Below are 56,747 nucleotides of genomic sequence, written 5' to 3' on the forward strand. Positions count from 1 at the left end.
TAGGGTTGCGGGCGCGGCGGGGTGGCCGGGTGGGGGTGGGGCTGATGGGGATTGCGCGGTGGTGGCCGTGTGGGGTGGGCGTTTCACGTGAAACGCCCACCCCTCGGCGTGTTCGAGGTGCTCACAGGTGAAGCTTGAAGCCCAGGTGCGAGGCTTCGAAACCCAGCCGCTCGTAGAAGCGGTGGGCGTCGGTGCGTGTCCTGTCCGAGGTCAGCTGGACCAACTGGCAGCCTTCGCGCCGTGATGTGTCGACGGCCCACTCGATGAGCCGCGTGCCCAGGCCGCTGCCTCGCTCGCCCGCGTGGATGCGGACGCCTTCGATGATCGACCGGGTGGAGCCGCGCCGGGACAGGCCCGGAATGATCGTGAGCTGGAGCGTGCCGACGACGCGGTCCTCGCGCACGGCGACCACCAGGTGCTGGTGGGGATCGGCGCTGAGCCGCTCCAGCGCGGTCAGATAGGGCGCGAGGTCGTCCGGGGACTCACGCTGCGCCCCCAGCGGGTCGTCCGCGAGCATGGCCACGATGGCGGGGACGTCGGCGGCGACAGCGGCTCGTATGGCGAGATCTTCCATGTCCCGCACCCTATGGGCTGGTCCGGCCCGCACCGGGACCATGCCGGGGCGGGTCTATGCCGGGGCGGTCGCGTGCAAGGACTCGACGGCCCGGACCAGCGGTGCCAGATCGGGGTTCTTCGCGGCTTCGTCGAGTGCCTCGCGCAGGGCGCCGTCGTTGGTCGGCCGGGCCTGGGCCAGGAGCTTGAGACCGGTTTCGGTGACGTTGGTGTAGATGCCGCGGCGGTCCGTGGGGCACAGATAGCGCTCGAGCAGACTGCGGTCCTCGAGCCGGGTGACCAGCCGGGTGGTGGCGCTCTGGCTGAGGACGACCGCGTCCGCGACCTGCTTCATCTGCAGATGGCCACCCTCACCGTCGTGTTGCCGGCTGAGCACGTCGAGCAGCGAGTATTCGCGCACGCTGAGATCGTGCCCGGCCTGAAGGGCGCGCTCGATGTGCGTCTCGATCCTGCCGTACAGCAGGGCGAGCGCGGACCAGCCCTGGGCCAGGGCGGTCAGCGCGGGGTCCCTCGCTGTCATGGGCGTTTCCTCCGTCCCGGAGCGGCTGAATCCAGGATAGGGCAGCGCAACGATAGACAGCCTTTGGAGGTATAGCGCGCACGCAACTATTGCGCCCTTCCGGCTTGGCGGAAGCCGGGAGCTCCGGGAAGACATGAGCCCGGAGCGGCTGCCTCAGCCCGCCGCCACGGTGAGCGGTGCGAACCGACGGGTCCAGTCCCCGGGCGACTCCGCGACGCCGTACATCATGACGTCATTGCGCATCACCGGCGCCAGCCCGCGTTCCGTCACCCAGCCCAGCAGCTCTTCGTGGCGTACGTCGATGTCCGTGCGCAGCCGGCGGTCGGTTCGAGCGGCGAGGGAGGCGATCAGGGCCTTGGCCGTCTCCGTGTCCCGGGCGATCAGGGGACCCACGACATGGGTGTCCATGTTGGGCCAGGCCGCCGCGTACCCGATGATCCGGCCGTGCTCCTCGGCGACGCGCAACTGGTCGGCGAACGCGGGCAGTCGCGTGATGGCCGGGGTTCGATCAATGCCGAACACCTCTTCGTCGAGCCGCAGGATGCCCGGAAGGTCCGCCGCGGTGGCCGCGCGCGTGGCGACAGGAGTCCGCGACGCGTCCGGTGTGAAGTGCCCGACCACCATCTCCGCCCTGCCGGTGACCTTGAAGCCCAGCTCCTCGTAGAGCGGGCGGCCGAGCGGGGTCGCATGGAGGGTCAGAGGGGTGCTGCCCATCGTCGAGACCACGTGGCGCATCAGCCGCCGTCCGATGCCCTGGCGGGCATGCCGTTCGGCGACCAGGACCATGCCGATGGCGCCGAGATCCGGGCGGCCCTGCGGTCCGTACTCGCTCACGACACACGCGGCGACGAGTCCTCCGTCCGGGTCGTCGATGCCGTAGCCCGTCCCGGCCGTCAGAAGAAAGCTCCACTTGTGCTCCTCCCGCGGCCACCCCCGGTCCTCGGACAAGTCGGCGCAGGCGGTGAGATCGCGAAGCGTCAGGCGGCGGATGGGGGAATGAGCGGGAGAAGGAGTCGACACGCAGGTCAGGCTGTCCGAAGGACCCCCTCGGCGTCCACCCGTTTCGGACCGGACGTACGTGCTTTTGGCCACGGCCGGGTGACCCGTTCCTCAGCCCAGGTCGGGAGCGTGCATGGCCCGCACGCCCTCGATGTTTCCGTCCAGGTAGTGGCGCAGGGACAGCGGAACCAGATGGACGGAGGCGATGCCGACTCGTGTGAACGGCACCCGTACGATCTCGTACTCGCCGGCGGGCTGATCCACTTCGGGGCCATGTCGCTGGGAGAGGTTCATGGACTCCAGCCGGCAGACGAAGAAGTGCTGCACCTTCACACCGGTCGCGCCGCCGTCCTCGCCGATGTGCTCCACGGTGTCCACGAAGCAGGGCACCACGTCGGTGATCTTGGCGCCGAGTTCCTCGTGCACCTCGCGGTGCAGAGCGTCGACGACGGTCGCGTCCCCGGGCTCGACCCCGCCACCGGGAGTGACCCAGTAGGGATCGACACCGGGCTTGGTGCGCTTGATCAGGATCAGGTCGTCACCATCGAGGAGAACGGCACGGGCGGTGCGCTTGACCACGGGTCGGACGGTCATGGGAGAAATGTGGCCCGGCTGGTTCCACGTGAAACATCGCATGCCGCCCCGGTCTCATGCCGCGCACTTCTCCCGCCCCGTGTTCCCTTGCCCTCCCCTGTCCTCCCTTCTTCTCCGCTCAGCACCAGGCGGTGGCCGCCCGCAGCAGCCACTCATGGGCCCGCGCGATGTGCGGCATCGCCAGCGTTCCGGTACGGACCGCGAGGAAGTAGGTGCGCAGCGGTGGCACCGCCGGCTCGTGCAGGGGCACGATCTCCCCCCGCCCCAGGGCGGCCGTGCACAGATACCGGGGCAGCACCGCGAGCCCCGCGCCCGCCACCACGCAGGCGAGGACCGCGCGCAGATCGGGGACGATCACCGTGCCGGAGGCCGCGGGCCGGGCCTCGAAGACCGACCCCCAGTAGCGGGAGGCGAAGGGCAGCGACTCGTGGACCTCGATCACGGGGACGGTGTCCAGGGCGGGTACGGACGTACGGCGGGGTGTCGCCTGGTCGATCCGCTCGGCCCAGCGCGGAGCGGCGACCAGGACGTGCTCCTCGTCGCACAGCGGAGCCGCCGTGAGCAGTCCGCCGCGGGGCCGGGCCGTGCTGATGGCCAGATCGTGATGTCCGGCGGACAGGCCGTTCAGGGCCTCCTCGGCGGTCCCGAAGGAGGTGCGCAGCGCGAAGCCCTCCCCGTCGTCGCCGGTCAGCCCGGTCAGCGCGGGCAGGGCCCGCTCGGCGATGAACTCCGGCGGCCCGGCCAGATGCAGCGTGCGCAGGGAGGACTCGTCGTCCAGGCCGGTCTCGGTGATCTCCACGAGCGCGTCCAGATGCGGCGCGGCCTTGTGCGCGAGCTCGTCGCCGATGGTCGTGGGCGTCACACCGCGGGCCTGGCGCAGGAACAGGGGACGTCCCAACTGCCGTTCCAACGTGCGGATCTGGGAGGTGACGGCCGGCTGGGAGAGACCGAGGAGCGCCGCGGCGCGGGTGAAGGAGCCCGCTCGGTGCACGGTCACGAACGTGCGCAGCAATGCCAGATCCATGGCACGCCCACCCCTCTTGGTGCCCTCTTGTGCGGCCCCCCCGGCCCCGCCCAACTATAAATATGTCGATAGGTCTCTGTCGCTACTGTGATTGGACACTGACACAGAGTCAACTAGCCTTGTTCGCGCGGTTCTTCGCGCGCGGAACCGAGGGCGGTCCGAGCCACGAGGGGGGAGGCTCGGACCGCCCGCTGTGCACGGACGGAAACGGACGGAGACCGCCGGCACTCGCAGGAGACCTGGCAGGCGCCTGCCGGGGACCGGCCGGCGTCCGGGAAGCGGTCAGTGAGCCGGCTCGGCCGACTCCTCCAGCGCGCGCAGCACATCCGCCACCAGGTCCTCGGGGTCCTCCGCACCGACGGACATCCGGATGAAGCCCTCCGGCACCGCGTCACCGCCCCACCGTCCTCGCCGCTCGGCCGTGGAGCGCACCCCGCCGAAGCTCGTCGCGGGGTCCACGAGTCGCAGCGCGTCGAGAAAGCGCTCGGCACGCGCACGCGTGGGCAGCGTGAAGGACACCACGCACCCGTAGCGCCGCATCTGCCGTGAGGCGATCTTGTGGGAGGGGTCGTCGGGCAGCCCGGGGTAGCGCAGCCCGGTCACCTCGGGCCGGCCACGCAGCGCCTCGGCGAGAGCGAGGGCGGAGGCGTTCTGCCGGTCGACGCGCAGGTGCAGGGTGGCGATCGAACGATGGGCGAGCCAGGCCTCCATCGGTCCCGGGATGGCACCGACGATCTTGCGCCAGCGGCGTACGGCCGCCATGGCCTCACCGTCGCGGCCGACGACGTATCCCAGCAGGATGTCGCCGTGTCCGCTGAGCTGCTTGGTGCCGCTGGCCACGGAGAAGTCCGCGCCCAGCGCCAACGGCCGCTGCCCGAGCGGGGTCGCCAGGGTGTTGTCCACGGCGACCAGGGCGCCACGCGCGTGTGCCGCCTCGACCAGCCGCCGGATGTCGCACACGTCCAGCCCCGGGTTCGACGGGGACTCGATCCACAGCAGCCGTGCCCCGTCCAGCGCGTCGAGCTGGGCGTCCCCGCCGGTCGGTGCCGTGCGTACCTCGATCCCGTACTCCTGGAGCTGCTCACGCACCAGGGGCAGCGCCTGGTAGCCGTCGCTGGGCAGCACCACCGCGTCCCCCGCGCGCAGTTGGGAGAAGAGCACCGACGAGATGGCGGCCATGCCGGAGGCGAAGGCGAGCGTCTCGACGCCGTCCTGCCCGGGTGCCTCCAGCTCGCCGATGGCGCGCTCCAGCAGCGTCCAGGTCGGGTTCTCGTCGCGGCCGTAGGTGTAGGGGCCCGTGGGGTCGCCCGGCAGATGGAAGTGGGCGGCGAACACCGGTCCCGGAAGTGTCGGTTCGTGCTTGACCGGCTCGGGCAGCCCGGCCCGCACCGCACGCGTGCCGTCACCGGCCCCGGTGGGGAAACGGGACTGCTCCCGGGTGCCGTTCGGGTCGTCCGCAGCGGAGTCGTTCATACCGCTCTGCCTTCCTTCGCTTGCTGTCGTCCTGCGGCGAGCGCCGCGCGGCCCGCCGCCCACTTCCCCCTCGGGGCGCTCCCTCGGCCCCTCGGTTCAGTCCTCGTCCGGCAGAACCAGGTTCAGCGCCCAGGAGACGACCGAGACGATCAGGCCGCCCAGGACGGCCGTCCAGAAGCCCTCGACGTGGAAGCTCAGGTTGAGCTTGCCGCACACCCACGACGTCAGCAGCAGCATCAGAGCGTTGACCACCAGGGTGATCAGGCCCAGCGTCAGGATGAACAACGGGAAGGTCAGTACCTTCACGATCGGCTTGACCAGGAAGTTCACCAGCCCGAAGATCAGAGCGACGACGATCAGCGTGCCGGCCTTCTTGGCGGTGCTGTCGCCGGTCAGAGTGATTTTGTCGAGCAGCCACACGGCGACCGCCAGGGCGCCCGCGTTGGCGATCGTCTTGACTACGAAATTCTTCATGTGTCTGATCGTGGCAGACCAGATCGACTACGAGTACGGGCGAGGGCGATGAAGGCATTCCGGCTGGACGAACTGGAGGCGGAGCGAGCCGCCAACGAGGGCGCCTACCTTCAGTTCCTGCGCGAGCGGAACATGTCGGTCGGTCTGTACGCGCTCAACGCGGGCGAGCACGACCCGCAGAAGCCGCACAACCAGGACGAGGTGTACTTCGTCGTGAGCGGCCGCGCCTCGATCACCGTCGGTCTGGAGACGACCGAGGTGGCCCGCGGCAGCGTGGTGTACGTGCCGGCCGGAGTCGCCCACAAGTTCCACCACATCAGCGAGGATCTGAGGGTCCTGGTGGTGTTCTCTCCCCCGGAAGCCTGAGGCGGCGTCTCGGGGTTCCCTAGGGGACCGGTCAGGGCAGGACAAGGGGTGCGAGGGCTCCGCGGGGCGCCCTCCCGGCTCTAGCATCGAGTGCAGAACATCGACAGGGCCCGCACCGGGGAGTGCGGGATGCCGACAGGGCCCGGCACCGCGCCGGCGGAGAGATGAGGACGAGGGCAATGCGAGAGATCTTCGCGAGTCTGCCGTGGTGGGTGAAGTGGATCGCGGTGCCCGTCATCGCTCTGGTCGTCTTCGGCGGCGTGATAGCGAGCGTGATCGGCTTCGTGGTCTGGCTGCTGTTCAAGGTGCTGATCTTCGTCGCGCTGGTCGGCGGGCTGATCTACATCGTGCGGAAGTTCATGGCGGGGTCGTCCTCACGCAGCGACTGGTGAGTGCCAGGGGGTACCGGTGAACCGGTAACGGGAGTCGCCGGTTCCCTCGCGGGAGGGAAGTTTCCCGGACAAGCCGTCCGTGTGCGGTGACAGGCGGATAAGGTCCGGAGATCGACGCGGGGGCCGGCCCCCGCGGGCGGCGTACACCCCCATTCGTGTTCCCCGCACGGCTGCCCCCTCGCGCTACGGGAGTGACCCCTTGGCCACGGTTGACACCGCACCCGCAGAACGGCACGCGCCGCCCGCACCCCGGGGGCCGTCCCGCTCGACGGCCCTCCCGGCGCAGCCGCGTTCGTCGGCCCCGTTGGAACGGCCCAGGGCCACGGTCCCGGAGCAGCCGAGGCCCCAGCAGCCCCCGACCCTCATCGGATCCGTGCAGCGTGCGATGCGCCTGCTGGAGACCGTCGCGCGGCACGAGCACGGAGCGCCCGCCAAGCAGCTCGCCCGTGAGACGGGTCTGGCCCTGCCCACCGCCTACCACCTGCTGCGCACCCTCGTTCACGAGGGCTATCTGCGCCGCGACCGGGGTCTGTTCTTCCTGGGTGAGGCCGCTGAGCGGCTGAGTAGCAGCGGAGCGGCGCAGAAACGTCGCACCACGATCGTCGAGGCGCTCGCCCAGTGGCGGGATGCCATCGGTGCGCCGCTGTACTACGCGATGTACCGCGAGGGCGAGATCGAGCTCATGTGCGTCTCCGCCACCGCGGCCATTCCGGCGGTCGAGGAATGGGCCGGCTTCCGCGAGACCGGGCACGCGCACGCGATCGGCCAGTGCCTGCTGTCCCAGCTGGACGACAGGGGCCGCCGCGATCACCTCGACCGCTACCCCGTGCAGTCCCTCACTCCGTACACGGTCCGTGACGAGCACACGGTGCTGCGGCGCCTGGAACGGGCCCGGCCGATGGAGCCGGTGACCGAGCGGCAGGAGTACGCGCTGGGGGCGGTGTGCGCGGCGATTCCCATCACGGTGGGCACCACGGCGGCCGCGATGGCCCTCTCCCTGCCGGCCCATCAGGCGGACCGGCTGCTGCCCGCCGCACGCCGGCTGCAACACGAGGTGGGACGGCGTCTGGGCACCCTGGCGCTCTCTATCAGTATCTGAAAACTCACTCCTTGTGATCTGATGTGTACGTTCAGCAAGATGCACCATTGTTACGGGATGGATTCCCGGCCAGTCGACGGCAAACAACGGGGTAGCGATGCGCGAGTCCGTACAGGCAGAGGTCATGATGAGCTTTCTCGTGTCCGAGGAGCTCTCCTTCCGCATCCCGGTGGAGTTGCGGTACGAGACCTGTGATCCCTATGCCGTGCGGCTGACCTTCCATCTGCCGGGAGACGCCCCGGTGACCTGGGCGTTCGGGCGAGAGCTGCTGATCGACGGGGTGGGGACGCCGTGCGGGGACGGTGACGTGCGCATCTCACCGGCCGGCCGCGACTCGCTGAGCGAGGTCCTGATCCGGCTTCAGGTCGGCGGGGACCGGGCGCTGTTCCGCTCCTCGACGGCCCCGCTGGTGGCGTTCCTGGACCGTACGGACAAGCTGGTGCCCCTGGGGCAGGAGGGTGCGCTGGCCGACTTCGACGCCCACCTCGACGAAGCCCTGGACCGCATCCTGGCGGAGGAACAGAGCGCAGGCTGAGGGGTACGGCAGCGGACGCGGCGGTGGTGTAACGCTTCGCCACGGCCTCAGGGGGTGCAGGAACGCTTCGTCGGCCGCCCAAGGAGCCTCCGCGTACGCAGTCAGCGCCTGCGGCGCCTGCCCCTTCCACCGCGCGCCGGAGCGGGCAGCGTGGCCTGTGCCGCGGCCTGCGTCCGTCCCGTGCGGTCGGCCGAGACCACGAGTGCCGCCAGCGCCGTGGTGACCGGAACGGAGGCGACCAGACCGATCGAGCCCACCAGCGTGCGCACGATCTCCTCCGCGACGAGCTCACTGGTGGCGACGGTCGTCACGCTGCTCTGCGCGATGGAGAACAGCAGCAGCAGCGGGAGCGCGGCACCCGCGTACGCGAGGACGAGGGTGTTGACGACGGAGGCGATGTGGTCGCGTCCGATACGGATGCCCGCGCGGTACAGCCCGCGCCAGCCCATCGCGGGGTTGGCCTCGTGCAGCTCCCAGACCGCCGAGGTCTGTGTCACCGTCACATCGTCCAGGACGCCGAGCGAGCCGATGATGACACCGGCGAGCAACAGGCCGCTCATGTCTATCGACGGATACAGGCCGTGGATCAGACCGGTGCTGTCGTCGGTGTTGCCGGTCAGCGCGGCCCAGCCGATGAACAGCGAGCCCAGGAAGCCGATCAGCATCAGCGAGATCAGCGTGCCGAGCACCGCGACCGAGGTACGGGCGGACAGGCCGTGACACATGTACAGCGCGATCAGCATGATGGCGCTGGCCCCCACCACCGCCACGACCAGCGGGTTCGAGCCCTGCAGGATCGCGGGCAGGACGAAGAGGTTCAGCACCAGGAAGCTGATGGCCAGCGCGACCAGCGCCATCACGCCCCGCATCCGCCCGACGACCACGACGGCGAGTGCGAAGAGACCGGCCAGCAGCGCCATCGGAAAGCGCCGGTTGACGTCGGTGACCGAATACTGCAAGTCCTTGGGTGCCGAGGGCTCGTAGGCGACCACGACCTTCTCGCCCTGGTGCAGCTGCCGGGACTGGTCGGGCTGCACGATCTCGGTGAAGGTACGGCCCTTGTCCTTGCCGCCGTCCACCCGGATCGTGGCCTTCTTACAGTTCCCGGACTGCTGCTGCTGTGCGGAGGAACCCTCGGCGGTGGACGTGTCGCCGGTCGGTGTGTCACCGGAGACGTTCACCGACTGGCAGCTGACCTGGAGCACCTCGACGACGGTGGCCTGCTGCGTCTGCCGGTCGAAGCCCACACCGGTGCGCTCGTGCGACGGGGCGCCGCCGGGCCACAGCACCGCGAGTCCGGCCGCCACCAGTGCGGCGAACGGGATGAGAATCGCCGCGATCACCTTGCGGAGGTGCTTCGACACGGGTGCGGCTGGTCCGTGGCTGTGGCTGTGGCCGTGCCCGCCACCGCTTCCCGGGCCGTGCCCGGTGCCGCTCCCCGGGCTGTGACCGGTACTGCTCCCCGGGCCGTGCCCGGTGCCGCTCCCCGGGCTGTGACCGGTACTGCTCCCCGGGCCGTGCCCGGTGCCGCTCCCCGGGCTGTGACCGGTACTGCTCCCCGGGCCGTGCCCGCCACCCGTCGCGGGGCCGTGTCCGTGGTCCGTGGCGGTGGCTTCCTGGCCGTGCCGGACGTCCTGTCCGCGTCGGGGTTCGGGCGGCGGATGGGGGAACTGCTCTGTCGTGGTCACCGCCCGATCATCGCAAGAACGGCACAGGCCCACTGTTCACCGCGCCACAAATGACGTTAGCGTGGAGGCACCTTTGCACACGCGGGAGCTCGGAGCACCGGGCTGAGAGGGCGCTGACCTCCGTCTTTGCGATGTTTCACGTGGAACGTGCGATGTTTCACAGGAAACGCCGGCAGGCGGAATCCGCTGCGTCGACCGCCGAACCTGTTACCGGGTAATGCCGGCGTAGGGAGTAGGTCTCATGACCAACAAGGACGTACGCACGCCTGCCTCCGATCAGATCTCCAGCGACGCGGAGCGGACCGCTTCCGACGCTGCCGACGGGGAGGCCGGGAAGTCCATCGGCTGGCACAAGGGCTACGTGGAGGGCTCACGCCCCGATCTGCGAGTGCCGGTCCGTCAGGTGCACCTCACCAACGAGCAGTCCGTCACGCTGTACGACACCTCCGGCCCGTACACCGATCCACTCGTCGGTACCGATGTCCGCAGGGGCCTGCCGCCGTTGCGCGAGAACTGGATCGTGGCCCGCGGCGACACCGAGGAGTACGCGGGCCGTCCCGTCCGTCCCGAGGACGACGGGATCAAGCACACCTCGCCACGCGGCGGTCTGCGCAACCTCGACGCGGTGTTCCCGGGGCGGCCGCGCCAGCCGCGCCGCGGCCGCGACGGAGGAGCGGTGACGCAGCTCGCCTACGCGCGCCGCGGGGAGATCACGCCGGAGATGGAGTTCGTGGCCATCCGGGAGAACGTTGCTCCCGAGACCGTCCGCGAGGAGATCGCGGCGGGCCGCGCGGTGCTGCCGGCCAACGTCAACCACCCGGAGATCGAGCCGATGATCATCGGCAAGCGGTTCCTGGTGAAGGTCAACGCCAATATCGGAAACTCCGCGGTGTCCTCCTCCATCGAGGAGGAGGTGGAGAAGATGACCTGGGCGACCCGCTGGGGCGCCGACACGGTCATGGACCTCTCCACCGGCCGCAACATCCACACCACCCGTGAGTGGGTGCTGCGCAACTCCCCCGTCCCCATCGGCACGGTCCCGCTCTACCAGGCTCTGGAGAAGGTGGACGGCAAGGCCGAGGAGCTGACCTGGGAGATCTACAAGGACACCGTCATCGAGCAGGCCGAGCAGGGCGTGGACTACATGACCGTCCACGCCGGTGTACGCCTCGCCTACGTGCCGCTGACCGCCAACCGAAAGACCGGCATCGTCTCGCGCGGCGGCTCGATCATGGCCGCCTGGTGCCTGGCGCACCACAAGGAGTCGTTCCTCTACGAGAACTTCGAGGAGCTCTGCGAGATCCTCGCGGCCTACGACGTCACGTATTCGTTGGGCGACGGACTCCGGCCCGGCTCGATCGCGGACGCCAACGACGAGGCACAGTTCGCGGAACTGCGCACGCTCGGGGAACTCGGCCGGATCGCCAGGCGTTTGGACGTACAGACCATGATCGAGGGCCCGGGCCATGTCCCGATGCACAAGATCAAGGAGAACATCGACCTCCAGCAGGAGATCTGCGATGAGGCTCCGTTCTATACGCTCGGCCCGCTGACGACGGACGTCGCCCCGGCGTACGACCACATCACCTCCGGCATCGGCGCCGCGATGATCGCCTGGTGGGGCACGGCCATGCTCTGCTACGTCACGCCCAAGGAGCACCTGGGGCTGCCCAACCGTGACGACGTCAAGACCGGTGTCATCACCTACAAGATCGCCGCCCACGCGGCCGACCTCGCCAAGGGGCACCCGGGCGCGCAGGAGTGGGACGACGCACTGTCCGACGCCCGCTTCGAGTTCCGGTGGGAGGACCAGTTCAACCTCTCCCTCGACCCGGACACGGCACGGGAGTTCCACGACGAGACCCTCCCGGCGGAACCCGCCAAGACGGCCCACTTCTGCTCGATGTGCGGCCCGAAGTTCTGCTCGATGAAGATTAGCCAAAGCATCACAGAGCGGTTCGGCGGTGCGGCTGAAGGGACGTCTCAGGAGGAGATCGCGGAGGGGATGCTCCAGAAGTCGAAGGAGTTCGCTGCGAGCGGGAACAGGGTGTACCTGCCGCTGGCGGAGTGACCTGTATCTCCACGGAACGGCCCGCGCCTTGTGAGCAGTCGCGGGCCGTCCGTTCCGCTCCAGCTAGTACTCCAGTCTGACTTCGCGATCTTGTCGCGGACCCGGCTGGGTACGGGTACGGCCACCGCGTGATCATCGGGGGTTGTGTGGACTCCTGAAGATCGTGCGGTGGCCGCAGGCCATAACGTAGACCCTGCCCGCTGGCGGGCGATGTTCGACCAGGTCATGGCCCGGATCGCGGGCAGATTCAGGCGAGTTGAGCCCCGGGCCGCAGCCCGCGCTTACCTGCTCGGGCTGCTGTCCAGCGCCGAACGGAAGAACTGCTGGCAGCTGGCCGAACAGGCGGGCCATACGCAGCCTGGGCCGCTGCAACGCCTGCTGCGCTACGCCCGCTGGGGCGCCGATGCCGTCCGCGACGACCTGCGTGCCTACGCCGCCGAACACCTCGGCTCCGACGGCAGCGTTCTCGTTGTCGACGAGACCGGCTTCCTGAAGAAGGGCCGGTCCTCGGCAGGAGTGCAGAGGCAGTACACCGGCACCGCGGGACGCATCGAGAACGCCCAGGTCGGCGTGTTCCTCGCCCTGGCCACCAGCCGGGGACGGGCCCTGATCGATCGACGGCTCTACCTCCCGGAACACTCCTGGTCCAATGATCCCGAACGCCGCACCGCGGCCGGGATACCCGAGACCGTGCAGTTCGCCACCAAGCCCCGTCTGGCCTCGGAGATGATCGCCGCCGCGCTGGAAGCCGGGATCACCGCCTCCTGGGTAACCGGCGACAAAGCCTACGGCCAGGACCCCCAGCTCCGCGCCGCCCTCGAGCCACGCGGCATCGGCTACGTGATGGCCGTTGCCTGCTCGACACGGGTGAGGATCAACCACGGCCGCACTCCCGCTCGCGCCGATACTGTCGCCGGCCGCCTGCCCGCCATGGCCTGGCACCGTCAGAGCGCAGGAAACGGAGCGAAAGGCCCGCGGTACTACGACTGGGCCTGGATCCACATCGACACCGACAGCCACCGGCACCTGCTCATCCGACGCAACCGGTCCACCGGCGAACTCGCCTTCTACCTGTGCTGGTCACCCACCGAAATGCCCCTGTCCGAACTGGTCCGCGTCGCTGGCATCCGCTGGAGCATCGAGGAATGCTTCCAGGCCGCCAAGAGCCAGGTCGGACTCGACCACTACCAGGTCAGACACTGGACCTCATGGCACCGGCACATCACCCTCGCGATGCTCGCCCTGGCCTTTCTGACCGCCCTCGCCGCCGACGCGGCACCCCAGCGGCCCGCCGACGCGCACCACCTCGCCCGCAGCCGCGATCCGATCACGCTGACCGTCCCGGAGATCCGCCACCTACTTGCCGCCGTCTTCAACCCACCAGCCGTGACCGCGGCCAGCCTGCTGCACTGGTCCAACTGGCGCAGACGCCACCAGGCAACAGCCCGACGCAGCCACTACCGACGACGGACCGCCAACGAACCCGCTGGATAGATCGCAAAACCGCAGTGGAATACCAGGACGTTTCGTTCAGCTTCTGGACGGCGACCATCGTGCTCGTGAGGCCGGTTCAAGATCCACTCGGCTGCGCGCGGGCGCTAGGGTGCATAGGGTTCGTGGTCAGTGAGTGATACCTGACAACCCGCCCTCTTCAACGGCCGTTCCGGAAGCCCTCCTTCATGTCGATTGACCGCAAGTTACGTTTGCCGCCTCGCTACCCGGCAGTCGGAACAACTTTCATGGCAGAAACTGCCCTGCGTCGCACTGTTCTCGTCTGGTTGCTTCCGATGCTGTGGACTGTTGCCCTTGGCCTGTGGGGGCTTTCGCGGCAGGACAGCGTATGGCGGGACGAGGCCGCGACCTGGCAGGTAGCCCAGCGCTCCACGGCTGAGATCTGGCACATGCTGGGGAACGTCGACGTCGTGCATGGGTGTTACTACCTGTTGATGCACGCGCTGTTTGAGTGCTTTGGGCCCAGCACCACAACTCTGCGGCTGCCCTCGGTGCTGGCCACGGGGATCGCGGCGGCTTGCGTGGCAGTCATCGGCCACAGGCTGGCCGGCGTGTGGGCGGGCTTAGCGGGAGGGATGGCGTTCGGGCTGCTGCCGGCTGTGCAGTTCTACCTCCAAGAGGGTCGGCCCTATGCACTGGTCGCAGCCGGAGCCGGGATCTCCACATTGCTCCTCACGACCGCGCTCCAAAGGCGTGTTCGTACGCTGCACTGGGCTGCATACAGCAGCACCGTCCTGCTGATGGGGCTGCTGAACTGGCTCTCGCTCGTGATCCTCCCGGCACACCTGGCAACTCTGCTGTGGACCCGAGCCGGGCGCGAGATCTGGACACGCTGGACGACGGCCTCCGCGGCCGCCACCGCCTGTGTGCTGCCGTTGATCCTCTTCAGCCGGGGCCAGTCCGCACAGGTGTCATGGATACCGCCGATGTCCTGGCACATGTTGATCGGACCCGCGGTCCTGCTGGCAATCGGTGGCGTCGGCGCCCTACTGGACCGGCCCCGAGCAGGCCGACCGTCGGCAGCAGCCGTCGGGTTACCGCTGCTGGCGGTGCCGCAGATCGACCTCATCGCTCTTTCCCTGATCCAGCCGTTGTTCTTGGACCGCTACATCCTCTACAGCATGCTGGGTCTGGCACTGCTGATCGGCACCACCATTGGCTCGGCGATACAGGCAGCCAGGCCCCGGCTCCCGAGAGCGTCGAAGTGGATTCTCCCCGCAGTGGTCGTCGCAGCGATGGTGGCACTGTTGCCGCAGTCACTGGTCAAGCGGTCCCCGGCAAGCAGGGTGGACGACGTCCTGGCGATAGCGTCGAACGTCCGGCGGATGAGAACGACCGGAAGTGCGGTGCTCTTCATCCCGTCGGCACGTCGGGACACCAAGTCCGTCTCGCCAAGTGCCTTTTCCGGGCTGCGAGACATCGCTCTCGTAGAGAGCCCAGAGAAGTCCGGGACCCTGAAGGGTGTGGAGGCAAGCCCGGATCACATACGTGCCGCGATGCTTGCCCAGCAACGGATACTGCTGGTGACGGACGCAACGCAGGTGGCGAAACCGGTGACGGCCGAGCGGGACAAGATCAAGACCGCCGTGCTGAAGAAGCACTTCACACCAGTGGCTGACGAGCAAATCCGGGCCGACGGGTGACGGTGTATCAGCGGCTTGCGACAGCTCACTGACCGGCGAAGGAAGACCACCCTCGAGCTCGTAACCGGACGCGGCTGCGCGGACCCGCCACTCCGGCGACCTCCAGGTGCCCAATGATCCGCACCGAGATCCAGCAGCCCGCACACAGCCCGTAAGACACCCAGACGTTCCTTACGCGAGATCACAAAACCAGACTGGAGTACTAGTCGCCGGCTTCCAGGTAGAGCCTTGCCAGACGGGGCAATCGCCGATGCATCTCATCCGCGTCGTCGAAGTCGAAGTCTTCCCCCATGTCCGCTGCGTCACTGTCCTGCTCGTGAGCTGACCGGTACTCGGCCCAGGCATCGTAGAAGGCGTCCGGGTTTCCTGTGAGGCGTGCAAAAGCGCCACTGGCCGCGTAGTTCACGTCCTCGTAAAACACCGCCTCGTCGCGGTGGGTGCTCGCGGCTTCGATGACAGTGGGGTGTTCGGCGAGGCTGTCCGGATCCAGAACTGCGCGCTCGTACCAGTCCCGCCCCAGTGCGATCACTCCCGCTCGGAAGTCCATGAAACTGTCGTCGGAGCAGCCGCCGCCTATGAGGTACGCGGCCGCCCATACGTTCCACCGGTACAGAGCATCGTGTACCTCATCGAACCGTTCGGCATACTCCAGGATCTCCTGCGGCGGGCAGCCGGCGAGGAGGTCCACCAGCGCCTCGTCGAAGAGCACTCCGGAGACGGCGGCCGAAGAGCGCGCGGATTCGATGATGCTCCAGAAACGATCAATGTTCATGGTGCTGCACTGTGCCATCCCGGTATGACAGCGGGCCGATGCTCGGCGCAGCTTCACCGTCCTCACGGAGCCGACGGTCTGCAGTTCTCCTTACGCGTGGGGCCTACTCCGGACTGAAGCCGTCCTCGATGAAGATCTCGCAGGACATCCGTCGTGAACACGGCGCCAGCCGGGCCGAGATCGCCGAGGGGATGGCGCAGAAGTCGAAGGAGTTCGCGCAGGCGGGTAACCGGGTGTACCTGCCGATCGCCGACTGATGCATGGCGGGCGGTGCTCTTGGCGAGCAGGCAAGGGCACCGCTCCCTTTGCCGCTGTTCGGTCGGCCCAACGGCGTGGTGGCTGGGGCGCTCGAGCACCGGAAATCTCGTGTGTGTCGTAGTCGTGGTCGACTGTCTGCCTGAACTACGGCTGCTCTGAATGGCCTGCGTGGGCTCGCCGTGTGCGGGCGTCCCCGGCGCCCCGGCCCGGCAGGTGCGGGACGGGGTGGCGGGGCGCGCGCCGGGCCCTGGGGGCGAGGGTGCGGTCCTGGCCGGGGTGAGGGCGCGGGGCGCTGGTTACTCCGGTTGGTGGTCCGGGCCTCCGAAGTCCGGGCTGCTGAAGTCGGGACTGGAGAAGCGCGGGCGGCGGCTCGGGGCTCCGTCGTCCGGGCTGCTGAAACCTGGTCGGCCATAGCCGAGTTGCGGCATGCGGCCGGTCGGTGCCGCCGGGCCCGTATGCCCCGGTGCGGGGGAGCGGGGCTCGGCGAGCGCGTCGCGCAGGAACGGCAGGATGCCCCGTTCGAGCAGGGCCTCCTGCCAGGCTTCCCTGGCCTGGGCGACCTCCTCGCCCAGTTCGGCGTAGGCGCCGCTGTCGAGCGAGGGTCGGTTGCGCAGCGCGGTGAGCAGCAGTCCGGCGGCGGCGGCGAGGATCGCGGCCGCGGTCAGGGCACCGAACACCCAGCCCGCGGTGATCATGGACTGGGCGAACGCCTGGGTCGGGTCCAGCATCCTCAGGATGTAGCCGACGAGCAGGAAGAGGGCCGCGGCGGTCCCGGCGAGGACGGGGGCGAGGACCGCGACGACGGCACCCGCGCCCGCGCCGTGAGTCTCGGCGACCTCACCCATGGTGGCGGCTGGTCGGAGGGGCCCGCCCGGCTCGGCCGAGTCGGCTTCGATGAGGGAGGACGGGACGGCCGGTGCCGGCCGGCGCAGTTCCTCGCGGACCTTGACGTAGTGGTGGTACTCGGTCGCCGCGGCCGCCGTTATGACGGCGGTGGCGCTCAGCGCCATGGTCCGCAGTTGTTCCGAGTTGAGCCGCTGTCCGGCAGCGGCCAGTTCCGGGTGGTGTGGGGCGGAGCGCAGCGCCTCATCGAGGATCCGCTCGTATTCCTGGCGGTCCTCGCTCAGCAGGTGCTGCGGAACGCTGTTCATGTGCATCCCCCGATGCTCCGTAGGGCTTGGGGCTCGCATGGCGGCGAGCCGTCGGGCAGAAACGGAGGGGAGCCTGCTACGGATAAGCCGATGGTAGAGCCGTGACGGCGCGCGGTGACAGGGGGTTTCCACAAATTGGGTGCCGACCTGCGCGGTCGTCTCGACAGGCGGGCTGCCCGGTGAACGGTCAGTTGTCGAGGGGCAGTTGCTGGACCAGCAGTTTTCCGGCCATGGTCACGCCGCCGTCCATCGCGATGGCGAGTCCGTCGGCGTAGACGTGCGGCCCCTCCACGACCGGACCCGCGGACTCCTCGCCGTCCTCGGAGCCGACTTCGCCCAGCAGATAGGGAATGGGGCTGTGGCCGTGAACGATGCGGGTGCCGCCGTACGTATCGAGCAGGGAGCGCACGGCGTCGGCGCCGCCCTCGTCGCGGAAGGAGAAGCGCTTGGTGAACTTGCGGAACAGATCCCAGACTTCGTTCGCGTCGTTGCGGGTGAGCGTCTCGCGGACGGTGTCGTTGACCTCTTCGATCGAGGCACCATAGTCGAGGTAGGAGGTGGTGTCGGAGTGCACGAGCAGGTAGCCGTCGACCGCCTCGACGGCGTCGAGCCGGGCCATCCACTGCAGGTGGTGGTCCTGCAGGCGGTCCATGTCGGACTTCTGGCCGCCGTTGAGCAGCCAGGCCGCCTGGAAGGTCGCGGTGCCCGCGCCGGAGTTGACGGGGGTGTCGCCGAACCGCTTGGCGCCGAGCAGCAGCAGCTCGTGGTTGCCCATGAGGGCCTTGCAGTAGCCGCCGGCTGCGGCCGCCTCCGCGGACAGCCGCATCACGAGGTCGATGACGCCGATGCCGTCCGGGCCGCGGTCGGTGAAGTCGCCGAGGAACCACAGCCGCGCGGTGCCCGCGCACCATTGGCCGGCGGAGTCGACGAGCCCCTTCTCCTGGAGCGCGGCGACGAGCTGATCCAGGTAGCCGTGCACGTCACCGACGACGTAGAGGGGACCCGGGCGGGTGGCGGACTGCCGGGTCGGCGCGGAGACCGGGTCGACCGCCACCTGATGCGTGTCACCGCGCTTGATGACCGGCAGGTCGCGCTCGGTGGGCGTGTACGCGGCCGGGTAGCCCTCCCTGGGAGCCGCGGGAGCCGCGGGGGCCTCCTCGGGCGGCCGGACCGTTTCGGCGGGCTGCGTGCCGTGGGCGTACGGACCGGTCTCGTTCACGTACGCGGGAACCCGGAAGTCGCGCAGCGTAGCCGTCCGCTCCACCTCGGGTCCCTGACCGGCCCCCTGAGTCATCGACCCCTCCACCATCGCGCCGCCTGTGCACCGCTTCGGACTGCCTGGTCGCAGCGGCCCGCGGTGTCGTGGGCCCATCATAGGAACGCGGATCGCGCCATGTGATGACCCAGGGGTGGTGAATCGGGACTGGACTCCGGTTCACCGTGGCTTTCGCCCCGATTGGGCAGTCTTCGGCAATCCCGCAGCCACTCGTGTCCCGGGTCATCCTGTGGCCACTCGTGTCCTGGGTCATCCCGCGGCCACCCGTGCCCTAGCGGTCCTCCGACGCGCGGGGCGGGCTGATCGTCCTGCGCCGGGTGCGCCGCTGGGACGAGGTCCGCACGATCAGCTCGGTCGGTATGACCTGCTCGACCGGTTGGTCCGACTCGACCCCTTCGATGGCGTCGATGAGGAGCTGGACGACCGCCGTGCCGATCCGGCGCGGCTTCAGGGAGAGCGTGGTGATGGGCGGCTCGGTGCTGGCGTACACCGTGGACTCGCTGCAGCACACCAGCAGCAGGTCCTCGGGGACGCGCAGGCCGTAGCGGCGGGCGGCGGCGAGCAGATCGGTGCCGTTGGGGTCGAACAGCCCGTAGACGGCGTCGGGCCGGTCGGGGCGGGCCAGCAGCCGGTCGGCGGCGACGGCGCCCGCGCACGGGTCGTGGGCGGGGTAGGCCTCGTACACCGGGTCCTGGCCGACGCGCTTGCACCACTGGAGGTAGGCGGTCGTCGACAGGTGGGTGTAGGTGTCCGTCGTGGTGCCGGTGAGCAGGCCGATACGGCGGGCGCCGGCCTCGGCGAGGTGGTCGAGGATGCCGAGGACTGCGGCTTCGTGGTCGTTGTCGACCCAGGCGGTGACCGGGAGCGCGCCGGCCGGGCGGCCGTCGCTGACCACCGGTAAGCCCTGCCGCACCAGCTCGCCGACGACCGGGTCCTGGTCGGAGGGGTCGATGACGACCGTGCCGTCCAGGGCGACGTTCGACCACACGTCGTGGCGCGAGGTCGCGGGCAGGATGACCAGGGCGTAGCCGCGGGCGAGCGCGGCCGAGGTGGCGGCGCGGGCCATCTCGGCGAAGTACGCGAACTCGGTGAAGGTGAAAGGTTCATCCCCGTACGTCGTCACGGTCAGGCCGATGAGGCCCGACTTGCCGGTACGGAGAGTGCGGGCCGCGGCCGAGGGGCGGTACCCCAGCCGGTCGGCGACCTCGCGGACATGGCGCCGGGTGGCGTCGGGGAGGCGCCCCTTGCCGTTGAGGGCGTCGGAGACGGTCGTGATGGACACCCCGGCGGCGGCGGCCACGTCTCTGATGCCCGCCCGGCCCGGCCGGCTCCCTCGGCGTGAGGTTTCCGCGCGGCTCACCTGGTGCTTCCCTGCTGCTGTCATGGCGAGCCGATAGTAGGGCTCTTGCGGTGGGGTAGTGCGGACGCATATGCACGCGTTGACAGGCACGTTTCTGCATGGTCGTTGAGGCCCAAGTACCTTTGAAACCATGGCAGTTACCCGGTGTCATGTTAGGACGTGACGTGGTGGCACGTATGGGCCTGCCGACCCCTCGATGTCTCGAAGAGGTCTCAACTCACCTTCACGAGGGATGCGCGCCACGGCGCAAGCCACCGGCGCATAGATATATGTGGACGCGCCCCCCATTTCATGCACATTCACATGAAGACGCCCCGGATGTCGGTGAGACGGACGAGGTCGGCCTCGCGCACGAGTGATGGCATCCGACCCATACGCAGCGGCGTCCAATCCTCATAAGGTGTGCAGTATTGGATGCCGGTGGTGGTCACGAGGAGGACTGCGGTGAGCGAGACAAGCCCGAAGCTGCGTGCCGAGCTGGAGGGTATCCCCACCTACAAGCCGGGGAAGCCCGCCGCGGCCGGCGGTCCGGTGGCGTACAAGCTGTCCTCGAACGAGAACCCCTACCCGCCGCTGCCGGGGGTCATGGAGAGGGTGACGGCGGCCGCCTCCTCCTTCAACCGCTACCCGGACATGGCGTGCACGGCCCTGACCAACGAGCTGGCCGAGCGCTTCGCCGTACCGGCCGCGCACGTGGCCACGGGCACCGGTTCCGTCGGTGTCGCCCAGCAGCTGATCCAGGCCACCAGCGGCCCCGGCGACGAGGTCATGTACGCCTGGCGGTCCTTCGAGGCGTACCCGATCATCACGCAGATCAGCGGGGCGGCCTCCGTACGGGTCCCGCTGACGCCGGGCGATGTGCACGACCTGGACGCGATGGCGGACGCGATCACCGAACGCACGCGTCTGATCTTCGTCTGCAACCCGAACAACCCGACCGGCACGGTGGTGCGGCGGGCCGAGCTGGAACGGTTCCTCGACCGCGTGCCCTCCGACGTGCTGGTGGTCCTGGACGAGGCCTACCGCGAGTTCATCCGCGATGCCGAGGTGCCGGACGGGGTGACGCTCTACCGCGACCGGCCGAACGTCTGCGTGCTGCGCACGTTCTCGAAGGCGTACGGCCTCGCCGGGCTGCGCGTCGGTTTCGCCATCGCCCACGAGCCGGTGGCGGCGGCGCTGCGCAAGACGGCCGTGCCGTTCGGGGTGAGCCAGCTGGCGCAGGAGGCGGCGATCGCCTCGCTGCGCGCCGAGGACGAGCTGCTGGGCCGGGTCGGCTCGCTGGTGTGCGAGCGCACCCGTGTGGTCGACGCGCTGCGTTCCCAGGGCTGGACGGTGCCCGAGACGCACGCCAACTTCGTGTGGCTGCGGCTGGGGGAGCGGACGGTCTCCTTCGCCCAGGCCTGCGAGCGGGCCGGCGTGGTGGTCCGGCCGTTCCCGGGCGAGGGCGTGCGGGTCACCGTCGGGGAGACCGAGGCGAACGACATCTTCCTGAAGACGGCGGAGGCGTTCCGTAAGGAGGCCTGATCCGGTCGGGTCCGGTCTGGTCCGGCAGGTCTGATGCGGTCTGGCCCGGTCCGGCAGGTCTGATCCGAGCCGGCCCTCGGTCGGCCGAGGGTGTCGCGGCATCTCGTGAGGAGGGGGGTCCCCCCAGGACTTGGGGGGACCCCCCTTCGCTGTTCGAAAACAGGTGCGCCATAATTGCTTGTGAATGTGAACGCGTTCACAAGCGGGTCCGATTGTTGCCTGTTGTGCAGGGCACATCGGGATGAACCGCCACCGTGATCGCGGTGACGTAAGGAGAGTGACGACGTGAACCTGGCTTTGGCGCCGGAGACACTGGCGCGCTGGCAGTTCGGCATCACGACCGTCTACCACTTCCTGTTCGTTCCCCTGACGATCTCGCTGGCCGCCCTGACGGCCGGACTGCAGACCGCCTGGGTGCGCACGGAGAAGGAGAAGTACCTCAGGGCCACCAAGTTCTGGGGCAAGCTCTTCCTGATCAACATCGCCATGGGCGTGGTCACCGGCATCGTGCAGGAATTCCAGTTCGGCATGAACTGGTCGGACTACTCGCGCTTCGTCGGTGACATCTTCGGCGCCCCGCTCGCCTTCGAGGCACTGATCGCGTTCTTCTTCGAGTCCACGTTCATCGGACTGTGGATCTTCGGCTGGGACAAGCTGCCCAAGAAGATCCACCTGGCCTGCATGTGGATGGTGTCGCTCGGCACGATTCTGTCGGCGTACTTCATCCTTGCTGCCAACTCGTGGATGCAGCACCCTGTCGGCTACCGGATCAACGAGGCCAAGGGGCGCGCCGAACTCACCGACTTCTGGGCGGTGCTGACCCAGAACACGGCGCTCAGCCAGGCGTTCCACACGCTCTCCGCCGCCTTCCTGACCGGTGGCGCCTTCATGGTCGGCATCGCCGCCTACCACCTCGCCCGCAAGAAGCACGTGCGCGAGATGAAGACCTCGCTGCGGCTCGGCCTGATCACGGTCGTCATCGCCGGCCTGCTCACCGCGGTCAGCGGTGACGTCCTCGGCAAGGTCATGTTCAAGCAGCAGCCGATGAAGATGGCCGCGGCCGAGGCGCTGTGGGACGGACAGGAGCCGGCGCCGTTCTCGGTCTTCGCCTACGGCGATGTGGACAAGGGCCACAACACGGTGGCCATCGAGGTCCCCGGCCTGCTGTCCTTCCTGGCCAACGACGACTTCACCTCCTACGTCCCCGGCATCAACGACGTCAACAAGGCCGAGCAAGAGAAGTTCGGGCCCGGCGACTACCGGCCCAACATCCCCGTCGCCTACTGGGGATTCCGCTGGATGATCGGGTTCGGCATGGCGTCCTTCGCCATCGGCCTCGCGGGACTGTGGCTGACCCGCAAGAAGTTCCTGCTGCCGCAGCGTCTGCGGGTCGGTGACGACGAGGTGCCCCATCTGGTGCTGCTGCCGAACAAGGCACTCGGCCCGCGGCTGACCACCTGGTACTGGCGCATCGCGATCTGGACGCTGGCCTTCCCGCTGATCGCCAACTCCTGGGGCTGGATCTTCACCGAGATGGGCCGCCAGCCGTGGGTCGTCTACGGCGTGCTGCAGACCCGGCACGCGGTCTCCCCCGGTGTCTCCCAGGGCGAGGTCCTCACCTCGATGACCGTCTTCACGCTGCTCTACGCCGTCCTCGCCGTGATCGAGGTCAAGCTGCTGGTGAAGTACGTGAAGGGCGGCCCGCCCGAGCTCACGGAGGCCGACCTCAACCCGCCCACGAAGATCGGCGGCGACGAGCGTGACGCCGACAAGCCGATGGCCTTCTCGTACTAGGCCGAGGGAGCTGCACAGTCATGGAACTGCACGACGTCTGGTTCGTCCTCATCGCCGTCCTGTGGACCGGCTACTTCTTCCTGGAGGGCTTCGACTTCGGGGTCGGCATCCTCACCAAGCTGCTTGCCCGGAACCGGCCCGAGAAGCGGGTGCTGATCAACACCATCGGCCCGGTCTGGGACGGCAACGAGGTCTGGCTGCTCACGGCGGGCGGTGCCACCTTCGCCGCCTTCCCGGAGTGGTACGCCACGCTCTTCTCCGGCTTCTATCTGCCTCTGCTCGTCATTCTGGTCTGCCTGATCGTGCGCGGAGTCGCCTTCGAGTACCGGGCCAAGCGGCCGGAGGAGAACTGGCAGCGCAACTGGGAGAACGCGATCTTCTGGAGCTCGCTGATCCCCGCCTTCCTGTGGGGTGTGGCCTTCGGCAACATCGTGCACGGGGTGAAGATCGACCGGAACCTCGAGTACGTCGGCGGTGTCGGAGACCTGCTCAACCCGTACGCGCTCCTCGGTGGACTGGTCACCCTGACGCTGTTCACCTTCCACGGCACGGTGTTCACGGCCCTGAAGACCGTCGGTGACATCCGTGAACGGGCACGGAAGCTGGCTCTGCGCGTAGGGCTGGTGACGGCCGTGGCGGCGTTGGCGTTCCTGCTGTGGACCCAGGCCCACACGGGCAACGGCAGGAGCCTGGTAGCGCTTCTCGTGGCGGTGGTCACCCTGGTGTCCGCCCTCGTGGCGAACCAGGCGGGGCGCGAGGGCTGGGCGTTCGCGTTGTCGGGCGTCACCATCGTGGCCGCCGTGGCGATGCTGTTCCTGTCGCTCTTCCCGAACGTCATGCCGTCCACGCTCAACGCGGACTGGAGCCTGACGGTCACCAACGCCTCGTCCAGCCCGTACACCCTGAAGATCATGACCTGGTGCGCCGGGATCGCCACGCCGATCATCCTGCTCTACCAGGGGTGGACCTACTGGGTGTTCCGCAAGCGGATCGGTACGCAGCACATCGCCGAACCCGCGCACTGAGTCCGGTGAGGGTGTGTTTCACGTGAAACACACCCTCGGGGCCGAAGGGCATGTTCTCCATGAAACCGATTGATCCGCGACTTCTGCGTCACGCCCGTGCCACCCGGCTCTTCCTGGGGGCCGTCGTCGGGCTGGGTGCCATCGGGGCATGCCTGGTCATCGTCCAGGCGATGCTCATCGCCGAGGTGGTGGTGGGCGCCTTCCAGCACCGGATGCCGGTCGCCGAACTCCGTACTCCCCTGCTGTTGTTGGCCGCTGTCGCCTGTGGCCGTGCGCTGGTCTCCTGGCTGACCGAGCTGGCCGCCCACCGGGCGAGCGCGGCGGTGAAGTCCGAGCTGCGCGGGCGGCTGCTGGAGCGTGCGGCGGCACTCGGCCCCGGCTGGCTGAGCGGGCAGCGCACGGGATCGCTCGTGGCCCTGGCGACACGGGGTGTCGACGCCCTGGACGACTACTTCTCGCGCTATCTGCCGCAGTTGGGGCTGGCCGTGGCCGTCCCGGTGGCGGTGCTCGCCCGGATCGTCACCGAGGACTGGGTCTCGGCGGCCATCATCGTCGCCACCCTGCCCCTCATCCCCGTCTTCATGATGCTGATCGGCTGGGCCACGCAGTCCCGCATGGACCGCCAGTGGCGGCTGCTGTCCCAGCTGTCGGGGCACTTCCTGGACGTCGTCGCGGGACTGCCGACCCTGAAGGTGTTCGGCAGGGCCAAGGCACAGGCGGAGTCGATCCGGCGCATCACCGGGGAGTACCGGCGGGCGACCATGCGCACGCTGCGGATCGCCTTCCTGTCCTCCTTCGCCCTGGAGCTGCTCGCCACGCTGTCGGTGGCGCTGGTCGCCGTGACGATCGGCATGCGGCTCGTGAGCGGCGACATGGACCTCTACATCGGGCTGGTCATCCTCGTGCTCGCGCCCGAGGCCTACCTCCCGCTGCGTCAGGTGGGCGCGCAGTACCACGCGGCGGCGGAGGGACTGGCGGCCGCCGAGGAGATCTTCGCCGTGCTGGAGACCCCGGTGCCGGAGTCCGGCACCGGGGCCGTGCCCGCCGGGGCCCTGACCTTCGAGGGCGTGAGCGTCCGCTTTCCCGGGCGGTCCGCGGACGCGGTGACGGACGTGTCCTTCTCGGTGCGGCCGGGGGAGACGGTCGCGCTCGTCGGACCGAGCGGTGCGGGCAAGTCGACACTGCTGAACGTCCTGCTGGGGTTCGTGAAACCCAGTGCGGGCCGGGTACGCGTCGCGGAGACCGATCTCGCCGACGTCGACCTGGAGCAGTGGCGCTCGCGCATCGCCTGGGTGCCGCAGCGGCCGCACCTGTACGCGGGCACGATCGCCGAGAACGTACGGCTCGCACGGCCCGACGCGGACGACGCCGCCGTACGCGGGGCGCTGGCCGACGCCGGTGCGCTGGAGTTCGTGGACACGCTGCCGGAGGGACTGGACACCCGGCTCGGAGAGGACGGGGCCGGGCTCTCCGCCGGGCAGCGGCAGCGGCTCGCGCTCGCCCGGGCCTTCCTCGCCGACCGTCCCGTCCTGCTGCTCGACGAACCGACGGCCGCCCTGGACGGAGCGACCGAGGCGGAGGTCGTGGACGCGGTGCGGCGGCTGTCCGCGGGCCGGACGGTGCTCCTGGTGGTGCACCGGCCCGCACTGCTGGACGTGGCCGACCGGGTCGTGCGTCTCGACGGGACGGAGTCCTCCGGGCCGGCGCCGGCCGTGGCCCGCACCGCCGAGGCACGCCCCGTGCGAACGGCGGAGCCCGGACCGGTCCCGGCTCAGGTCGAACCCGGGACCGGGGCCACCACCGTCGCGCGCGGCGTCCTCGCCCGGGTGCGGGCGATGTCCGGCCCCCGGCGCGGCCGACTCGCCCTCGCCCTGCTGCTGGGCAGCCTGGCGCTCGGCAGCGCGGTCGGGCTGATGGCGACCTCCGGGTGGCTCATCTCGCGGGCGTCCCAGCAGCCACCCGTGCTCTACCTGATGGTGGCCGTCACTGCGACCAGGGCCTTCGGTATCGGGCGTGCGGTCTTCCGGTACGCGGAGCGGCTGGTCTCGCACGACGCGGTGCTGCGGATGCTCGCCGACACCCGGGTGGCCGTCTACCGGAGGCTGGAGCGGCTGGCGCCCGCCGGGCTGCGCCGGATGCGCCGCGGCGACCTGCTGACACGGCTCGTCGCCGACGTGGACGCGCTCCAGGACTACTGGCTGCGGTGGCTGCTGCCCGCCGGCGCGGCCCTGACCGTGTCCGCCGCCTCCGTCGCCTTCACGGCCTGGCTGCTGCCGGAGGCCGGGGCGGTGCTCGCGGCCGGCCTGCTCGCGGCCGGGGCCGGCGTCCCGCTGGTCACCGTGGCCGTGGCCCGGCGCGCCGAGCACCGGCTCGCCCCCGCGCGCGGGGCCCTCGCCACCCGCGTGACCGAACTGCTCACCGGAACCGCCGAACTGACCGTCGCGGGCGCCCTGCCCGCCCGTATCACCGAGACCCGGCGGGCCGACCGGCTGCTCACCCGGATCGCCTCGCGTGCCGCCACCGCCACCGCGCTCGGCGACGGGCTCACCGCGCTGATCTCCGGCCTGACCGTCGCGGCGACCGCCCTCGTCGGCGCTCAGGCGGTCGCCGACGGGCGGCTCGGCGGCGTGACCATGGCGGTCGTCGTCCTCACCCCGCTGGCCGCCTTCGAAGCCGTCCTCGGCATGCCGCTCGCCGTGCGCTACCGGCACCGGGTACACCGCAGCGCGGAGCGGGTGTACGAGGTCCTGGACGCCCCCGAGCCCGTCCGTGAACCGGAGCGGCCCCGGCCGGCGCCCGCCTCGCCGTTCCCGCTCGCCGTCAGGAACCTGACGGCGCGGTACGCGGGGCAGGACCGGGCGGCGCTCGCCGGACTCGACCTGACGCTCCAGCAGGGCCGCAGGGTCGCCGTGGTCGGGCCGTCCGGCTCCGGCAAGACGACGCTCGCCCAGGTGCTGCTGCGCTTCCTCGACGCGGAGACGGGCACGTACACCCTGGGCGGCGTCGACGCCCACGCTGTGGACGGCGACGATGTACGGCGGCTGGTCGGGCTGTGCGCCCAGGACGCGCATCTCTTCGACAGCTCGGTCCGCGAGAACCTGTTGCTCGCGAAGAAGGACGCGACCGAGGCCGAACTGCGGGACGTCCTCGCTCGGGCCCGGCTGCTCGGCTGGGTCGACGCCCTGCCCGACGGACTCGACACACTTGTCGGCGAGCACGGTGCCCGGCTGTCGGGCGGACAGCGTCAGCGGCTGGCCCTGGCCCGCGCCCTGCTCGCCGACTTCCCGGTGCTGGTGCTCGACGAACCCGCCGAACACCTCGACCTGGCGACCGCCGACGCGCTCACCGGCGATCTGCTGGCCGCCACCGAGGGTCGTACGACGCTGCTCATCACCCACCGCCTGGCCGGGCTGGCGGCCGTGGACGAGGTGATCGTCCTCGACGAGGGGCGCGTCGTCCAGCGGGGACCGTACGCGGAACTGGCCGCGCTGCCGGGACCGCTGCGGCGGATGGTCGAACGGGAGGCGCAGACGGAGCTGCTGGTGGGCGCGCGGTAGCGGCCCGTTCACGGGCCGCCCCCGGCGGGCGGCCCGCCCGCTACGGCCGCTCCCCCAGCAGCCGCTCGATGACGACAGCGACCCCGTCCTCGTTGTTGGCGTCCGTCCGTCCGGACGCCGCGGCGATCGCGGCGGGGTGCGCGTTGCCCATGGCGTAGGACCGGCCGGCCCAGGTGAGCATCTCGACGTCGTTCGGCATGTCGCCGAAGGCGACGACCTCGTCCTGCGAGATGCCGCGCTCGGCACAGCACAGGGCCAGAGTGCTCGCCTTGGAGACGTCCGGACCGCTGATCTCCAGCAGGGCACTGGGGCTGGACCGGGTGATGGTGACGTGCTCGCCGGCGGCGAGGCGGGCGACGGTGAGGAAGGCGTCGGGGTCCAGCGTGGGGTGGTAGGCGAGGATCTTCAGGATCGGCTGACCGGCTCCGACTCCGTCCGGCGCCAGCAGTTCCTCGGCCGGCGCGAGGACGTCGGGTATCTCCATGTGCAGCTTCGGATAGACCGGCTCCTGATGGAAGCCATAGGTCTGCTCGACCGCGTACACCGTGCCCGGTGCCGCCTCGCGCACCAGCCGTACGGCGTCCAGTGCGTTCTCCCGTGCCAGCTCCCGCACCTTCACGAAGCGGTGGGCGCCGGGACCGCCGTGCAGGTCGACCACGGCGGCGCCGTTGCCGCAGATCGCCAGACCGTGTCCGTGCACATGGTCGCTGACCACGTCCATCCAGCGGGCCGGGCGGCCGGTGACGAAGAAGACCTCGATGCCCGCCTCCTCGGCCGCCGCCAGGGCGGCGATCGTGCGTGGGGAGACCGACTTGTCGTCGCGCAGCAGGGTGCCGTCGAGATCGGTGGCGATCAGCCGAGGCGGAACGCCGGGGGTGCCCCCCGGCTCGAACGAGGTCGAGAGCTGGGATGAGGCCGGGGTCTCGGGCCGTCGAGTCGCTGAGGTCACCGCGTCATTGTCGTCTATATGTCCGCACGATCGTGCGAGAGTTCGCACATCTGAGGGGTTGTCTCGGTCACGTCAGCTGGGAGGGCGCTTCCATGGCGATCCGCTCGAAGACCTTCTGGTCCGCGGCGAAGTCCGAGCCGGGGATCGGCCAGTGGATCACGATCTCGGTGAAACCCAGCTCCTGGTGGCGGCCCGCGAAGTCGACGAACGCGTCGAGGGACTCGAGCGGACGACCGCGGTCGGGGGTGAATCCGGTGAGCAGGACCTTGTCGAGCGCGGAGGCGTCACGGCCCGCCGCGGCACACGCGTCCGCGAGCTTCTCGGTCTGGGTGCGAATGGCCTGAACAGACTGCTCCGGCGTGCCGTTCTCGTACAGCTTCGGGTCGCCCGTGGTCACCCAGGCCTGCCCGTACCGAGCGGCGAGCCGCAGCCCGCGCGGCCCGGTCGCGGCCACGGCGAACGGCAGCCGGGGCCGCTGCACACACCCGGGGATGTTGCGCGCCTCGTGCGCCGAGTAGAAGTCGCCCTCGTACGACACCGCGTCCTCGGTCAGCAGCCGGTCGAGCAGCGGAACGAACTCGGCGAAGCGGTCGGCCCGCTCCCGCGGCGTCCATGACTCCTGCCCCAGAGCGGTGGCGTCGAAGCCGGTGCCGCCCGCACCGATGCCGAGGGTGATCCGGCCCCCGGAGATGTCGTCGAGGGAGATCAGCTCCTTGGCGAGGGTGACCGGGTGCCGGAAGTTCGGCGAGGTCACCAGGGTCCCCAGCCGCATCCGGTCCGTCACGGCCGCGGCGGCGGTCAGCGTCGGCACGGCCCCGAACCACGGGCCGTCCCGGAAGCTGCGCCAGGACAGGTGGTCGTAGGTGTAGGCGGCGTGGAAGCCGAGCTGTTCGGCACGCATCCATGCCGAACGGCCGCCCTCGTGCCAGCGGCGGTACGGAAGGATCACGGTGCTCAGACGCAGACTCATGGCCCCGAGCCTAAACACACATGGCTGTTTCACGTGAAACGGTCACCCCAGCAGGCCGAAGGCGATGGACTGAAGTGGATCAGTGGGCCTCGGAAAACCGCAGGTACCGGGGTGGTACGGACTGTGTCAGCCACACACCGTTGGCACTGACATGGAAGACATGGCCGTCGCGGTGCATGGCGGCCGCGTCCACCACGAGGACGACCGGGCGACCGCGTCGGGCGCCGACCCGGATCGCGGTCTCGCGGTCGGGGGAGAGATGGACGTCATGCCTGTTCATGGGCCGCAGCCCCTCGCTGCGGATCGCCTCCAGGTTGCGGGCCACGGTCCCGTGGTAGAGGTACGGCGGCGGTGTCGCGGCCGGCAGTCCGAGGTCGACCCCGATGCTGTGCCCCTGGCTGGCGCGAATGCGGCTGCCGTCGATCGCGAAGCGCCGCTTGTCGTTGGTGGCGACCACGTGGTCCAGTTCCTCGCGGCTGAACCGGAAGCCGTTCGCGGCCGCCGCCCTGATCAGCGCGTCGATCTCGACCCAGCCACCCTCGTCGGGGGTGAGCCCGATCCTCTCGGGCTGGTGGCGAAGGTGCTTGGCGAGGTACTTCGACACCTTCACGGTGCGTCTTTCGTCCATGTCACCAGCCTGCCGGGAGAGACGCGGATCACGCAGGTCAATTTCGCCCGGGAGGTTTGATCCACAGCCAAGTGATGTTGTCCACAGGCAAGAGGCGCGAAGCTGTGGACAACTGGTCTCCGATTCAGGGGTGTTGACCCGGATCCGCGGCACCCAGCGGCGGTTTCGCCCGTGCGAGCCGGCGCCGCGCCCGCGGGGTGAAGCGGGACATCGCACGGAGGAGACGGGCCTCCGGCGTCACCGGTACCACCGCCTCGTCGCGCACGACCGCGCGCAGGATCGCGTCGGCCACCTTCTCCGGCGGGTAGCCGCGCAGTCCGTACAGGCGGGTCGCGCGCCGCCGCCGGCGCCTCTCCTCCTCCGCGGGGACGCCCGCGAAGTGCGCCGTGGACGTGATGGCGGTGTCGACGAAACCGGGACAGACCGCTGTGACGCCGATCCCCTGCGCGGCCAGCTCCGCGCGCAGACACTCGCTCAGCATCAGCACCGCCGCCTTGGAGGTGCTGTAGGCGGGCAGGGCCTTCGAGGGCTGGTACGCCGCGGCGGACGCGGTGTTGACGATGTGGCCGCCCTGTCCCCGCTCGGCCATCCGCTTCCCGAACAGCCGGCAGCCGTGGATCACTCCCCACAGATTGACGTCGAGGACCTTCCTCCAGTCCTCGGTGGTGTGGTCGAAGAACGAGCCGGACAGGCCGATGCCCGCGTTGTTCACCAGGACGTCCACCACGCCGTACTCGGCGTCGACCTTCTCGGCCAGCTTCTCCATGGCCTGCTCGTCGGAGACGTCCACCGCCTCGGCCCAGGCGGCCGGCGCCCCGAGCTGCCGCGACTGCTCGGCGGTGCGGGCCGCGGCCTCGGCGTTCCGGTCGACGGCCACCACCCGCGCGCCGGCCCGGGCGAAGGCGTACGCCGTGGCCCGTCCGATGCCGCTGCCCGCGCCGGTGACCAGGACGAGCTGCCCGGCGAAGCGGTCGGCGTACTTCCCGGTGGCGGCCGGCCGTGGCTGCCCGTCCTCGGTGGCCATGACGAACTGGGTGATCCAGGCCGCCAGCTGGTCGGGCCGGGTGCGCGGGATCCAGTGCCCGGCGGGGAGCGTGCGGCGCACCAGGCCGGGTGCCCACCGCTCCAGGTCGTCGTACAGGCTCTCCGAGAGGAAGGCGTCGTCGAGGGGGGTGATGAGCTGCACCGGCGCGTGCGCGTGGGCGTCCGCCCGTGGTCTGCGCAGCCGGGCCCGCACGTTGTCCCGGTACAGCCAGGCGCCGTGCGCCGCGTCCCGGGGCAGCGACGAGGTCGGGTAGTCGTCGCCGGGGACCTTCTCGACACGCCTCAGAATGCCCGGCCAGCGCCTGCCGAGCGGGCCGCGCCAGGCCAGCTCGGGCAGCTTGGGCGTGTGCAGCAGGTACACGTACCAGGACTTGGCGCCCTGGCCTAGGAGCTGGCCCACGCGGCGCGGGGTGGGGCGCTTGACGCGCCCGGCGATCCAGTGGCCGAAGTGGTCGAGGGACGGCCCGGACACCGATGTGAAGGAGGCGATCCGGCCCTCGGTGCGCCGCACGCTGACGAACTCCCAGGACTGCACCGAGCCCCAGTCGTGCCCCACCAGGTGCACCGGCCTCCCGGGGCTCACCGCGTCCGCGACCGCCAGGAAGTCGTCGGTCAGCTTGTCGAGGGTGAAGCCCCCGCGCAGGGGCCGCGGCGCGGTGGAGCGGCCGTGGCCGCGGACGTCGTAGAGCACGACATGGAAGCGGCCGGCGAGGCGCTCGGCGACCTCCGACCAGACCTCCTTGCTGTCCGGGTAGCCGTGCACCAGGACGACCGTGGGCCGCCGTGCGTCGCCCAGTTCGGCCACGCACAGCTCGACTCCGCCCGTGCGCACCCGGCGTTCCCGCGCGCCCTTCAGCATCGTCACTTCTCCTCCGCTCTCCTCCACCGAGGCCGGATACGGCTGCCGAACGTGCCTCTGCCGTGACGCCGGCGACTGTTGCAGCTGTTAGACCAGTCGTCAACAGTGCGGTCCGGATGCCGGAACTCCGCAGGCCGCCCGGCCCTCAGGGGTCCGACCCCTAAGGTCCCCGTAATACTCGAGGCGGACCCCAAGACGGCTCTGGGGTCTGACGACCGGCGTGGTCCGGATCACTACCGTCGAAGACGTGACTGTGATCGCGACCGAAAGCCTGAGCAAGCGGTTCCCACGGGTGACCGCGCTTGACCGGCTCTCCGTGGACGTCGGACCGGGTGTGACCGGACTCGTCGGCGCCAACGGAGCCGGCAAGTCCACACTCATCAAGATCCTGCTGGGTCTGTCCCCCGCCACCGAGGGCCGCGCCGAGGTGCTCGGCCTCGACGTCGCCACCGAGGGCGCAGCCATCCGTGAGCGCGTCGGATACATGCCGGAGCACGACTGCCTGCCGCCCGACGTCTCGGCCACCGAGTTCGTCGTCCACATGGCGCGCATGTCCGGCCTGCCCCCGACCGCCGCCCGTGAGCGCACCGCGGACACCCTGCGCCATGTCGGCCTGTACGAGGAGCGCTACCGCCCCATCGGCGGCTACTCCACCGGTATGAAGCAGCGCGTGAAGCTCGCCCAGGCCCTGGTGCACGATCCGCAACTGGTCTTCCTCGACGAGCCGACCAACGGCCTCGACCCGGTCGGCCGTGACGACATGCTCGGCCTGATCCGCCGCATCCACACCGACTTCGGCATCTCCGTCCTGGTCACCTCCCACCTGCTGGGTGAACTGGAGCGCACCTGCGACCACGTCGTCGTCATCGACGGCGGCAAGCTCCTGCGCTCCAGCTCCACCACCGACTTCACCCAGACCACGACCACCCTCGCCATCGAGGTCACCGACAGCGACGAGTACCCGGACGGCACCCGCGCCGTGCGCGACGCGCTCCACGCGCGCGGGGTGGAGACCCAGGACGGCACCGGCCTGCCGGGCGCGGGACACGTCCTGCTGCTCACCGCCCAGGGCGAGGAGACGTACGACCTGGTGCGGGACGTGATCGCGGACCTCGGCCTCGGCCTGGTGCGCATGGAGCAGCGACGGCACCACATCTCGGAGGTCTTCCGGGACAGCGACGAACAGCGCGACGCACAGGGGAAGGAGGCGGTCGGCCATGGCGGTTGAACCCACCGCGGCAGTGCCCACGGGTGACCAGACCCGCATCCACAACATCGGTTACCGCAGCTACGACGGCCCCCGCCTCGGCCGCGCCTACGCCCGCCGCTCGCTGTACTCGCAGTCCCTGCGCGGCGCCTACGGCCTCGGCCGCTCGGTGAAGTCCAAGGTGCTGCCGATGCTGCTGTTCGTGGTGATGTGCGTGCCCGCGGCCATCATGGTCGCCGTCGCGGTCGCCACCAAGGCCAAGGGCCTGCCCATCGAGTACACGCGCTACGCCATCATCATGCAGGGCGTCATCAGCCTGTACGTCGCCTCGCAGGCACCCCAGTCCGTCTCGCGCGACCTGCGCTTCAAGACCGTGCCGCTGTACTTCTCACGGCCCATCGAGACCGCCGACTACGTGCGCGCCAAGTACGCGGCCCTGGCCTCCGCGCTGTTCATCCTGACCGCGGCCCCGCTGCTCGTGCTCTACGTCGGCGCGCTGCTGGCCAAGATGGACTTCGCCGACCAGACCAAGGGATTCGCCCAGGGAGTCGTCTCCGTGGCACTGCTCTCACTGCTCTTCGCCGGTATCGGCCTCGTCGTCGCCGCCGTCACGCCGCGCCGCGGCTTCGGTATCGCCGCCGTGATCGCCGTACTGGTCATCTCCTACGGCGCCGTCTCCACCCTCCAGGCCATCGCGGAGGCCCGGAACAACTCCGGCGCCATCCCCTGGATCGGCCTGTTCTCACCGGTCACCCTCGTCGACGGCGTGCAGACCGCCTTCCTCGGCGCGACCTCCTCGGCACCCGGCGCCGCCGGCCCGGGCAGCGGACAGGGCGTCGTCTACGTCCTCGTCGTCCTCGGCCTCATCGCCGCCGCATACGGCCTCCTGCTGCGCCGCTACAAGAAGGTGGGACTGTGACGACCCTCAGCATCGACCACGTCTCCCGCTGGTTCGGCAACGTGGTCGCCGTCAACGACATCACCATGACGATCGGCCCCGGCGTCACCGGCCTGCTCGGCCCCAACGGCGCCGGAAAGTCCACGCTGATCAACATGATGGCCGGTTTCCTCGCCCCCTCCACCGGCACGGTCACCCTCGACGGGCAGCCGGTGTGGCGCAACGAGAAGATCTACCGGCACATCGGCATCGTCCCCGAGCGGGAGGCGATGTACGACTTCCTCACCGGCCGCGAGTTCGTCGTCGCCAACGCCGAACTGCACGGCCTGGGCGCCAAGGCCGCCCAGAAGGCGCTCGCCACCGTCGAGATGGAGTACGCGCAGGACCGGAAGATCTCCACCTACTCCAAGGGCATGCGCCAGCGCGTCAAGATGGCCTCCGCGCTGGTCCACGACCCCTCGCTGCTCCTGCTCGACGAGCCGTTCAACGGCATGGACCCGCGCCAGCGCATGCAGCTGATGGACCTGCTGCGGCGCATGGGCGACGAGGGCCGCACCGTGTTGTTCTCCTCCCACATCCTTGAGGAGGTCGAACAGCTCGCCTGGCACATCGAGGTCGTCGTCGCCGGACGGCACGCCGCCAGCGGCGACTTCCGCAGGATCCGCCGCCTGATGACCGACCGGCCGCACCGCTACCTGGTGCGCTCCAGCGACGACCGTGCCCTGGCGGCCGCGCTGATCGCCGATCCGTCGACGTCCGGCATCGAGGTCGACCTCGCCGAGGGCGCGCTGCGCGTCCAGGCCGTCGACTTCGGCCGGTTCACGACCTTGCTGCCGCGGGTGGCCCGGGACCACGGCATCCGGCTGCACACGGTCTCGCCCTCCGACGAGTCCCTCGAGTCCGTCTTCTCGTATCTGGTCGCGGCGTAGGAGGCCGAAGATGTATGACCCCACAGTCGCCCGGCTCACCTACCGGGCCCTGCTCGGCCGCCGTCGGGCCCTCATCCTCGGCGCGCTGCCGCTGCTGCTCATCGTGATCGCCGCGGCCGTCCGCGCTCTCGCCGGAGCCGACGACCAGACCGCGGTGAACGTCCTGGGCGGGTTCGCGCTCGCCACCATGGTGCCGATCATCGGCGTCATCGCCGGCACCGGAGCGATCGGACCGGAGATCGACGACGGCTCGGTGGTGTACCTGTTGTCCAAGCCGCTCAAGCGGTCGACGATCATCTTCACCAAGCTGATTGTGGCGATCGCGGTGACCATGGTCTTCTCCGCGGTGCCGACGCTGGTCGCCGGGCTGATCCTCAACGGCAACGGGCAGCAGATCGCCGTCGCCTACACCGTGGCCGCGCTGGTCGCCTCCATCGCCTACGCGGCCCTCTTCCTCCTGCTGGGCACGGTCTCCCGGCACGCGGTGGTCTTCGGGCTCGTCTACGCGCTGGTCTGGGAGGCGCTGTTCGGCTCCCTGGTGCCCGGGGCACGCACGCTGAGCATCCAGCAGTGGGCGCTGGCCGTGGCGCACAAGGTCGCCGGCGGGGACATGGTCACCTCCGACGTCGGGTTGCCGACGGCGACGGTGCTGCTGGTGGTGGTGACCGTCCTGGCCACCTGGTACGCCGGGCAGAAACTGCGGTCGCTGACCCTCGCCGGCGAGGAGTGAGGCGTCCGATCGGGGCCGGGCGGTTCCGCCCGGCCTTGACGGAGGCTTCACCCTCACCCGGGCACACTGGGCAAAGCGGATGAAGCGGCAGGAGGACGTGATGGCGGGCGAAGTGCCGGAGTGCGAGGGCCGGGGGACGACCGGGGACACGTGGGACGACGTGGTCCTGGACGCCGACTTCATACGCGCCGCCGGGACCGCCGAGCCGTCCGGCCGGGCACGGATGCTCGCCGCGCGCTGGCGGCGCGAGGAGCCCGAGCCGCAGCCGTGGCGCTCCGACGAGCCGCCCGCCAGCTGGTTCTTCAGCAAGGCCCGCCGGCGTCGGTGGCGGCGGCGGTGAAGAGGTCCGGGGCGTCCGGTAATTCGGTGGCGTCGAAGTCGTCGTAGCGGCACAGTGGTGGTGTTCACCGCGCCGGACCGCATCGGCGCCACGTTCTGGGAGAGGAGCTGGGCGATGTCGATGCACGGCAGTACGCCGAGCTCCCGACAGGGCAGCCCGCGGCGGGCTCCGGAGTAACTACCGGCTCCGTCGAGCCCGCCTCGCACGGGGAGCTGCCCGGGGCGGCCGCTTCGAGCACGCGAATCCCTTCGCGTGGGCCGCCCACCCGGAGGATTGGCCGAGTGGCAAGGCACCGGCTTGGTTCAAGCCGCGGTCGGGGGTCACCCCCGCGCACGTTCGATCCGTGCATCCTCCGCAGAGACCGAGGGCTCAGCCCACCAGCTTCTCCAGCAGCACCGCGATGCCGTCCTCGTCGTTCGAGGCCGTCACCTCGTCGGCGACCGCCTTCAGCTCCTCGTGGGCGTTGGCCATCGCCACGCCCCGGGAGGCCCAGGAGAACATCGGGACGTCGTTGGGCATGTCGCCGAAGGCGATGGCGTCCGCCGCCTTCAGGCCCAGCCGCCGCGCGGCCAGCGAGAGCCCCGTGGCCTTCGACAGCCCCAGCGGCAGCAGCTCGACGATGCCCTCGCCGGCCATGGTCACCGAGACGAAACCGCCGGCGGTCCGGCGGGCCACGTCGGCCAGTTCGTCGTCCGTGAGGTCCGGGTGCTGGACGTAGATCTTGTTGAGGGGCGCGCTCCACAGCTCCGCGACGTCCGTGAACGGCGTCGCCGGAAGCGGGCCCGCGACCGCGTAGCCGGGACCGACCAGCACCTCGCCGTCCAGACCGTCACGGCTGGCCGCCAGGTACAGCGGACCGACCTCCGCCTCGATCTTGGCCAGGGCCACCGCCGCCAGTTGCCGGTCCAGGGTCACCGAGGTCAGCAGGCGGTGCTCCCCGGCGTCGTACACCTGGGCGCCCTGGCCGCAGACCGCGAGGCCCCGGTAGCCGAGGTCGTCGAGGACGTGCCGGGTCCAGGGCACCGCGCGGCCGGTGACGACCAGGTGCGCGGCACCCGCCGCGGTGGCCGCGGCGAGCGCCTCACGGGTGCGCTCCGAGACCGACCCGTCGGAGCGCAGGAGCGTCCCGTCGAGGTCGGTCGCGATCAGCTTGTAGGGGAACGGCCCGGCGGCGGGTCTCACTTGGCCACCGGTTCCAGGACCTCCCGGCCGCCGAGGTAGGGACGCAGCACCTCCGGCACCCGCACGGAGCCGTCGGCCTGCTGGTGGTTCTCCAGGATCGCGACGATCGTGCGCGGGACGGCGCACAGCGTGCCGTTGAGCGTCGCCAGCGGGCGGACCGCCTTGCCGTCACGGAAGCGGATCTGGAGCCGGCGGGACTGGAACTCGGTGCAGTCCGAGGTCGAGGTCAGCTCGCGGTACTTGTCCTGGGTCGGGACCCACGCCTCGCAGTCGAACTTGCGCGAGGCCGAGGCGCCCAGGTCGCCCGAGGCTACGTCGATCACGCGGAACGGCAGCTCCAGCGAGGTCAGCCACTGCTTCTCCCACTCCAGCAGCCGGCGGTGCTCCTCCTGCGACTCCTCGGGGGTGACGTAGGAGAACATCTCGACCTTGTCGAACTGGTGGACGCGGAAGATGCCCTTGGTGTCCTTGCCGTGCGAGCCGGCCTCGCGGCGGAAGCACGGCGAGAACCCGGCGTACCGCAGCGGCAGGCGGTCGGCGTCGATGATCTCGTCCATGTGGTACGCCGCCAGCGGCACCTCGGAGGTGCCGACCAGGTACAGGTCGTCCTTGTCGAGGTGGTAGACGTCCTGGGCCGCCTGGCCGAGGAAGCCCGTGCCCGCCATCGACTGGGGGCGGACCAGCGCGGGGGTCAGCATCGGCGTGAAGCCTGCCGCGGTGGCCTGGGCGATCGCCGCGTTCACCAGCGCCAGCTCCAGCAGGGCGCCGACACCGGTGAGGAAGTAGAAGCGCGAGCCGGAGACCTTCGCGCCGCGCTCCACGTCGATCGCGCCGAGGAGCTGGCCGAGCTCCAGGTGGTCCTTGGGCTCGAAGCCCTCGGCGGCGAAGTCGCGGATCGTGCCGTGCGTCTCCAGCGTGACGAAGTCCTCCTCGCCGCCGACGGGCACGTCGGGGTGGATGAGGTTGCCGAGCCGGAGGAGGAGCTCCTGGGTCTCGGCGTCGGCCGCGTCGCGCTCGGCGTCGGCGGTCTTGACGTCGGCGGCGAGCCCGCTCGCACGCTTCAGCAGCTCGGCCTTCTCGTCACCGGAGGCCTTGGGGATGAGCTTGCCCAGCGCCTTCTGCTCGGCGCGCAGCTCGTCGAAGCGGACGCCGGACGACCTGCGCCGCTCGTCGGCAGACAGGAGGGCGTCGACGAGCGCGACGTCCTCTCCACGGGCACGCTGCGAGGCGCGCACACGGTCGGGGTCCTCACGGAGCAGACGAAGGTCAATCACGCGGTCAAGGCTACCGGTGCGACGTTCCACCCCACGACCCAGTATTCCGAACCATGCCGTACGTACCGTTATGGAGGAATTGCTTCCGGTGTCAAGGGAGCAGACCCCGCCTCCCTGGAACGAGGCAGCCGGTGGGTGCCGGGTTGACCTGATTCCCTTGTGCGGAAGGGGACTTGAAGCCGGGTTGTCCACAGGGGTCCACGCCCTCCGGAGAGTTATCCACAGGCTGTGTGGAAGATCTGTGGATTTCGGAATTGATCACTCCGGAAGCGTTGCGCGGAGGGAGGAATTCCTGTCTCGAAGCGCCCGGACGCCCACTTTCGGCGGAAAGGGGTCGCCCCAAAAGATGAACCAAAGGAGACGAGTGGACGAAGGGTGACCTGTGGGGCCTTGACCGATCTTGAGGGTCGGAGGGCGATTTGTCGACTGAGTCCCCGTTGGGTGTCGACTTGTCCCCAGGTCGAGAGAGGGGGGTGTGGATAACTTCTGTGGACAACCAACACTCGCGGACAGCACCGGCCGGAAGCGGCACAAGCGACTAGTGCTGTGACCGGAAAGGTTCACCGGCTCGCGACGCCCGGCACGGCACTCCCCCAGCCTTCGGCCGGGGGTACCCCCACGCCGCGTTGTCGCATCACCCGAGTACATCCCGTACGCGGGCAATGCTCCGCCTCGCGAGGCTCCCCCACTGCCCGAAGGGCGTGGGAGGTGCCCCCAGCACCGGACGCCGCGAGCTTCCCGGCAAACCTTCCCGGCCACAGCACTAGAAACGGCCGTCCTGGCAGCGCGCCACCCAGTCCGCCGCCGCCACGAACTCCTGGTCCGAGGTCCCGGCCAGCGGAGGCCGTACGTCCGCCGTGTCGCCGTCCGCCCGCGGGTACGAGCCCAGGAAGCGCACCTGGAGGCAGATCCGCTTGAGGCCCATCAGTGCCTCCGCCATCCGGCGGTCGTTGATGTGGCCCTCGGCGTCGATGCAGAAGCAGTAGTTGCCGATGCCGGCGCCCGTCGGGCGGGACTGCAGCAGCATCAGGTTGATACCGCGGGTGCTGAACTCGCCCAGCAGGTCACGCAGCCCGCCGGGATGGTCGTCGCGCTGCCACAGCACCACCGACGTCTTGTCCGTGCCGCTCGGCGCGGCGGGCCGAGCGGGCCGGCCGACCAGCACGAACCGTGTCTGTGCGTTCTCCGCGTCGTGGATGCCCGTCTCCAGGGGCACGAGCCCGTACCGCGCGGCCGCGAACTCACCGGCGAACGCGGCGTCGTAGCGGCCCTCCTGGACCAGGCGGGCGCCGTCCGCGTTCGAGGCGGCCGACTCCCAGACGGCGTCCGGGAGGTTCGCCGAGAGCCAGTTGCGCACCTGCGGCTGGGCGGCCGGGTGGGCGGTGACCGTCTTGACGTCCGACAGCGTCGTACCGGGCCTGACCAGCAGCGCGAAGGTGATCGACAGCAGCACTTCGCGGTAGATCATCAGCGGCTGGCCCGCGACCAGCTCGTCGAGCGTGGTGGTGATGCCGCCCTCGACGGAGTTCTCGATCGGCACGAAAGCGGCCTCGGCCGCGCCGGCCCGGACGGCGTCCAGCGCCGACTGCACGGACACGTACGGGACCAGTTCCCGCGTGGCCGTCTCGGGAAGGGTGCGCAGGGCGACTTCGGTGAAGGTGCCCTCGGGGCCGAGATACGCATAGCTCGCTGGCATGACCTCACCCTAATGGCCTCGGCCGGACCCGGCTCGCGTGTCTCACGGAAGCCCCTCCCCCGGGTGAACCGGGTGTGACGGGTGTGATCGCGCCGGCTTCCGCCGTGCTCACCCCTCCAGCAGCCGCTGCCCCACGTACTCGCCCTTCGCCGCCCCGCCCGGCACCGCGAACAGACCGCTCGCCTCGTGCCGGAGGTACGCCGACAGCGCGTCGCCGCGATCCAGCTTGCGCTGCACCGGTACGAAGCCGCGCAGCGGGTCCGCCTGCCAGCAGATGAACAGCAGGCCCGCGTCCGGGGTGCCGTCGGCGTCGAAGCCGTCGTGGTAGGAGAAGGGGCGCCGGAGCATGGCCGCGCCCCCGTTCTGGTCGGGCCGGGTGATCCGGGCGTGGGCGTTGACCGGGACGACGTAGGTGCCGTCCTTGCCGGTCTTCTCCAGGTCCATCGCGGTCGTCTCGGTGCCCCCGCCGAGCGGCGCCCCGTCGGACTTGCGGCGCCCGATGACGTCCTCCTGCTGGGTGAGCGGCAGCTTCTCCCAGTCGTCCAGGAGCATCCGGATGCGGCGTACGACGACGTAGGAGCCGTTCGCCATCCAGGCCGGCTCGCCGTTCGCGGGCACGAAGAGGCGCTGGTCGAAGTCCGGGTCGGCCGGCTTCGGGTTGCGGGTGCCGTCGATCTGCCCCATCAGGTTGCGGGCCGTCATGGGATGCGCGGTGGCTCCGGGGGAGCGGTTGAATCCGTTCATCTGCCAGCGGACGCGGGCGGCGCCGCCCGCGTCCTTCTGGAGGGCGCGCAGGGCGTGGAAGGCGACCAGCGCGTCGTTCGCGCCGATCTGGACCCAGAGATCGCCGTTGCTGCGGGACTTGTCGAGCCGGTCGGAGGAGAAGTCGGGCAGCGGGTCGAGAGCGCCGGGCCGCTGCCGGCGCAGATCCGTCCGGTCGAAGAAGGAGTGGCCGAAGCCGAAGGTGACCGTCAGCGCCGAGGGGCCCGCGTCCCGTGCCACGTCGGTGTCGTCGTGTGCGGCCGGTTCACCCGCCATCAGCCGCTCGGCCGTCGCCGACCAGCGGCGCAGCAGCGCGGCGGCCTCCGTGCGGCCCGCTCCGGGCGCGAGGTCGAAGGCGACGAGATGGCCGCGGGCCTGGAGGGCGTCGGTGATGCCGGGCTGATGTTTCCCGTGAAACATCGCCCGGTCGGCGCCGAGCGAGGTGAGCGGGGTGGCACCGGCGGGCGCCGCCGTGTAGCCGAGGCCCGTGCCGGCCGCGCCGAGGACGAGCCCGGTGGCACCGGCCGTACCGAGCAGTCGCCGGCGCGACACGCCCGCTCCTGCGGCGGTGCCCGCCCGCGCGGACGCGGTCGCCGCGGGCGAGGGGTTCGGGGAGGTGGCCTCCGGGGTGGACTGGTCGGTCATGGTGCGGTTCAGCCGATCTGCGTGTTCTTGGTGACGGTGACCTGGTCGATGTCGGAGGTCCGCACGGTCACGGCGACCTGCCAGTCGCCCGCCATGGGGATCTGCACCCCGCTCGCCACCCAGTGTCCGGTGGTGACGTGGTCGGGGTTCACCGGGAGCGGTCCGAGGTCCTTCGCGGCCAGCGTGAAGGCGATCTTGAGCTCGGTGATGTCGCGGAGGCGCCCGTTCGGTCCGAGGGAAAAGATGTGCAACTCGTTGCCGCCCACGCGCGCGGGGTCGATGTCGATCCGTACGACGCCCTTGCCGTCCTTGCCACCGGTGTCGAACGGCATGTCGAGGGTGACCGCGCCCACCCCGGAGGACGAGGACGAGGACGCGGCGGACGACGTGGCGGTCCTGGCCTCCGTCTCCGTGCGCCCCGGCTCGGTCTGCGTCAGCACGGTCGTGACGGCGAGCAGCACGACGGCGACACCCGCTTCCATCAGTACGGACCGGCGCAGCCCGAAGCGATGGGGGTCGGCGTCCCGCAGCCGCTTCTGCCGTGCGGTGTCCAGGGCGGCCTGCTGCCGGGCGAGCTGGGCGGCCCGCCGGGCGGCCTCCCCCTTCGCCGCCTTCCCGCCGGGCTTGACCTTGTCGCCGTCGGCTTTCCCGGTTTCGGTCTTCCCGGTCCCGGGCTTCCCGGCCCCGGCCTTCGCGTCCGGGCCGGGGTTCCTGCCCGCGGTCGCCGCGACCTTCGCGCGTGCCTTGGCCGGTGCCTTCGCGGCGGCCGTCTGCGCCAGCCGGCCCGTCCAGCGGCGGGAGGTCCAGGCGACGCCGACCATCAGCGCCACCAGACCGACCTTCACGAGGAGCAGCTGTCCGTAGCGGGTGTCGGTGAGCGCCGACCAGGAGCCGACCTGGCGCCAGGACTGATAGGTGCCGGTCGCGACCAGCGCCAGGACGGAACCGAAGGCGACCTGGGAGAAGCGGCGTACGGCCGCGGTCTCGACCGGGGTCTCGGCGGGCGCCCGGTACAGCGCGACCAGAAGGGCGACGAGACCGCCGAGCCAGGCGGCCACGGCGAGCAGGTGGACGACGTCGACCGGCATCGCGATGCCCGGCTGGAGCCCGGTCGAGGCGTGCTCGGACATGGCCCAGCTGGCCGCGAGCCCGACGGCGACCACGGTGCCGCCGATCGCGAGCCCGAAGGTCAGGTCGCGCTTCTCGTCGTCCGCGCGCTTTTGGTACTCCCCGAAGAGCACCGCGACGAACAGCGCCGCCGCGGCGAGCAGCAGCAGCCGGGAGACGAGGGCCGCCCCGGTCTTGGTCTGGAGCACCTGCCCGAGGAGCGTCAGGTCGAAGACGTCCCCGATCTTTCCGGAGGTGGTGTAGGAGCCGCGCAGGAGCAGCAGCGCGAGCGTGGACGCGGTGAGCGCGACCCAGCCGGAGACGACGAGCCGTTGCACCGCCCGCACTCCCGAGCCGCGCTGCCAGCAGGCCAGTACGAAGGCGGCACCGCCGGCCAGGACGACGAAGCCGGCGTACGACACGTACCGCCCGATCCCGTAGAGCCCGCCGACGATCCCGCCGCCCGCCGTCTGGTCGCCGACCGCGGCGGAAGTCTTGGAGGGGGCGCCGATGGAGAAGGTGTAGGCACCGCCGACGGGGTGGCTGTCGGCCGAGACCACCTGGTAGGCGACGGTGTAGGTGCCGTCCGGCAGTCCGCTGCGCAGTCGCACGGCGTACGTCGTCCCGCTGACGTTGGCGGGCTTCCCGGCGTCGACGCGGTTGCCCTTGGGATCCAGGACGCGCAGCGAGTCGTCGCTCATGGCGACCTGCTCGGAGAAGGTCAGCGACACCTGGGCGGGCGCTTTGTCGACCACCGCCCCCTGCTGCGGATCGCTGCCGGTCAGCGCGGCGTGCGCGGAGGCCGGGGCGGCTCCGGCGAGGAGCACGCCGGCGACGGCCATGAGCAGCAGCATCAGGGTCCGGAAGCGTGGGGCGATGGTCTGCGACAAGGTGGTCCCTCCCTCAGTGTCCGGTCGTGGGGTTGTACGTGGCCGATTTCACCGGCATCTCGACCTTGACGGTGCCGGACTCGGCGAAGTGCAGTTCGACGAGGACCGTCTGGCCCTGCCGGGGCGCGCGCTTCAGCTTGTCGAACATCAGGTGGTTGCCGCCGCTCTCGAACACGAGTCGCCCGTGCGCGGGGACGGTGAGGGGGCCGGCCTCCTTCATGACCCCGCCGGCGGTCTGGTGCACGGTGACGTCCTCGGCTTCGGCGCTGGTGACCGAGGTGAGTTCGTCCTTGGCGCCGCCCTTGTTCTCGATGGTCAGGAAGCCGGCCGCCATCGCGGCCGAGAGCGGCTGGGGCATGTAGGCGGAGTGGACGGACAGTTCGGCCTTCGCGTCGCCGGTCCCGGAGGACGCGGCGCAGCCGGTCAGCAGGGCGGTACCGGTCAGGGTCGCGGCCAGGAGCGCCGCCGCCGGTGCCGGCCGCCTCACGGGTTCTCCCCCTTGACGATCCTGGGGAGGTCCTTGGTGTAGTCGTCGACGGTGGCGTCCTCGCCGTAGAGGACGTATCCGGCGTCGGTCTTCGGGGAGAACGCGATCACCTGGGTGCCGTGCATCGAGACGAGCTTGCCGTTCTTGTCCTTCGTGGTCGGCTCGATGGAGATGCCCAGGGTGCGCGCGCCGGCCTGGATGGTGGAGAAGTCGCCGGTCAGTCCTATGAACTGCGGGTCGATCATCTTGAGCCACTTGCCGAGTTCGGCCGGGGTGTCGCGGTCCGGGTCGGTCGTGACGAACACCACGCGCAGGTCGTCCTGCTCGGCCTTGGACAGCGCCTTCTTGGCGACCGCGATGTTGTTCATGGTCAGCGGGCAGGCGTCGGGGCAGTGGGTGTAGCCGAAGTAGACCAGCGTCGGGTGGCCGGCGGTCTCCTTGCGGAGGTCGTACTGCTTTCCCTGGGTGTCGGTGAGGACCAGGTCCGGCTTCTCGAACGGCTTGTCGAGGACCGTCGCGGCCTTCTGCGAGGTGTCCTCGGAGACGACGGCGACGGGCTTCCCGCCGTCGTTGCCGCTGCCGCAGGCGGAGAGGGTCAGGGTGGCCGCGGCGAGCAGGGCGGCCGCGACGAAGGTCTTGTTGCGCATAGAGAAATGTCCCAGATGTGAGAACTCCGGCGCGCGCCGGGGGCCGTACGCGAGAGTGGCACGACCCCCGGAGCGCGTGACGGACGAGCCGGATCAGGCGGTGGTGCGCCTGCGGCCGGCGAGTACGCCGTAGGCCACGCCGGCCGCGCCGACGAGGATGCCGACGATGCCGAGGACGCGGGCGGTGGTGTCGCTGCCGCTCTTGGAGGTGTCGGCGGCGGTGGTCTGGGCGGCGGGCTTGGTGTCGGCAGCGGCGTCTTCGGCCGACGCGTCGTGTCCGTCACCCTCCGAGGCCGCGGTCAGCTGAAGCACCGGCGCCGGGTTGTCCGGCTCCGCCTGGCCCTTCTGCGGCACCTCGATCCAGCGCACGACCTCCTTGTTGGAATACGTCTGGATCGCCTTGAAGACCAGCTGGTCGGCGTCCTCGGGCAGCGTGCCGATGGAGACCGGGAACTTCTGGAAGAAGCCGGGCTTGATGCCGTCCCCGTCGGCGGTCCAGGTGACCTTGGTGACGGCTTCGGAGATCTTCTTGCCGTGCATCTCCAGCGGCTTGTCCAGCTGGGACTTGGTGACGTCGATCTTCCAGCCGGTCATCGGCTGCGGCATCACGGAGGCCAGCGGGTGGTCGGTCGGGAAGTTGACCTCGATCTTGGTGGTGGAGGCGTTGTCGCGCTCGTTGGGGACCTTGAAGTCGACGACGGCGTAGCCGCCCTTGGCGGCGGAGCCCTCCGGCTGGACGCTGACGTGTGCGAACGCCGGGGCGGACAGGGCGAGGACGGCCGAGCCGGCGACGGCGGCGGTGGCGGCGAGTCGAGAAGCCTTCATAGGGGGTGCACTCCACTTCGAGTGAGTTCCGGTGTCTGAGGGGTGCGCGTGCGGGGCGGGACCGGTGCCCCGGTGTTCCCGCCGGGCGGGCACGCGCGCGCGTGCCGCACGACGGCGGCCGCTCCCCCGGCGGAGACCCGCTCGGTGGGGTGGTGGTCGCGTCGCGTCAGGCAGCGAGGACGAGTGCGGCGGCGGCCGGCGGGCCGCGGCGGATCACCGTGTGCTGGAGTGCGGTGGTGTGGGGGACGAGGGGCGCGGAGTCGGCGGTGCGCCGGAAGCGCGGGCCGGTGCCGGCCGCCGTGGGCAGCCCGGCGCACAGGGCGCGCGCCAGGGCGAGCGCCCCGCGCAGGGACCGAACGAGCGCGGCCTCGGCGACTCCGTGCGCCGACAGCTCGATCAGCCGCAGCAGGGCGAGGTCGCCGCGCCGCAGCACCCAGCCCGTGGCGACGGCGGCCAGGACGTGGACGAGCAGCATCGGCAGGGACGGCAGCAGCGCGGCGGCCGCGCCGATGGGGAACCATGAGCCCGCCGGGTGGTGCGGGGCGCTCGGGCCCGTGCCGGCGCCGCCGTAGGCGTGTGCGTCGACGAGTATCCGGTAGGCCTGGGCCGGGCTGATCACGGCGGCGGTGGCCCCGCACACGTACCGGGCGGCCCGCTGGACGAGCTCGGCGTCGGACAGCACGGGCAGCGAACCCGTCGGTCCCGTCGATCCCGTGGAGCCCATGGTCATGGCACCGGAGGCCACGGCGCCCATGCCGCTCTGCCCCATGCCGAACAGGCTGTGCAGCACGGTCTGGCCGACCACGAGCAGCGTCGCGATCCCCGGCAGGGAACGCGCGCGCCCGGCGAGGGGCGCCACCACGACCAGCGCCCCCAGGAACCCCGCGCCCAGTGTCCACAGCGGCACCGCGGCGCAGGAGGCCAGCGTGTGCCCGGCTGCGGCCAGCACGACGCAGACCGCGGCGAACACCGCGGCCCGAAGGATCCGGAGACCGCGTCCGGCGGGTGCCGTGCGCGGGCGGGGGGCAGACATGGCGGCCTCATCATCCCACTGGACCCGGGCCCTTCGTACGGCAGGTCCACAAGATGCGGTAGATCCGGAAGGTCACGTTCTGATGTCGTCGGCCCGCACATACACCGATTCACCGCCCCGCCGCGTCCGCCGATCGGACCGTGTCGTGTCAACGCCGTGCTTACGGCAGGGCACTCGGGGCAATACGTAACGGTATGTCGAGCCGCGCCGGGAGGCTGGAGCATGAGCATCTGGTGGTCACTCCATCTGCGGCGTGACGCCGCGAGCGTGCCGCTCGCGCGGCGACTGCTGCTCGGCACGATGGAGACCGCGGGCGTCGACCCCGACATCTCCTACGACCTGTCCGTGGCCCTGAGCGAGGCCTGCGCGAACGCGGTGGAGTACGGCGGGGACACCGAATCCTCCGGTGGCTACCGCGTCACCGCCTTTCTCGACGGGGAGAAGTGCCGCATCGAGGTGGCCGACGCGGGCCCCGGCTTTCCGCCGGCGGGCCGCCGCCGCCCGGTCCGCGCCGCGCGCGTCGACGCCGAGCACGGCCGCGGCCTGTATCTCATCCAGGAACTCGCCGACCATGTCCACATCCGCAACAGGCCGGGCCGGGGCGGCGCGGTGGTGAGCTTCGACAAGATCCTCAAGTGGCGCGAGGACGCCCCGCTGGTGGCGGTGTAGCGCAGCCGGTCGCGGTGCGGTGCCGTGCGGGACGCCGGCCAGGAGTCCGGGCGTGTCCCGGGTCCGGCGCGATTCTTCGCGGCCCGCATGCCGTCGGCGACACGGAACCCGCTCAGGCGTCGGCCAGGAGCTTCGCCAGGGCCTCCAGGGCCTCCGGGTAGACCCGTTCCCGGGGGGTGCCGTAGCCGACGACCACGCCCTGGGGGCGGCCCTCGCCCGGGGTGTGCCAGTGGTCGGCCAGGCGGCCGAGGGCCAGGCCCTCCGCCTCCGCGCGGGCCAGTGTCCCCGCTTCGTCGGCGACGTCCACCAGGGCGTGCAGACCGGCGGCGATCCCGCGCACCCGGCGGGAGCCCAGGCGGTCCAGGAGCTGGTCCCGGCGGCGCCGGTAGCGAAGGCGGCACGCGCGTATGTGCCGGTCGTAGGCGTGGCTGTCGATCAGCTCGGCGAGCGCCAACTGGCCGATGGTCTCGGTGTGGTGGTCACTGTGCAGCTTGGCCTCGGCCACCGCGTCGACCAGGTGCGGCGGCAGCACCGCCCAGCCCAGTCGCAGGGCCGGCCCCAGGGTCTTGGAGGCGGTGCCCAGATAGGCGACCTGACCCGGCGCCATGCCCTGGAGCGCGCCCACCGGCTGGCGGTCGTAGCGGAACTCGCCGTCGTAGTCGTCCTCGACGATCAGCCCTCCACGCGCGCGTGCCCAGTCGGTCAGCGCCCTCCGGCGCTCCGGGTGCAGGGTCACACCGGTCGGGTACTGGTGCGCCGGGGTGACGACGACGGCCCTCTGCTCGCCCAGGTCCTGGGCGCACACACCGCGTTCGTCGACCCGGACCGGCGCCACGCTGCCGCCCGCCCGCCGCACCACCTCCCGGTGGAAGGGCAGCCCGGGGTCCTCCATGGCGACCTCGGCCCCGTCCAGTACGCGCGTGAGGAGCGCCAGCCCCTGCACGTACCCGGAGGTGATGACGATCCGCTCGGGCGGAGCGATCACCCCGCGCGCCCGCCCCAGATAGCCCGACAGCGCCGTGCGCAGCTCGATCCGGCCGCGCGGGTCGCCGTAGTCGTAGGTCAGCGAGGGCGCCGTCGCGATGGCGCGGCGCAGTGCCCGCAGCCAGGCCGCCGCCGGGAAGGTGCCGACGTCCGGGCTGCCCGGCCGCAGGTCGAAACGGGGAGCACGCGCGTGTGCCGCCGCTCCCGGCTCCTGCGCGTCGACGGCCGGCAGGGCGGCGACCCGGGTGCCCGATCCCTGCCGCGCCGTCAGATAGCCCTCGGCGACCAACTGGTCGTACGCCGCCTTCGCGGTGCCCCGCGAGATGCCGAGTTCGGCGGCCAGCCGGCGGGTCGCCGGCAGCCGTGTCCCGGGCGCCAGCCGCCCGTCCCGCACCGCGTCGCGGAGCGCCTTCTCCAGCCCCGCCCGGCGGCCCGCCGCCGCGTCCGGTTCCAGATGCAGGTCCAACCCGGCACCGGACCAGAAGTCCTCCACGAGAACCCTCCCCCTAGGTACGTGAATTCACGTCCGGGACCCGCGCCCCGGCACAGGAAGGCCGGGCACCTCGCGGGTACCCGGCCTTCGGACCCCCATCAGCTCTTCAGCGACGCCATCCAGGCCTCGACCTCGTCGGAGCGGCGCGGCAGGCCGGCCGAGAGATTGCGGTTGCCGTCCTCGGTGACCAGGATGTCGTCCTCGATGCGGACGCCGATGCCGCGGTACTCCTCCGGGACGGTCAGGTCGTCGGCCTGGAAGTACAGGCCCGGCTCGACGGTGAGGACCATGCCCGGCTCCAGCGTGCTGTCGACGTACGTCTCGGTCCGCGCGGCGGCGCAGTCGTGGACGTCCATGCCGAGCATGTGGCCGGTGCCGTGCAGCGTCCAGCGGCGCTGCAGACCCAGCTCCAGGACCCGCTCGACCGGGCCCTCGACCAGGCCCCACTCGACGAGCTTCTCCGCGAGCACGTGCTGGGCGGCGTCGTGGAAGTCGCGGTACTTGGCGCCCGGCTTGACCGCCGCGATGCCGGCCTCCTGGGACTCGTACACCGCGTCGTAGATCTTCTTCTGGATCTCGTTGTACGTGCCGTTGACGGGCAGCGTGCGCGTGACGTCGGCGGTGTAGAGGGTGTGCGTCTCCACGCCCGCGTCCAGCAGGAGCAGGTCGCCGGAGCGGACCGGGCCGTCGTTGCGCACCCAGTGCAGGGTGCAGGCGTGCGGGCCGGAGGCGCAGATGGAGCCGTAGCCGACGTCGTTGCCCTCGACGCGCGCGCGGAGGAAGAACGTTCCCTCGATGTAGCGCTCGCTGGTCGCCTCGGCCTTGTCGAGGACCTTCACCACGTCCTCGAAGCCGCGCACGGTGGAGTCGACGGCCTTCTGCAGCTCGCCGATCTCGAAGTCGTCCTTGAGCAGGCGCGCCTCGGAGAGGAAGCCCCGCAGCTCCTCGTCGCGCTCGGCGGTGACCTTGTCGGTCAGGGCGGCCTCGAGGCCGGCGTCGTAGCCGCGCACGACGCGGACCGGGCCGGTGGCCTCACGCAGCGTGTCCGCCAGTTCGCGCACGTCGGAGGTCCGGATGCCGTACAGGGTCTCGGCCTCGGCCAGGGAGTGGCGGCGGCCGACCCACAGCTCGCCCTGGCCGGAGAGCCAGAACTCGCCGTTCTCACGGTCGGAGCGCGGCAGGAGGTAGAGCGTCCCCTGGTGCCCGTCCGCGGTGGGCTCCAGGACCAGGACGCCGTCCTCGGTCTGGTTGCCGGTGAGGTAGGCGTACTCGACCGAGGAACGGAAGGGGTACTCGGTGTCGTTCGAACGGGTCTTCAGGTTGCCCGCGGGGATGACCAGGCGCTCGCCGGGGAAGCGTGCGGACAGTGCGGCGCGGCGGCGCGCGGTGTGCTCCGCCTGCTCGACCGGCTCGAGGCCGTGCAGCTCGGTGTCGGCCCAGCCGGACTTCATGTTCTCGGCGAGCTCGTCGGACACGCCCGGGTACAGGCCGTTCTTCCGCTGCTTGATCGGTTCTTCTTCGGCGGTCTCCGGGGTCTCCGGCAGCTCCTGCGCCACGGTCTTCCTCCTCGATACAGCCATTGGGCCATCCCCCATCGTACGGTCGTACGGAAGGGGGCCAGAGGCGGAAGCACCTGTTACCGGATCACCGGGCGGCCTACTCGAAGCGCACCGCCAGCAGCGCCACGTCCTCCGCGCCGTCGGTCACGTCGAGACCGTTCGGCAGGAGCGTGTGCAGGACGTGGTCGGCGACGGCCCCCGGGTCGTGGCGCAGCGTGCGCGGGACGCTCGCCGCGGCCGCGTGCAGCCGGGCGAAGGCACGGTCCGCGGGATCGCCGGTGCGGTGCAGCAGCCCGTCGGTGTAGAGCAGTACCGTCTCGCCCGCGGCCACCTGGAACTCCACGCTCGGCGCCTCCCAGCAGGCGAGCATGCCCAGCGGCGCGGACACGGACGTCTCCACGAACTCCGTGCGCCGATCACCGAGCAGCAGCGGCGGGCAGTGCCCGGCGCCCGCCAGGGTGATGCGGCGCAGGGCGGGTTCGCAGTAGGCGAACAGGGCCGTGGCGGAGCGGGCGGGCTCGGTCAGCCGCAGGAGCAGTTCGAGGTCGGACAGGACGGCGACGGGATCCTCGCCCTCCATCACCGCGTACGCCCGCAGGGACGCCCGCAGCCGGCCCATCGCGGCGATCGCGCCCGGCCCGGCGCCGGTGACCGAGCCGACCGCGAGGCCGAGCGCGGCCTCGGGCAGCGGCAGCGCGTCGTACCAGTCGCCGCCGCCGCGCGGCCCGGTGCGGTGCCGGGAGGCGAGCTGGACACCGGGGACGCGGGGCAGTCGGGAGGGCAGCAGCTCCTCGTAGACCGTCGCCATGCACGCGCGCGTGCGCTCGGTGTCGAGCAGGCGCGCCAGGTGCTCGGTGGCGAAGCGGAGGTAGAGGCCGGCGAGGTGGCGCTGCCGCTCCACCGGTTCGGCGGGCTCGTCGTAGAACCAGACGGCGGCGCCGAGTCGGCCGGCGGTCTCCGTGGACAGGGGCAGCGCGTAGCTGGCGGCGTAGCCGAGTCGGCCGGCCACCTCGCGGTGGCGCGGATCGAGGCCGTCCTCGGCGAACAGGTCGGGGCGCACGACCTCGCCGTCGCCGCCCGGCAGCCCGGCCGCGGTGTCGAGGAGCGTCCCGTAGGGCATCGCGCTGCGCGGCACGGTCTCGATGTGGCCGAGATCGGCCCGCGCGAGACCGAGGCCGATGGTGGTGTCGGGGCCCAGTCCGTCGTCCGGTTCGAGGACGGCGAGGCCGCGCCGGGCGCCGACGAGGGCGGCGCCGGCGCGCAGCAGCTCCTTCAGAGCTGCGTCGAGTCCGTTCGTACGGGCCAGCCGTTCGGTGAGCTCGTTCAGAGTGGTGAGGTCGGAGACCCAGCCCGCGAGCCGGTCCTGGAGGAGGGCGCCCGGCGGGCGGGGCGCGTGCGGACCGGCCGGACCGCTCGGCGAGGGGTCCGGAGTGGCGGGCGAGGGCGCGACAGTGTGTGCGGGTGCCGGAACCGTCGAATCGATTCCAGCCACTTTCGGAGGGTGGGGGGCGTTCATGGCGTCCGGCTTTCCGACCGGTGCGTATTGCTCAAAAGCATCGCAAACCCCCATGTCATTCTGCGCCGCCAGCAGTGTCTCCACATGTACACGGACTCGTGAGGGGATGTCCAGCATTGTCCTGCCGGGTTTCCTGGTGTCAGAGGGGTTCTCGGGGTCTTCTTCCCAACCTCTTGCTAAAAGGGGAAGTTGGCTTGAAACTGCCTCGGGTGACGGCCTGTTGCGGTCGACTGGGCTTGCTCGACAGAGCGTCACAGCGGTCGTGATGGGTACGTACTCGGAGAAGGCCAGGGGTGGTTGGGGGCTACCCGGAACCTGGCGACGGACCCGGGCGTCTTAGCCACCGACGACCGTGCCCCATCCTTGCGTGATGGAGGCGGAGAGCAGAAGACAAGACGGCATAACGCCACGCTCCGCCACCCCGCGCCACGCCCATGCTTCTGGTAGACGCAGTATGGACGGGGCTGCCGTGGAAGCAGCCGATGCTCGGCCCATAGGGGTTCCCCGTGCCTGAAGGCAGGGGTGTGATGCGCCAACAGGTACGCACAGTGCAGTGATCGACACATGGTGTGAGTGGTCCACGGTGTTGCCAGCGGTGCAACGGAAAGGAACGAGCGCTCATGCGCGAGATCCCCGGAAGGCGACGCAGGCTCCCGTCCCAGCACAGTGACGGGGGGCCTGAGCCGATCAGCGCGGCCCTGACCTTCGCGACCCGGTGGCAGTGGCCCGTGCTGCCCGGCGTGGCGACGGATCCGCGGCGCGGCGACCGCTGCGGCTGCCCCGACCCGGAGTGCACGGTGCCCGGCGCGCACCCCTTCGAACCCGGCCTCCTCGCGGCCACCGCCGACGCCCGCATGGTGCGCTGGTGGTGGACCAACCGGCCCACCGCGCCGATCGTCCTGGCCACCGGGGGCAAGGCCCCCTGCGCGGTGAGCCTGCCGGCCCTCCCGGCCGCCCGCGCCCTCACGGCGCTCGACCGCGTCGGCATGAGGCTCGGCCCGGTCGTCGCCTCGCCCACGCGCTGGGCGATCCTCGTCAAGCCCTACTCCCTGGAGCAGTTGGGCGAGCTGCTCTACGCCAAGGACTTCGTCCCCGGCTCGCTCCGCTTCCACGGCGAGGGCGGCTACCTCGCCCTGCCCCCCTCCGAGACCGGAGCCGGCCCGATCCGCTGGGAGCGTGCCCCGCTGCCCGGTTCCGCCTCGCCCTGGGTGCCCGATGTGGAGGCCGTGGTCGACGCGGTGGTGGAGGCCCTCACTCGTACGGGTGTGAGCGCCCCCGAGTTCTAGGGGTGTCGCGGCCGCGGCGGGCGAACCGCCCGCCCGGGGCCGTTATCGTCCCCGCATGCTGCGTCGTTCCGCCGGACCCGGAAGCCGAGTGCCGCGCGGCGGTCCCGATCCCCGGCGCGTCCGCCTGCTCGCCCTCCTGGGCGTCATCGGCTGCGCCGTCGTCATGCCGCTGGCCGGCGCGTCCGCGGGCCAGGTGGGCGACCAGAGCGGTACGGGCGCCCGCTCCCTGCCGCCCGGCGACGACAAGATGCCCTCCGCCGCGCCCGCCCGTTCCCCGCTGGTGCTCGGTCTGGGGCTCGCGACCGCCGCGCGCTGCGGCCCCGGGATCACCTCGCCCGACGGGGTCGAGGCGCAGACCTGTGTGCTGACCCAGGGCCAGGACACCTGGGCGCGCACCTACCACCGCAACGCGACCGGACGGCCCCTGGACGCCGACCTGACCCTGATGGGTCCGGGCGAGCGCACCGTGCGGACGCACTGCGCGCGGGCCGGGGGCGACGAGCCGGAGATCTGTGAGACACCACGGGAGCGCAGCAGGGGGACGGCGGCGGAGTACAGCGCCGTCGCGGAGTTCGCGGAGCGCGGCGGACGTGCCGCGCTGCTGCTGCGGTCCGGGAGCAACTCGCCCGCGACGACGGGCGGTTGACGTGCGACTGCGCTGGGTGAGCGGCGGCGGACACGTAAGCGCCCGGTTGCTGGCGACGGGGGATGCACCAGCAACCGGGCTACTGGAACGGTAACAAGAGATCGGCAGTTCGCAAATTCGATCCCGGCTTTCCGGTCACCGACTCGCCCGAGCCGCCCGCCGGTTGTGACGGGGGTCACCCGATCTGCCCGAGCGGGGCGGCGGGCCGGGCGGCCGACCGGAGGGCCGGCCGCCCGGCCGTCACTCAGCTCAGCGTGACCTGGCGGTTGGTCAGACCACCGCGGGCCCGGCGCTCGTCCCCGGTCAGCGGCGTCTGCGTGGCCAGCGCGGCGGCCAGTTGCTCGGCGAACTCGGCGGCCGGCTTCTCCACGTCCTGGGCGCCCATCTCGCTCGGCAGGTCCCACACGGGCACGGTGAGGCCGTGCGCCCGGAAGGAGCCCACGAGGCGGGTGCCTTCACCGAGGTTCGAACGGCCCGCCGCGTGCAGCCGCGCGAGAGCGTCCAGAAGCTGCTCCTCCGCGTGCGGCATGACCCAGCGCAGGTGGTTCTTCTCCGGCGTCCGGCACCAGTACGCCGCCTCGACGCTCTCCAGGCGCACGGTCGGAATGGCCGCCGCGTTGGCCCGCTCCAGGGAGGCGGTGACATCCGGCGTCGCGTTCTCCGCGTCCGGCACCCAGAACTCGAAGCCCTCGTGCACCACCGGATCGAAGGGGGCCTCGAGGTCGAGCAGGTCCTGAAGCCGCGGGCCGTCGGCCGGGGCGCGGCGGCCCTGTACCGGGGTGCCGGGCTTGGCCTCCAGGGCGCGCAGCAGGGTGTCGGCGAGGTCGCGGCTGATGTCGCCGGACGCCGTGTCGTTCTGCAGGCCGAGCAGTACCGAGCCGTCGTCGCGGCGCAGTGCGGGCCAGGCCATCGGCAGGACCGTGGCGAGCGTGACCGCCGGGACGCCGTCGGGCAGGCCGTCGCGGAGCGCCAGCCCGGCCGTGGCGGCGGGGACCAGCTCGCGCAGCGCCACCCAGTCGCACTCGCCGGGCAGTCCCTCGAAGGGCCGCTGCACCAGCTCGGTCACCGCGTGCGCGGCGGCCCGGCCGTGGCAGGCCTTGTACCGCCGGCCGCTGCCGCACGGGCAGGGCTCGCGCGCACCGACGACCGGGATCTCTCCATCCGTGAGCTGCGGGCGCTTGGCCTTCGTCTGGGGTCGCTTCTTGGCCATCTGGGTGTCTCCCGGTTACGGCTCGTCTCGTACGGCGCGAGCCTAGCCGTTCACGCCGTCAACGACGGGACCCTGTGGACGCGGCGGGGGAATGGCGGGTAACGCCGCAATGGCGGGTAACGCCGGGGAAGGGGGACAAGCGGCCGGCTCCGAGCGCCCGCGCCCGCGGCACGACCCGGGCATCGCCCGGGCGCGGCGCACGCGTACGTGTTCAGTCCAGGTCGCCGAAGGCGTCCGTGAAGCCCAGGTCGGGCAGGGCCGACACGGACGGTGCGGTGATCCGGGAGGCGAAGTCGTCGCGGCGGTGACCGGCGTCCGGGTCGTGCACGTCGTCGTGGACGACCACCCATACGGTGACCTCGCCGCCGACGCCGTCCCGTACCCCCCAGTCGTCGCAGAGGGCGGTGATGATGTTCAGCCCGCGGCCACCGTGCGCGGTGACCGAGGGGGTGGCCGGGGACGGGCGGGTCGGGCCGCCGCCGTCGGTCACCTCGACGATCAGGCTGCCGCCCGCGTCCACCCGCCATGCGGCCCGGACGTCGCCGTCGCCGGCCAGGGCGCCGCGCAGCGGCCGGCCGTGCTTGCAGGCATTGCTCAAGAGTTCGGAAAGGATCAATACGGCGTCGTCGATGACCGATTCCGCCACGCCACCACTGCGCAACTGATCACGCATCCGGTGTCTTGCTTCCCCCACGCCCGCAGGGCCATGGGGTACGGCCATGCTCGACGACGTGGGCACCTCCTGTGCCACCACCAACGCCACCCCCGAGACCTCCTTCGCCCCACGCCACGGTGTGGATGCCCCACCGGCCTGTACCGGAAACCGGCCGAATCGCGTCCGGCGACGCATTTGGAACGCTCGGTCACTCAACGAACGCGCCGGAGCACTCCCTGTCATCGTTGCTGGATCGGCGGCCGGTCAGCGGCCGAGCCGGTGCAGGACCGCGCGCGGGCGGTTGGTGATGATGGCGTCCACCCCCAGTTCCACGCAGAGGTCGACGTCCTCGGGATCGTTCACCGTCCACACGTGCACCTGGTGTCCCGCCTGCTTGAGCCGCTCCACGTACACCGGCTGGTTGCGCACGATCCGGATCGAGGGCCCCGCGATCCCGACGCCCGCCGGCAGCCGTCCGTCCCGCAGTCGCGGCGAGACGAACTGCATCAGATAGACCGTCGGCAGGGACGGCGAGGCCGCCCGCACCCGGTGCAGGGAGCGCGCTGAGAAACTCATCACACGCACCGGCGACCTCGTGGCCGAGGCCGGGGCGTCCAGTCCGAACCGCTTCAGGAGTGTCAGCAGGCGTTCCTCGACCTGCCCGGCCCACCGCGTGGGGTGCTTGGTCTCGATGGCCAGCTCCACCGGCCGGCCGGCGTCGGCGACGAGTTCGAGCAGCCGCTCCAGGGTGAGGACGGAGGTGTCCTCGGGGTCCTCGGGCCGCACCTCCCAGTCCGGCTCCTCGACCCGGCCGCGCCAGGACGCGCGCGTGCGCCAGGAGCCGAAGTCCAGCGCGGCGAGGTCGGCGAGCTCCAGGGCGGACACCGCTCCCCGGCCGTTGGACGTACGGTTGACGCGCCGGTCGTGTACGCAGACGAGATGACCGT

General features: G+C 70.8%; 50 protein-coding genes, 1 tRNA gene, 2 pseudogenes and 1 riboswitch (1 of these 54 running past the window's edge). Of the genes and pseudogenes, 21 read left to right on the forward strand and 32 right to left on the reverse strand.

Annotated elements, in window-relative coordinates:
* Positions 1–121 precede the first annotated feature (121 nt).
* The 7 genes from ACIQMV_RS17865 to ACIQMV_RS17895 form a co-directional block, all read right to left on the reverse strand.
* Positions 122–574, reverse strand: a complete 453-nt coding sequence (locus tag ACIQMV_RS17865) for a GNAT family N-acetyltransferase (RefSeq protein ID WP_402593712.1) — start codon at positions 572–574, stop codon at positions 122–124.
* 54 nt (positions 575–628) lie between these two features.
* Positions 629–1,093, reverse strand: coding sequence for a MarR family winged helix-turn-helix transcriptional regulator (locus ACIQMV_RS17870; protein WP_402593714.1), 465 nt, complete (start codon positions 1,091–1,093; stop codon positions 629–631).
* Between the two features lie 153 nt (positions 1,094–1,246).
* Positions 1,247–2,113 (reverse strand): GNAT family N-acetyltransferase, encoded by an 867-nt coding sequence (locus ACIQMV_RS17875; protein ID WP_402593716.1) that lies wholly within the window; start codon positions 2,111–2,113, stop codon positions 1,247–1,249.
* A gap of 90 nt (positions 2,114–2,203) precedes the next feature.
* Entirely contained in the window at positions 2,204–2,686 is a 483-nt protein-coding gene (locus ACIQMV_RS17880) for an NUDIX domain-containing protein (protein ID WP_141359887.1), read from the reverse strand.
* A gap of 118 nt (positions 2,687–2,804) precedes the next feature.
* A complete protein-coding gene (locus tag ACIQMV_RS17885; protein ID WP_402593718.1) occupies positions 2,805–3,710 on the reverse strand; it encodes a LysR family transcriptional regulator in 906 nt (301 codons plus the stop codon).
* A 282-nt stretch (positions 3,711–3,992) separates the two neighbouring features.
* Positions 3,993–5,183, reverse strand: coding sequence for a cystathionine gamma-lyase (locus ACIQMV_RS17890; RefSeq protein ID WP_402593720.1), 1,191 nt, complete (start codon positions 5,181–5,183; stop codon positions 3,993–3,995).
* A 96-nt stretch (positions 5,184–5,279) separates the two neighbouring features.
* The gene (locus tag ACIQMV_RS17895; protein WP_141359890.1) at positions 5,280–5,657 is read right to left on the reverse strand and encodes a phage holin family protein; all 378 of its coding nucleotides are present in this window, start codon (positions 5,655–5,657) and stop codon (positions 5,280–5,282) included.
* Positions 5,658–5,705: 48 nt separating this feature from the next.
* Between ACIQMV_RS17895 and ACIQMV_RS17900 the strand changes: the two genes are divergently transcribed.
* From ACIQMV_RS17900 to ACIQMV_RS17915, 4 genes are all read left to right on the forward strand, one after another.
* Positions 5,706–6,023: a cupin domain-containing protein gene (locus ACIQMV_RS17900; RefSeq protein WP_023548672.1), complete on the forward strand. Its 318-nt coding sequence runs from the start codon at positions 5,706–5,708 to the stop codon at positions 6,021–6,023.
* 179 nt (positions 6,024–6,202) lie between these two features.
* Entirely contained in the window at positions 6,203–6,415 is a 213-nt protein-coding gene (locus ACIQMV_RS17905; RefSeq protein WP_141359891.1) for a DUF5326 family protein, read from the forward strand.
* A gap of 199 nt (positions 6,416–6,614) precedes the next feature.
* Positions 6,615–7,514: an IclR family transcriptional regulator gene (locus tag ACIQMV_RS17910; RefSeq protein ID WP_402593722.1), complete on the forward strand. Its 900-nt coding sequence runs from the start codon at positions 6,615–6,617 to the stop codon at positions 7,512–7,514.
* Between the two features lie 97 nt (positions 7,515–7,611).
* A complete protein-coding gene (locus ACIQMV_RS17915) occupies positions 7,612–8,049 on the forward strand; it encodes an SsgA family sporulation/cell division regulator (RefSeq protein WP_141359892.1) in 438 nt (145 codons plus the stop codon).
* Between the two features lie 101 nt (positions 8,050–8,150).
* On the opposite strand, the gene ACIQMV_RS17920 is transcribed toward ACIQMV_RS17915, so the two are convergent.
* Positions 8,151–9,737, reverse strand: a complete 1,587-nt coding sequence (locus tag ACIQMV_RS17920; protein ID WP_402593725.1) for a YibE/F family protein — start codon at positions 9,735–9,737, stop codon at positions 8,151–8,153.
* Between the two features lie 71 nt (positions 9,738–9,808).
* Positions 9,809–9,986, forward strand: a riboswitch (TPP riboswitch).
* On the opposite strand from ACIQMV_RS17920, the gene thiC reads away from it, so the two are divergent.
* From thiC to ACIQMV_RS17935, 3 genes and pseudogenes are all read left to right on the forward strand, one after another.
* Complete coding sequence (gene thiC, locus ACIQMV_RS17925; RefSeq protein WP_402593726.1) at positions 9,979–11,808, forward strand: phosphomethylpyrimidine synthase ThiC; 1,830 nt, start codon at positions 9,979–9,981, stop codon at positions 11,806–11,808. Its footprint overlaps the riboswitch before it by 8 nt.
* Before the next feature lie 210 nt (positions 11,809–12,018).
* Positions 12,019–13,302: an IS701 family transposase gene (locus ACIQMV_RS17930; protein WP_402593728.1), complete on the forward strand. Its 1,284-nt coding sequence runs from the start codon at positions 12,019–12,021 to the stop codon at positions 13,300–13,302.
* 245 nt (positions 13,303–13,547) lie between these two features.
* Positions 13,548–14,995, forward strand: a pseudogene (locus tag ACIQMV_RS17935) (hypothetical protein).
* A gap of 170 nt (positions 14,996–15,165) precedes the next feature.
* On the opposite strand, the gene ACIQMV_RS17940 reads toward ACIQMV_RS17935, so the two are convergent.
* Positions 15,166–15,735, reverse strand: coding sequence for a DUF4240 domain-containing protein (locus ACIQMV_RS17940; protein WP_402593730.1), 570 nt, complete (start codon positions 15,733–15,735; stop codon positions 15,166–15,168).
* Between the two features lie 110 nt (positions 15,736–15,845).
* On the opposite strand from ACIQMV_RS17940, the pseudogene ACIQMV_RS17945 reads away from it, so the two are divergent.
* A pseudogene (locus ACIQMV_RS17945) lies at positions 15,846–15,992 on the forward strand (thiamine biosynthesis protein ThiC); the annotation flags it as partial.
* Positions 15,993–16,289: 297 nt separating this feature from the next.
* Here the strand turns inward: ACIQMV_RS17945 and ACIQMV_RS17950 are convergent.
* The 4 genes from ACIQMV_RS17950 to ACIQMV_RS17965 form a co-directional block, all read right to left on the reverse strand.
* Complete coding sequence (locus ACIQMV_RS17950; protein ID WP_141359895.1) at positions 16,290–17,150, reverse strand: hypothetical protein; 861 nt, start codon at positions 17,148–17,150, stop codon at positions 16,290–16,292.
* Between the two features lie 181 nt (positions 17,151–17,331).
* Complete coding sequence (locus ACIQMV_RS17955) at positions 17,332–18,453, reverse strand: metallophosphoesterase (RefSeq protein WP_402593732.1); 1,122 nt, start codon at positions 18,451–18,453, stop codon at positions 17,332–17,334.
* Positions 18,454–18,691: 238 nt separating this feature from the next.
* The gene (locus ACIQMV_RS17960) at positions 18,692–19,804 is read right to left on the reverse strand and encodes a LacI family DNA-binding transcriptional regulator (RefSeq protein ID WP_141359897.1); all 1,113 of its coding nucleotides are present in this window, start codon (positions 19,802–19,804) and stop codon (positions 18,692–18,694) included.
* A gap of 275 nt (positions 19,805–20,079) precedes the next feature.
* A complete protein-coding gene (locus tag ACIQMV_RS17965; RefSeq protein WP_402593734.1) occupies positions 20,080–20,211 on the reverse strand; it encodes a hypothetical protein in 132 nt (43 codons plus the stop codon).
* A gap of 13 nt (positions 20,212–20,224) precedes the next feature.
* On the opposite strand from ACIQMV_RS17965, the gene hisC reads away from it, so the two are divergent.
* The 4 genes from hisC to cydD all read left to right on the forward strand — a co-directional run bounded on the left by hisC (position 20,225) and on the right by cydD (position 27,680).
* Positions 20,225–21,304: a histidinol-phosphate transaminase gene (gene hisC / locus ACIQMV_RS17970; RefSeq protein ID WP_402593735.1), complete on the forward strand. Its 1,080-nt coding sequence runs from the start codon at positions 20,225–20,227 to the stop codon at positions 21,302–21,304.
* 285 nt (positions 21,305–21,589) lie between these two features.
* Positions 21,590–23,098, forward strand: a complete 1,509-nt coding sequence (locus ACIQMV_RS17975) for a cytochrome ubiquinol oxidase subunit I (protein WP_141359900.1) — start codon at positions 21,590–21,592, stop codon at positions 23,096–23,098.
* 20 nt (positions 23,099–23,118) lie between these two features.
* A complete protein-coding gene (cydB, locus tag ACIQMV_RS17980) occupies positions 23,119–24,123 on the forward strand; it encodes a cytochrome d ubiquinol oxidase subunit II (protein ID WP_384082714.1) in 1,005 nt (334 codons plus the stop codon).
* 59 nt (positions 24,124–24,182) lie between these two features.
* Complete coding sequence (gene cydD, locus ACIQMV_RS17985; RefSeq protein WP_402593736.1) at positions 24,183–27,680, forward strand: thiol reductant ABC exporter subunit CydD; 3,498 nt, start codon at positions 24,183–24,185, stop codon at positions 27,678–27,680.
* 40 nt (positions 27,681–27,720) lie between these two features.
* Here the strand turns inward: cydD and ACIQMV_RS17990 are convergent, their stop codons facing one another.
* From ACIQMV_RS17990 to ACIQMV_RS18005, 4 genes are all read right to left on the reverse strand, one after another.
* A complete protein-coding gene (locus ACIQMV_RS17990; protein ID WP_373996173.1) occupies positions 27,721–28,629 on the reverse strand; it encodes a Cof-type HAD-IIB family hydrolase in 909 nt (302 codons plus the stop codon).
* Between the two features lie 67 nt (positions 28,630–28,696).
* Entirely contained in the window at positions 28,697–29,599 is a 903-nt protein-coding gene (locus ACIQMV_RS17995; RefSeq protein ID WP_402593738.1) for an LLM class flavin-dependent oxidoreductase, read from the reverse strand.
* Between the two features lie 79 nt (positions 29,600–29,678).
* Entirely contained in the window at positions 29,679–30,227 is a 549-nt protein-coding gene (locus ACIQMV_RS18000) for an RNA 2'-phosphotransferase (protein WP_402593740.1), read from the reverse strand.
* A 124-nt stretch (positions 30,228–30,351) separates the two neighbouring features.
* Positions 30,352–32,136, reverse strand: a complete 1,785-nt coding sequence (locus ACIQMV_RS18005) for an SDR family oxidoreductase (RefSeq protein ID WP_402593742.1) — start codon at positions 32,134–32,136, stop codon at positions 30,352–30,354.
* A 247-nt stretch (positions 32,137–32,383) separates the two neighbouring features.
* Between ACIQMV_RS18005 and ACIQMV_RS18010 the strand changes: the two genes are divergently transcribed.
* The 6 genes from ACIQMV_RS18010 (at position 32,384) to ACIQMV_RS18035 (ending at position 36,589) form a co-directional block, all read left to right on the forward strand.
* Positions 32,384–33,358, forward strand: coding sequence for an ABC transporter ATP-binding protein (locus ACIQMV_RS18010; RefSeq protein WP_141366455.1), 975 nt, complete (start codon positions 32,384–32,386; stop codon positions 33,356–33,358).
* Positions 33,348–34,256: an ABC transporter permease gene (locus ACIQMV_RS18015; protein ID WP_402593743.1), complete on the forward strand. Its 909-nt coding sequence runs from the start codon at positions 33,348–33,350 to the stop codon at positions 34,254–34,256. Before ACIQMV_RS18010 ends, ACIQMV_RS18015 begins: the two co-directional genes overlap by 11 nt.
* Complete coding sequence (locus ACIQMV_RS18020) at positions 34,253–35,164, forward strand: ABC transporter ATP-binding protein (protein ID WP_390840550.1); 912 nt, start codon at positions 34,253–34,255, stop codon at positions 35,162–35,164. Before ACIQMV_RS18015 ends, ACIQMV_RS18020 begins: the two co-directional genes overlap by 4 nt.
* 10 nt (positions 35,165–35,174) lie before the next feature.
* On the forward strand, positions 35,175–35,894 hold the full coding sequence (locus ACIQMV_RS18025; RefSeq protein WP_225076401.1) for an ABC transporter permease subunit: 720 nt from the start codon (positions 35,175–35,177) through the stop codon (positions 35,892–35,894).
* A gap of 100 nt (positions 35,895–35,994) precedes the next feature.
* Complete coding sequence (locus tag ACIQMV_RS18030) at positions 35,995–36,234, forward strand: hypothetical protein (protein WP_402593746.1); 240 nt, start codon at positions 35,995–35,997, stop codon at positions 36,232–36,234.
* A 267-nt stretch (positions 36,235–36,501) separates the two neighbouring features.
* Positions 36,502–36,589, forward strand: a tRNA-OTHER gene (locus tag ACIQMV_RS18035).
* 14 nt (positions 36,590–36,603) lie between these two features.
* Here the strand turns inward: ACIQMV_RS18035 and ACIQMV_RS18040 are convergent.
* The 9 genes from ACIQMV_RS18040 to ACIQMV_RS18080 all read right to left on the reverse strand — a co-directional run bounded on the left by ACIQMV_RS18040 (position 36,604) and on the right by ACIQMV_RS18080 (position 46,782).
* Entirely contained in the window at positions 36,604–37,416 is an 813-nt protein-coding gene (locus ACIQMV_RS18040) for an HAD family hydrolase (protein ID WP_390840548.1), read from the reverse strand.
* Entirely contained in the window at positions 37,413–38,690 is a 1,278-nt protein-coding gene (gene serS / locus ACIQMV_RS18045) for a serine--tRNA ligase (protein ID WP_141359911.1), read from the reverse strand. The genes ACIQMV_RS18040 and serS overlap by 4 nt, the downstream gene beginning before the upstream one ends.
* 763 nt (positions 38,691–39,453) lie before the next feature.
* A complete protein-coding gene (gene pheA / locus ACIQMV_RS18050; RefSeq protein ID WP_141359912.1) occupies positions 39,454–40,386 on the reverse strand; it encodes a prephenate dehydratase in 933 nt (310 codons plus the stop codon).
* Between the two features lie 108 nt (positions 40,387–40,494).
* Positions 40,495–41,793 carry an iron uptake transporter deferrochelatase/peroxidase subunit gene (efeB, locus tag ACIQMV_RS18055; RefSeq protein WP_402593748.1) on the reverse strand — a complete coding sequence of 433 codons (1,299 nt, stop codon included), beginning with the start codon at positions 41,791–41,793 and terminating at the stop codon, positions 40,495–40,497.
* A gap of 8 nt (positions 41,794–41,801) precedes the next feature.
* Positions 41,802–43,790, reverse strand: coding sequence for a copper resistance CopC/CopD family protein (locus tag ACIQMV_RS18060; RefSeq protein ID WP_402593750.1), 1,989 nt, complete (start codon positions 43,788–43,790; stop codon positions 41,802–41,804).
* 13 nt (positions 43,791–43,803) lie between these two features.
* The gene (locus tag ACIQMV_RS18065; protein WP_253266113.1) at positions 43,804–44,277 is read right to left on the reverse strand and encodes a copper chaperone PCu(A)C; all 474 of its coding nucleotides are present in this window, start codon (positions 44,275–44,277) and stop codon (positions 43,804–43,806) included.
* Positions 44,274–44,924 carry an SCO family protein gene (locus ACIQMV_RS18070; RefSeq protein ID WP_225076394.1) on the reverse strand — a complete coding sequence of 217 codons (651 nt, stop codon included), beginning with the start codon at positions 44,922–44,924 and terminating at the stop codon, positions 44,274–44,276. The genes ACIQMV_RS18065 and ACIQMV_RS18070 overlap by 4 nt, the downstream gene beginning before the upstream one ends.
* Before the next feature lie 93 nt (positions 44,925–45,017).
* Positions 45,018–45,749, reverse strand: coding sequence for a YcnI family protein (locus ACIQMV_RS18075; RefSeq protein ID WP_402593752.1), 732 nt, complete (start codon positions 45,747–45,749; stop codon positions 45,018–45,020).
* A gap of 166 nt (positions 45,750–45,915) precedes the next feature.
* Complete coding sequence (locus ACIQMV_RS18080; RefSeq protein WP_402593754.1) at positions 45,916–46,782, reverse strand: hypothetical protein; 867 nt, start codon at positions 46,780–46,782, stop codon at positions 45,916–45,918.
* Positions 46,783–47,004: 222 nt separating this feature from the next.
* Here ACIQMV_RS18080 and ACIQMV_RS18085 point away from each other — a divergent pair, with 222 nt between their 5' ends.
* Entirely contained in the window at positions 47,005–47,451 is a 447-nt protein-coding gene (locus tag ACIQMV_RS18085) for an ATP-binding protein (protein WP_402593755.1), read from the forward strand.
* A 112-nt stretch (positions 47,452–47,563) separates the two neighbouring features.
* On the opposite strand, the gene ACIQMV_RS18090 is transcribed toward ACIQMV_RS18085, so the two are convergent.
* From ACIQMV_RS18090 to ACIQMV_RS18100, 3 genes are all read right to left on the reverse strand, one after another.
* Positions 47,564–48,928: a PLP-dependent aminotransferase family protein gene (locus tag ACIQMV_RS18090; protein WP_402593756.1), complete on the reverse strand. Its 1,365-nt coding sequence runs from the start codon at positions 48,926–48,928 to the stop codon at positions 47,564–47,566.
* A gap of 98 nt (positions 48,929–49,026) precedes the next feature.
* Complete coding sequence (locus tag ACIQMV_RS18095) at positions 49,027–50,508, reverse strand: aminopeptidase P family protein (protein WP_402593757.1); 1,482 nt, start codon at positions 50,506–50,508, stop codon at positions 49,027–49,029.
* 76 nt (positions 50,509–50,584) lie between these two features.
* Positions 50,585–52,120, reverse strand: coding sequence for a PP2C family protein-serine/threonine phosphatase (locus tag ACIQMV_RS18100; protein ID WP_402593758.1), 1,536 nt, complete (start codon positions 52,118–52,120; stop codon positions 50,585–50,587).
* Positions 52,121–52,623: 503 nt separating this feature from the next.
* Here ACIQMV_RS18100 and ACIQMV_RS18105 point away from each other — a divergent pair.
* Positions 52,624–53,289 (forward strand): bifunctional DNA primase/polymerase, encoded by a 666-nt coding sequence (locus tag ACIQMV_RS18105; RefSeq protein ID WP_141359922.1) that lies wholly within the window; start codon positions 52,624–52,626, stop codon positions 53,287–53,289.
* Between the two features lie 55 nt (positions 53,290–53,344).
* Positions 53,345–53,935: a hypothetical protein gene (locus ACIQMV_RS18110; RefSeq protein ID WP_402593760.1), complete on the forward strand. Its 591-nt coding sequence runs from the start codon at positions 53,345–53,347 to the stop codon at positions 53,933–53,935.
* Positions 53,936–54,179: 244 nt separating this feature from the next.
* Here ACIQMV_RS18110 and ACIQMV_RS18115 read toward each other — a convergent pair whose 3' ends face one another.
* The 3 genes from ACIQMV_RS18115 to ACIQMV_RS18125 all read right to left on the reverse strand — a co-directional run.
* On the reverse strand, positions 54,180–55,145 hold the full coding sequence (locus ACIQMV_RS18115; RefSeq protein ID WP_141359923.1) for a DUF5926 family protein: 966 nt from the start codon (positions 55,143–55,145) through the stop codon (positions 54,180–54,182).
* A 211-nt stretch (positions 55,146–55,356) separates the two neighbouring features.
* Entirely contained in the window at positions 55,357–55,995 is a 639-nt protein-coding gene (locus ACIQMV_RS18120; RefSeq protein ID WP_141359924.1) for an ATP-binding protein, read from the reverse strand.
* 69 nt (positions 55,996–56,064) lie between these two features.
* Positions 56,065–56,747: the 3' portion of a glycerophosphodiester phosphodiesterase gene (locus tag ACIQMV_RS18125; RefSeq protein ID WP_141359925.1), read on the reverse strand. The gene runs 145 nt beyond the window's last position; only the last 683 of its 828 coding nucleotides appear in the window; its start codon lies beyond the right edge, outside the window; it ends in the stop codon at positions 56,065–56,067.

The sequence above is a fragment of the Streptomyces sp. NPDC091412 genome, from assembly GCF_044756885.1.
GTDB lineage: Bacteria > Actinomycetota > Actinomycetes > Streptomycetales > Streptomycetaceae > Streptomyces.

Bases quoted from the DNA above. Each gene is read 5' to 3' on its own strand.
- ACIQMV_RS18070 (WP_225076394.1), bottom strand. From the start codon at position 44,924: ATGCGCAACAAGACCTTCGTCGCGGCCGCCCTGCTCGCCGCGGCCACC.
- cydB (WP_384082714.1), top strand. From the start codon at position 23,119: ATGGAACTGCACGACGTCTGGTTCGTCCTCATCGCCGTCCTGTGGACC.
- thiC (WP_402593726.1), top strand. From the start codon at position 9,979: ATGACCAACAAGGACGTACGCACGCCTGCCTCCGATCAGATCTCCAGC.
- ACIQMV_RS17955 (WP_402593732.1), bottom strand. From the start codon at position 18,453: ATGGTGGAGGGGTCGATGACTCAGGGGGCCGGTCAGGGACCCGAGGTG.
- ACIQMV_RS18080 (WP_402593754.1), bottom strand. From the start codon at position 46,782: ATGTCTGCCCCCCGCCCGCGCACGGCACCCGCCGGACGCGGTCTCCGG.
- ACIQMV_RS18000 (WP_402593740.1), bottom strand. From the start codon at position 30,227: ATGGACGAAAGACGCACCGTGAAGGTGTCGAAGTACCTCGCCAAGCAC.
- ACIQMV_RS17865 (WP_402593712.1), bottom strand. From the start codon at position 574: ATGGAAGATCTCGCCATACGAGCCGCTGTCGCCGCCGACGTCCCCGCC.
- ACIQMV_RS17930 (WP_402593728.1), top strand. From the start codon at position 12,019: ATGTTCGACCAGGTCATGGCCCGGATCGCGGGCAGATTCAGGCGAGTT.
- ACIQMV_RS17960 (WP_141359897.1), bottom strand. From the start codon at position 19,804: ATGACAGCAGCAGGGAAGCACCAGGTGAGCCGCGCGGAAACCTCACGC.
- ACIQMV_RS18025 (WP_225076401.1), top strand. From the start codon at position 35,175: ATGTATGACCCCACAGTCGCCCGGCTCACCTACCGGGCCCTGCTCGGC.
- ACIQMV_RS17950 (WP_141359895.1), bottom strand. From the start codon at position 17,150: ATGCACATGAACAGCGTTCCGCAGCACCTGCTGAGCGAGGACCGCCAG.
- ACIQMV_RS18105 (WP_141359922.1), top strand. From the start codon at position 52,624: ATGCGCGAGATCCCCGGAAGGCGACGCAGGCTCCCGTCCCAGCACAGT.
- ACIQMV_RS17885 (WP_402593718.1), bottom strand. From the start codon at position 3,710: ATGGATCTGGCATTGCTGCGCACGTTCGTGACCGTGCACCGAGCGGGC.
- ACIQMV_RS18015 (WP_402593743.1), top strand. From the start codon at position 33,348: ATGGCGGTTGAACCCACCGCGGCAGTGCCCACGGGTGACCAGACCCGC.
- ACIQMV_RS18115 (WP_141359923.1), bottom strand. From the start codon at position 55,145: ATGGCCAAGAAGCGACCCCAGACGAAGGCCAAGCGCCCGCAGCTCACG.
- ACIQMV_RS18095 (WP_402593757.1), bottom strand. From the start codon at position 50,508: ATGGCTGTATCGAGGAGGAAGACCGTGGCGCAGGAGCTGCCGGAGACC.
- ACIQMV_RS17890 (WP_402593720.1), bottom strand. From the start codon at position 5,183: ATGAACGACTCCGCTGCGGACGACCCGAACGGCACCCGGGAGCAGTCC.
- ACIQMV_RS18075 (WP_402593752.1), bottom strand. From the start codon at position 45,749: ATGAAGGCTTCTCGACTCGCCGCCACCGCCGCCGTCGCCGGCTCGGCC.
- ACIQMV_RS17915 (WP_141359892.1), top strand. From the start codon at position 7,612: ATGCGCGAGTCCGTACAGGCAGAGGTCATGATGAGCTTTCTCGTGTCC.
- ACIQMV_RS18120 (WP_141359924.1), bottom strand. From the start codon at position 55,995: ATGCGTCGCCGGACGCGATTCGGCCGGTTTCCGGTACAGGCCGGTGGG.
- ACIQMV_RS17900 (WP_023548672.1), top strand. From the start codon at position 5,706: ATGAAGGCATTCCGGCTGGACGAACTGGAGGCGGAGCGAGCCGCCAAC.
- efeB (WP_402593748.1), bottom strand. From the start codon at position 41,793: ATGACCGACCAGTCCACCCCGGAGGCCACCTCCCCGAACCCCTCGCCC.
- ACIQMV_RS17895 (WP_141359890.1), bottom strand. From the start codon at position 5,657: ATGAAGAATTTCGTAGTCAAGACGATCGCCAACGCGGGCGCCCTGGCG.
- ACIQMV_RS17880 (WP_141359887.1), bottom strand. From the start codon at position 2,686: ATGACCGTCCGACCCGTGGTCAAGCGCACCGCCCGTGCCGTTCTCCTC.
- ACIQMV_RS18100 (WP_402593758.1), bottom strand. From the start codon at position 52,120: ATGCTGGACATCCCCTCACGAGTCCGTGTACATGTGGAGACACTGCTG.
- ACIQMV_RS17870 (WP_402593714.1), bottom strand. From the start codon at position 1,093: ATGACAGCGAGGGACCCCGCGCTGACCGCCCTGGCCCAGGGCTGGTCC.
- ACIQMV_RS18085 (WP_402593755.1), top strand. From the start codon at position 47,005: ATGAGCATCTGGTGGTCACTCCATCTGCGGCGTGACGCCGCGAGCGTG.
- cydD (WP_402593736.1), top strand. From the start codon at position 24,183: ATGAAACCGATTGATCCGCGACTTCTGCGTCACGCCCGTGCCACCCGG.
- ACIQMV_RS17940 (WP_402593730.1), bottom strand. From the start codon at position 15,735: ATGAACATTGATCGTTTCTGGAGCATCATCGAATCCGCGCGCTCTTCG.
- ACIQMV_RS18030 (WP_402593746.1), top strand. From the start codon at position 35,995: ATGGCGGGCGAAGTGCCGGAGTGCGAGGGCCGGGGGACGACCGGGGAC.
- pheA (WP_141359912.1), bottom strand. From the start codon at position 40,386: ATGCCAGCGAGCTATGCGTATCTCGGCCCCGAGGGCACCTTCACCGAA.
- ACIQMV_RS17905 (WP_141359891.1), top strand. From the start codon at position 6,203: ATGCGAGAGATCTTCGCGAGTCTGCCGTGGTGGGTGAAGTGGATCGCG.
- ACIQMV_RS18110 (WP_402593760.1), top strand. From the start codon at position 53,345: ATGCTGCGTCGTTCCGCCGGACCCGGAAGCCGAGTGCCGCGCGGCGGT.
- ACIQMV_RS17995 (WP_402593738.1), bottom strand. From the start codon at position 29,599: ATGAGTCTGCGTCTGAGCACCGTGATCCTTCCGTACCGCCGCTGGCAC.